The sequence below is a fragment of the Rhodoferax sp. GW822-FHT04A08 genome (assembly GCF_058801025.1).
Genome location: NZ_JBXAMW010000003.1, coordinates 230687 through 285400, shown reverse-complemented (window position 1 = coordinate 285400; position 54714 = coordinate 230687). Strand labels below are relative to the sequence as shown.

Below are 54714 nucleotides of genomic sequence, written 5' to 3'. Positions count from 1 at the left end.
TGGCTTTCCGGGTGCCCGGTTCCAATACTTGGCGGCCAATGTGGTAGACACCCGCACCGAGCAGACGCTGCTGCCCGCCACCGCCTTGCGCGAAGTTGGCGGCGTGAAGATTGGCTTCATCGGCCTGACGTTGCGCGCTACGCCGTCGGTGGTGACACCCGCAGGTGTGGTGGGCCTGCGTTTTGTGAGCGAGGTGGCAACGGTCAACAAGCTGGCCCCCCAGTTGAAGGCGCAAGGCGCAGCTGCGGTCGTGGTGCTGATTCACCAGGGCGGGCAAACCGGTGCGCGCACGGTCCAAGACAAGACCTGTCCGGATTTCAGCGGCCCTATTCTCGATCTGGCCGACGGGTTTGACTCAGCCGTGGATGTGGTGGTCAGCGGCCATACCCATCAGGAATACGTGTGCACCCGGCCGGACGGAAAGCTGGTCACGCAGACCGGCTTCTATGGCCGCCTGCTCACACGTATCGACTTGCAGATCGACGCCATGGCTCGCAAGGTGGTGGCCAAGGACGCCAACAACTTCGTCGTGCTCAATGGGGCGGTGGTCAAGGACATCAATGGCAATCCGCTGCCATTGCCCCAAGGCGCCAAGGCGCTGGAGCCCGACCCGCAGGTGGAGGCCATTGTGCGACGTTACGGTGACCTGACCGCACCGCTGTCCGAGATGGAAGTGGGGCGCCTGACCGCGCCGCTGGAACGCCGCACCAATGCAGCGGGCGAAAGCACCCTGGGTGCGCTGATTGCCGATGCCTTTCTGGCGGGAACGTCCGACAGCAGCTACGGCGACAAGCCTGCGCAGATCGCCTTTACCAATCCAGGTGGACTGCGCAGCGATCTCACCAGCAGTCTCACCGTCACTTTCGGACAGCTGTTCAATGTGCTGCCCTTCAACAACACCCTGGTTACCATGGATCTGACGGGCGCACAAATCCTGCGTTTGCTGGAGCAGCAATGGGAGCGGCCCCAACCCGCAGGTGGGCGCGTTCTGCCCGTGTCGCAGGGTTTCAGCTATGTGTGGGATGCCAGCAAGCCCGAAGGGGCCGCACCGGGGACCGGCCACCGCGTGGTGCCCGGCTCCATGCGCCTGAACGGTGAGCCCATGGAGATGAACAAGCTCTACCGCGTCACGGTCAACAGCTTCATGGCCAGTGGCGGCGACGCCTTCAATGTGTTCAAGAGCGGCCGCAATGTGCAGGAAGGTGACAATGACCTGGCCGTGACCAAGCTCTACCTGCGCGTCAAGGGCATTGTTCCGCCACCGGTGATGGGGCGCATCCAGCGGCTGAACTGATTACTACAGGTGCATCGCGGCCAGGCCACCCACGATCACACCCAATCCGCCCACGCCAAACATGGCGTACTCCAGCCATTTCTTCTTGGTCAGCAGGGCAATGGCCGCCAGCGCAATAGCCACCTGGAGCACCGTAGTGGCTTGTGCCCAGCGGTGGTGCTGGTGCATCTGCTCATCGCTCTGGTGGTCCCACTCGGTGGCTTCGCCTTCGAGCTTTTCCGCAGCAACCTTGATCTCGGCTTTCTCTTTTTCGTAACGGTCTATCTTGGCCTGGTAGGTGGGCTGCTTGGCTTCCGGGGCCAGATCGCGCGCTAGCTCGGCCAGAGACTGCTTGGTGCTCTTGGCCTGGAAGTAGTTCCACTGGTTGGAGGCTTCGGCCTTCTTGAGTGCCGCATTGTTCTTGAACAAGCCGGCGTTGGCCTGGGTTGCGCCGCCCATGTAGGAAAAGATGGCACCCACCGTGGCGATGATGGCAGTGAACATCGCGATCTGGTTGATCATGCCGCCGCCTTTGCCATGGTCGCCATGGCCGCCTTGCACCGCATGCTCCAGCTCATGGTCGTGGGGGCCATGCACGTGAAATCCACCTTCAGACATTCTTCAAACTCCTGTATTGTGTTCTAGGGTAATCAAACGATATGACAGCCCGTTGGCTGCCACGTGTTCTTCGCGGGCGGTCTCCCGCCATGTCGCATCGAATGTAGGGGCAAATGCGTCGCCTTCAACATCCACATCGATCTCGGTAATCACCGCCGAGGCGGCCAGGGGCAGTGCCAGTGCATACATTTGCGCGCCGCCTATGACCCAGGCGTTTTCGGCGATGCCGCACAAGGCTAAGGCGGCTTGCAATGAATCGGCGCGCAATGCGCCAGCCTCTTGCCAGTCGGCTTGGCGCGTCACCACCACATTGGCGCGGCCGGGCAGGGGGCGGAAGCGGGGTGGTAGCGAATCCCAGGTCTTGCGGCCCATGATGACCGGGCAGCCCAGGGTGGTGCGCTTGAAATGCGCCATGTCTTCCGGCAGATGCCAGGGCAAGGCGTTGTCCTTGCCGATGACGCCGTTGCGGCTGCGGGCGAAGATGAGGTGCAGCTTCATCGTGCTCACACGGCCACAGGCGCCTTGATGGCGGCGTGGCTCTGGTAGTCCAGCACTTCAAAGTCCTCGTAGGCGTAGTCAAAGATCGAGTCGGGTTTGCGCTTGATGTGCAGTGTGGGGTAGGGGAATGGCGCGCGGCTGAGCTGTTCTTCTACCTGTTCATGGTGGTTGCTGTAGATGTGGCAGTCGCCACCGGTCCAGATGAAGTCGCCCACCTCCAAGTCACATTGCTGGGCCAGCATATGGGTCAGCAGCGCATAGCTGGCGATGTTGAAAGGCACGCCCAGCAGGATATCGGCGCTGCGCTGGTAGAGCTGGCAGCTCAGGCGCCCTTTGTCGCCGGGATTCTCGCCGGGTGCCACATAGAACTGGAAGAACGCATGGCAGGGCATCAGCGCCATCTTGGAGAGGTCGGCCACGTTCCAGGCGCTCACGATCATGCGACGCGAATCGGGGTTGGTCTTGAGCGTCTTGACCAGTTCGCTGATCTGGTCGATATGGCCTCCATCGGGTGTGGGCCAACTACGCCATTGCACGCCGTACACCGGGCCCAAGTCGCCATCTGGCTTTGCCCACTCGTCCCAGATGGATACGCCGCGTTCCTTGAGCCAGTTGTTGTTGCTGGAGCCGGTCAGGAACCAAAGCAGCTCCTGGATGATGGAGCGCAGGTGCACCTTCTTGGTGGTGACCAGGGGAAAGCCTTCGTTGAGGTCAAAGCGCATCTGGTAGCCAAACACGCTGCGCGTACCGGTACCGGTGCGGTCGGTCTTCTGGACGCCCGTGGTGTACACGTGGCGCATGAAATCTTCGTATTGGGAGCGCACGGGGCGCTGGGTTTGCGGGCTTTTCATGACACTTTGGAACATGGTGGTTTGGGCCTCTATTGTCGCTGGTGCGGAGTCCGCGTGTCAGAGCGGTATGCTCCGTGTCCCCCGCCCGCTGTGCGGGCTCCTCCTTTACCTGCGCATACCGCTCTGACACCCGGACTCCTCCGGGCCATGGAGGTGTTTCAGACGCCTTTCCCGGTCAGGGCTTGAGCATGCGGCCGGGATTCATCAGGTTGTGCGGGTCCAGGGCCTGCTTGATGGCGCGCATTAGGTCCAGGGCCACGGGGGATTTGTGCTCAGCGAGTTTTTCGCGCTTGAGGCTACCGATGCCGTGCTCGGCGGAGATGGATCCGTTGTAGCTGTCCACCTGAGCGTAGACCAGAGCATTCATGGGCTTTTCCTGGTCGCGCAGGAAGGCCTCGGCATCGCTGCCTTCGGGGGCTTGCACGTTGTAGTGCAGATTGCCGTCCCCCAGGTGGCCATAGGTCACCATGCGTGCGCCGGGAAATGCCTGGGCGATCCGCTCATTGGTCTCGCGCACAAAGTCGGGAATGCGCGACACCGCAATGGAAATGTCGTGCTTGATGTTCAGTCCTTCCTGGGCCTGGGCCAGGGGAATGCTTTCGCGGATATGCCAGAGCGCACGGGCCTGGGCAAGGCTCTCGGCCACCACGGCATCCAGCACGCAGCCGTCCTGCAGGGCTTCCTCCAGCAGGGTTTCCAGCAGGGTGCGCGCGTGGGCTTCGGAGTCGTGGTCGGACACCTCTAGCACCACGCAATACGGGTCTTCGCCGTCAAAGGGAATGTGCTGCTGCGGAAAATGCTTGCGCACCAGGCTGAGTGCAAAGGCGCCCATGACTTCAAAACCGGTCAAGCCGGCGTTCAGCGTCTTGTGCGCCAGTCCCAGCAACTCGACCGCCGCGTCCAGCGAAGGCACCGAAGCAAAAGCGGTGAGCATGGCCGCCGGCATCGGCACCATCTTCATGGTGGCCGCGGTGATCACGCCCAGTGTGCCCTCTGAGCCGATAAACAGGTGGCGCAGGTCGTAACCGGTGTTGTCCTTGCGCAGGCCGGTGAGGCCGCTCCAGATCTCGCCCTGCGCCGTCACCACTTCCAGGCCCAGGCAGAGTTCGCGCGTATTGCCGTAGCGCACGACCTGGGTGCCTCCCGCATTGGTGCCCAGATTGCCGCCTATGGTGCAGCTGCCCTCGGCCGCCAGGCTCAAGGGGAACAGGAAACCTTGGGCTTCACAGGCCTGCTGCAAAGTCTGCAACACACAGCCAGCCTCCACGGTCACCGTTAGATTGGCAGCGTCCAGGGTGCGTATCTTGTTCATGCGGGTCAGGCTCAGTACGAGCTGGGTGCCGCTGGCGTCCGGCGTCGACCCCACGACCATGCTGGTGTTGCCGCCTTGCGGCACCACGCTGATGCCGGATGCGACACAGGCCTTGATCACGGCAGCCACTTCCTCTGTAGTGGCAGGGCGCACCACGGCCAGGGCCTTGCCCCGCTGTCGCTTGCGCCAGTCCAGTTCCCAGGCGCTCAGATCGCCTTCGGTGAGGACGTGGGCATCGCCCACGATGGCGCGCAGGGTGTGCAAAAACGAGTCTTGTGCAATAGGGGGCATGCTGTAGGGAACTTTCAGGCAGACTGCTGGTCCGCTGCGTGCGCGGTGGCAAATTTGGCATTGCGCTGGCGTGCGCGCACGTGCAGGGTGCAGGCCACGAACAGCACCAGGCACAAGGCGGTTTCCAGCATGGCAAGGTAGTTGCCCGGGGCCCTGTCACCCCAGGCGCGCACCACGCCTTCGATGAAATACAGCCACACCATCAGGCTAACCCAACGGTAGGTGTACATGCGGTTTTTCAGAATCCCCGCAATGGGGATGCACAGGGGCAATACTTTGAGTGCCAGCCAGCTGCCGCCGGGGCGCAAGGGGCTGAGCCACAGCTCCCAGAGCAATCCCAGCACCACCAGACCGAGCAGACTGCCCAAGGCAAGCCAGCGGCTGGCACTCACGGCGGCGGTGGTACTGGGAACGAGGGGAGGGGAAGAGGGGGCAATGAACATGGCAGTGGCATCATAGCGGGATGCAATTGTTCGAACGTTTTCTTGTCTGGCTGTCCGAAGTGTCCAGCGTGCGCTGGCGTGACGCTGCCCATATGCTGCGTGAGCGCTTCCGCGAGGACCGGCTGGGCCTGACCGCCAGCAGCCTGACTTTCACCACCACCATTGCGTTGGTTCCGCTGATCACGGTGGCGCTGGCGGTGCTGACGGCCTTTCCCATGTTCTCCAAGTTCCAGGACGTGTTGCAGAAGTGGCTGATCGAAAGCCTGGTGCCCGACAACATCGCCCGCCAGGTGCTGGGGTACCTCAACCAGTTTGCCGGCAAGGCCAGCAAACTGGGTTTTGCGGGTCTGGCGGCATTGGCTGCCAGCGCACTGGCGCTCATCTTCACGATTGACCGCACGCTCAACAGCATCTGGCGCGTGCGCGCCAAGCGGCCGCTGGGCCAGCGCGTGCTGATCTACTGGTCCGCCATGACCCTGGGGCCGGTGGTACTGGGCGCCAGCCTGACCATGACCTCTTACGCGCTATCCGCCTCCAAGGGCTTGGTGGGTGCCATGCCGGGAGGGCTGGGATTCCTGCTCGATGTGCTGCAGTTCCTGTTGGTCGCCGGCGGTATGGCGGCCATGTTCCATTACGTGCCCAACACCTTTGTGCGCTGGGGGCATGCCTGGATGGGCGGCCTGTTTGTTTCCGCCTGCATGGAGGTGGCAAAGAGGTTACTGGCCATCTACATCAGCAAGGTGCCAACCTACTCGGCGGTCTACGGTGCCTTTGCCACCTTGCCGATTTTGCTGGTGTGGATCTACATGGCGTGGGTCATCGTGCTTCTGGGGGCGGCACTGACGGCCTATGTGCCCAGCCTGATCGCTGGCATCCCGCGCAAGCGCAGCGGCGTCGGCTGGCAGTTCCAACTGGCGCTGGAAGTGTTGGGTGAGCTGGATCGCGCGGCGGGCCAGGAGGACAAGGGCCGGACCCTGGCGCAGCTGTGCCAGATACTGGCGACCGATGCCCAGCGCATGGAGCCCGTGATGGAAGCGCTGATTGCCATGGACTGGGTCGGCCAGCTCAATGAGTCAGACGCCTATGGCTCGGCTGCACGCTATGTGCTGCTGGCGCGCCCAGAAGTGGTGACCCTGGAGCCCTTGATGCATGCCTTACTGCTGCCGCGCGTGGCGGCCACCGAAAAGCTCTGGCAGCACGCGCACTGGCCCACCATCACGCTGCGTGAGGTCATCTAGCGCTGGCGCTCAGGCGCCGGCCTTGAGGAAGCCTGTCAAAGCCTTGAGCATGTGCTCCGGCGTTTCGGTCATCTGGTGGTGGCCGCCGGGCAGCATCACCACGCTGGCGTTGCGCGCCTTGGCAATCAATGCCTTGGCCGCCTTGGGCGGCGTCATCTGGTCCTGCTCTCCCAGCACGAACAGGGCGGGGCAGGAAACCTGCGCAATCGCGGCTTCGCCGTTGCGGTAGCTGTCACAGGCAACAAAGCCGGTGTGAAACAGATTGACCGCCTTGTTGCTGGCCAGCACTTTCTTGCCCAGTGCCATGGATGCGCCATAAATCCAGGTGCCCGGCCCCAGGGCTGAAGGGGGAGGCGCCAGGGTGCTGCGCGAGAACACATTCACCATGTCCAGCGCCTTTTGCGGGCTGTTCAAGGAAGCGTCGATCAGTGCCGGCGATACCTGCATGGGGTAGGCAATGCCTACCAGCACCAACTGGCTGACACGTTCGGGCGCGCGCCCGGCAGCTTCCAGAGCTACCAGGGAGCCAAAGCTATGGCCCACCAAGGCGGCCTTGGCCACGCCCGCTGCATCCAGCAAGGCCAGAACCCAGTCGGCAGCCTCTTGCACCGTGGTGGCCGGTGCACCCGTGCTGCGGCAGTGGCCGGGCAGGTCCAGCGCCAACACGTTCCAGCCATGGTTGGCAAAGTAGCGGCTCTGCAGAATCCACACGCTGTGGTCGTTGAGCACGCCGTGGATGAACACCACGGTGGGTTTGGCAGGGTCCAAAGACTTGCCGGCGGTGTAGCAGTAAATGGAGGCGTTGTGGACCTGGATGTGCATGTCAGGCTCCTGCTTTCTCGGCAGCGCGCAGGGCGCGCTTGAGGTCATCGAGCAGGTCATCCGCCTCTTCCAGCCCGATGGACAGGCGTATCGTGCCCTGGCTGATGCCGCCCTTGGCCAGCGCCTCATCGTCCATGCGGAAGTGGGTGGTGCTGGCCGGGTGGATCACCAGGCTGCGGCAGTCGCCCACATTGGCCAGATGGCTGAATACCTTGAGGGCCTCCACAAAGGCCTTGCCCTGTGCACGCGAGCCCTTGATGTCGAAGCTGAACACCGAGCCGGCGCCGCGCGGCAGCAGCTTCTGCGCCAGAGCATGGTCGGGGTGCGACTCCAGCATCGGGTGGCCCACCCGCGAAACCAGAGGATGCTGGGCCAGGAACTCCACCACGCGCTGGGTATTGCGCATATGGCGCTCCATGCGCAGCGACAGCGTCTCTATGCCCTGCAGGATCAGCCAGGCCGAGTGCGGGCTCAAGGCGGCGCCAAAGTCGCGTAACCCTTCGCGCCGGGCGCGCAGCAAGAATGCACCCACCGATGCCTCCTCAGTAAACACCATGTTGTGAAAGCCCTCGTAGGGTGCCGAGAGTTCCGGGAACTTGCCCGAGGCGTCCCAGTCAAAACTGCCACCGTCCACCACCAGACCGCCAATCACCGTGCCGTGGCCGCTCAGGAACTTGGTGGCCGAGTGATAGACCAGATCGGCACCTTGCGTGAAGGGCTGCACCAGCCAGGGCGAGGTGAGGGTGGAGTCCACCAGCAGCGGCACGCCGGCTTCGTGGGCAATGGCGGCCACCTCGGGGGTGTTGAGCACGTCCAGCCCCGGGTTGCCCACGGTTTCGCCAAAGAACAGCTTGGTGTTGGGCCGCACCGCGGCACGCCAGCCATCGAGGTCACCCGGTTTGACGAAGGTGGTTTCTATGCCGAAGCGGCGCAGCGTGTAGTGCAACAGGTTTTGCGAGCCACCATAGAGCGCCGTGGAGGCCACGACATGGCTGCCCGCGCCCATCAGGGTGGCAATGCACAGATGCAGGGCAGCCTGTCCGCTGGCCACCGAGATGGCGCCCACGCCGCCTTCCAGCGCGCTGATGCGCTGCTCCAGCACCGCATTGGTGGGATTGCTGATGCGCGAATACACATGGCCGGCACGCTCCATGTTGAACAGCGAGGCGGCGTGGTCGCTGGACTCGAAAACGAAGGACGTGGTGAGGTGGATTGGCACTGCGCGCGCGCCGGTGGCATCAATGGTGGCACCGGCATGCAGTGCGAGCGTGTCGAAACCGGGGTCGGCATAACCTGCCATGGTCGTCTCCGTTGCGAAGTGTTGTCAAAAGGGGCTGGAAAGCCACACATTGTGGGCTATATTCAAGTTCTGGATACCCATACCTAGTGCCTTGAGGAAACACCATGAAAGTCAGCGACATCCTGCGCGTCAAAGGCGGCACGCTTTTCACCGCCCATCCCGATGAACCCTTGTCCCGCGCATTGGACCTGATGGCGGAAAAGGATATCGGTTCGCTGGTGGTCATGGAGCACGGCGACCTGGTGGGCATGCTGACTTTCCGCGAAGTGATCCAGACCCTCGTCAAGAATGGCGGCGTCATTGGCACCACCATCGTGCGTACCGCCATGGACGACGCGCCCCTGACCTGCACCATGGAAACCGATATGGACGAAGTGCGCCGCATGATGCTGGACCGCCACGCCCGCTACATGCCGGTGATGGACATGCGCATGCTCATGGGCGTGATCAGCTTCTACGACGTGGCACGCGCCGTGGTGGACAGCCAGAATTTCGAGAACCAGATGCTCAAGGCCTATATCCGCGATTGGCCCGAGGGTGAATCTCCTGCAGCGCCCAACTGATGTGCCGGGCGGCCAGCAGGCCGCGCGCTCTGGGATAATCCGCCTTCTATGAGCGGCAATACCTTTGGACAACTCTTCGCAGTCACCAACTTTGGTGAATCCCACGGCCCGGCCATTGGCTGTGTGATTGACGGCTGCCCCCCCGGCATGGCGCTCACCGAGGCGGACATCCAGTTTGATCTGGACCGCCGTCGCCCCGGCACCAGCCGCCACGTGACCCAGCGCAACGAGCCCGATGCGGTGCAGATCTTGAGCGGTGTCTACCAGGGCAAGACGACGGGCACACCGATCGCCCTGCTGATCCAGAACACCGACCAGCGCAGCAAGGATTACGGCAACCTGCTGGAAACTTTCCGCCCCGGCCATGCTGACTACGCCTATTTCCAGAAATACGGGATCCGCGACCCCCGTGGTGGTGGCCGCTCCAGTGCGCGCCTGACCGCGCCCATGGTGGCGGCGGGCGCCGTTGCCAAGAAGTGGCTGAAGGAAAAGTTCGGTACCGAATTCCGTGGTTGCATGACGCAGATTGGTGAACTACCGATTGGCTTCGAATCATGGGACCATGTGCCGCGCAACCCTTTCTTTGCCCCGGTGGCCGACGTCTCTGCCCTGGAAGACTACATGGATGCCCTGCGCAAGGCGGGAGACTCCTGCGGTGCGCGCATTCGCGTGGTGGCCAGCAACGTGCCGGTGGGCCTGGGTGAGCCGCTGTTTGACAAGATGGATGCCGACATTGCGTACGCCATGATGGGCATCAATGCCGTCAAGGGAGTGGAAATCGGTGCCGGTTTTGCCAGCGTGTCGCAACGCGGCACCGTACACGGCGACTCGCTCACGCCCCGGGGCTTTGCCAGCAACAACGCCGGCGGCATCCTGGGTGGAATCACTACTGGTCAGGACTTGGAAGTGAGCATTGCCATCAAGCCCACCAGTTCCATCACCACGCCGCGCGATTCGATTGACTCGTCCGGCAACCCGACCCAGGTCATCACCAAGGGACGTCACGACCCCTGTGTGGGCATACGCGCAACCCCCATTGCCGAGGCCATGCTGGCCCTGGTGGTGATGGACCATGCACTGCGCCACCGCGCCCAGTGCGCTGACGTGCAGCACACGCTCAAGCCGATTCCGGCCCGCATTTAACGTCGATTCTTGAGTGGGTTGTCGCCCACTATTCCCCAGTCGGGTGGGCCCACGCCGGAGCCCAGGCCCGGCTTGGCGTTTTCCTGCACCTGATCCACATACCAAAGCGCCAGACCGGTCCCGCCGATCAGGATGATGGCGCCCACGACCAGCTTGAGTACTGTGACCCAGACGCTGGGCTCATCGTCGTCATCTTTTTTCATGCGATAGACCTCGGATACAGGCAGGACCTGCGGTGTGGATTGCATTGTCTTCCAGGCGGCAGCACGTTCCAAGCAAGTATGCATTGGTTGATTGAAATGCGTACTATCTTTGCAGACATAGGTGTAAATACTAGGTATCTGGTGCAAATAAGTATTTCAACTGGTATTGCAAGTATCGTTACTGCATCTGTGAGTCGGTATCTTTCACCTGTCAGTGCTGGTTGCACTCAGGCATTGAGCACAGACCTCTTCTCATCACTCTGGAGACAACAACATGAAACTCAAATCCCGCGTAGCTACGGCTGCAGCATTACTGGTATCCCTGTGCGGGCTGTCTGCATCGGCCACCGAACTGGTGATTGCCACCGTCAACAACGGTCACATGATCGAGATGCAAAAGCTCGGAAAGAACTTTGAGCAAGCCAATCCGGACATCAAGCTCAAATGGGTCACGCTGGAAGAAGGCGTGCTGCGTCAGCGCGTGACGACCGACATCGCCACCAAGGGCGGTCAGTTCGACGTCATGACCATCGGCATGTACGAAACCCCAATCTGGGGCAAGAAGGGCTGGCTCAAGGAACTAAAGACCGACGCAGCCTATGACGTCGATGACCTGCTACCCGCCATGCGCGACGGCCTGTCCGTGGATGGCAAGCTGTTTGCCGCTCCCTTCTACGGCGAGAGCTCCATGCTCATGTACCGCAAGGACCTGACCGACAAGGCCGGCATCAAGTTCGAAGGCCGCCCCACCTGGGACCAGGTGCGTGATGCTGCTGCCAAGATCAATGACCCCAAGAACGGCGTGTACGGCATCTGCTTGCGCGGCAAGCCGGGCTGGGGTGACAACATGGCCTTCCTGTCGACCATGGCCAACAGCTTTGGCGCCCAGTGGTTTGACATGAAGTGGAAGCCCCAGCTCGAGTCCAAGCCCTGGAAGGATGCAGTCACGTTCTACGTGGATTTGCTGACCAAGTACGGCCCGCCCGGATCCTCTGCCAATAGCTTCAATGAAATCCTGGCCCTGTACAACGAAGGCAAGTGCGGCATGTGGATTGACGCCACCATCGCAGCATCCTTCATCACTGACCCCAAGCAGTCCAAAGTGGCTGACAAGGTGGCGTTCGCACGAGGTCCCTACAGCGTGACGCAAAAGGGCGCCAACTGGCTGTGGGCATGGGCACTGGCCATTCCGGCCGGCACCAAGAACGCGGATGCTGCACAGAAGTTCATCAGCTGGGCAACCTCCAAGGACTACATCAACCTGGTGGGCAAGACCAATGGTTGGGCCCACGTACCCACCGGTACCCGCAAGTCCACCTATGCCAATGCGGAATTCCAGAAGGCTGCCGTGTTTGCAGCGGCTGAAAAAGCAGCCATCGACTCTGCCAACCCCAACGACAGCACGCTGCCCAAGTCTCCGTACGTAGGCGTGCAGTTTGCGGCCATCCCCGAGTTCCAGGCGATTGGTATCGCCGTGGGTCAACAGATGAGCGCGGCTCTGGCTGGCAAGACCACGGTGGATGCGGCGCTGAAGGCATCGCAGGCTGCGGCGGAGCGCGAAATGACCAAGGGCGGCTACTACAAATAAGGATCATTGGGCTACTGCGCGGCCTGATCTGACGCGCGTGGTGCTCGCCGTACGAGAGTACGGCTGTGCGCCCCGCGCGCCACCTCAAGCCGCTCGCTACGCCCACTGAACCTTATTTGATGACCCTTTTCAGGGCATCTGATTTCACGCATTCCAAACCTACAACAACGATGAACTGCGCCCTATGAAACGACTATTGCCACGCCTGCTGCTCACTCCTGCAGTGGCGTCCTTACTGCTGTGGATGATCGTCCCGTTGGTGATGAGCATCTACTTTGCTTTCATCCGCTACAACCTGATGCAGCCCGAGGTCACAGGTTTTGCCGGACTGGAGAATTTTCAATACTTTCTGACCGATCCGTCCTTTTCCGTGGCGGTGATGAATACGCTGCTGCTGCTGGGTAGCGTGATCGTGGTGACGGTGCTGTTCGGCATCGGCATTGCGTTGCTGATCGATGACCCTTTTCCTGGCCGTGGCGCAGTGCGGCTGCTGCTGATCTCGCCATTCTTCGTCATGCCCACGGTCAATGCCCTGCTGTGGAAGCACATGATGATGAACCCGATTTACGGGGTGCTGGCACAGGTCTGGAAGTTCTTTGGCGCGACGCCGATTGACTGGCTCACGGACTTCCCACTGGGCTCGGTGATCATCATGGTGTCATGGCAATGGCTGCCGTTTGCAGCGCTGATTTTCATGACCGCGCTGCAGAGCATGAACCGCGAGCAGCTCGAAGCTGCGCGCATGGATGGTGCGACCTATCTGCAGCAACTGCGCTACCTCTACATCCCGCATCTGGGCCGCTCCATGGCAGTGGTGGTAATGATCGAGATGATCTTTCTGCTCAGCGTCTTCGCCGAGATCTACACCACCACGGGTGGCGGCCCCGGTGATGCGAGCACCAATGTGGCCTTCCTGATCTTCAAGCAGGCGCTGCTGAATTTTGACGCTGGCGTGGCCTCTGCCGGTGCCTTGTTTGCAGTGGTGCTGGCCAATATTGCAGCCGCATTCCTGATCCGCATGGTCGGCAAGAACCTGGACAAATAACATGGCACAACGCTCCAAATACCCTCCGGCACTCATCGTGCGCACGCTGTGCGCCTGGGCAGTCACGCTGCTGCTGTTCTTCCCTCTGGGATGGCTGGTGCTCACCGCCTTCAAGACCGAGTTGCAAGCCATCTCGGTGCCGCCGCTGCTGTTCTTCAAACCGACGTTTGCCAACTTCGTGGAAGTGCAGGAGCGTAGCGACTATCTGCTCTATGCCAAGAACTCGGTGGTGACCAGTGTCATGTCCACCTTGCTGGGCCTGGCGATCGCTGCTCCGGCGGCCTATTCCATGGCCTTCTTCCGCAGCAAGCGGACCAAGGACATCCTGATGTGGATGCTCTCCACCAAGATGATGCCGGCCGTGGGTGCGCTGGTCCCCATTTACGTACTGGCGCAAAGTGCGGGTCTGCTGGACACGCAACTGGCGCTGGTGATCATCTTCACGCTGTCCAACCTGCCCATCATGGTGTGGATGCTGTATTCCCATTTCAAGGACATACCGCACGAAATCCTGGAAGCGGCCCGCATGGATGGCGCCACGCTGTGGCAGGAATTCCGTCGCGTGTTGTTGCCGCTGGCCGTGGGTGGCCTGGCATCCACCGGGCTGCTGTGCCTGGTGCTGTCGTGGAACGAAGCCTTCTGGAGCCTGAACCTGAGCTCGGCCAAGGCCGGCACGCTGGCCACGCTGATTGCCAGCTACTCCAGTCCGGAAGGTCTGTTCTGGGCCAAGCTGTCTGCCGCCTCGCTCATGGCGATTGCGCCCATCGTGGTGTTTGGCTGGTTCAGCCAGAAGCAGCTGGTGCAGGGGCTCACCTTCGGAGCGGTGAAGTAGATGGAACACCCCCCGGCTTGCTCGCTGCGCGTAGCCGCTTTCCCCCTTGCAGGGGGCGGTGCGAGCGGCCCGGCGAAGCCGGTTCCGCCGCACCCTTGGGGGCACCCATGGCGCTCGGCGGTCTCAATTCATAACAAGTATTAGGAGAAATCCAATGGCGTACCTTCAGTTGCAAGGCATAGAAAAAGAGTTTGGCAATGTGCGCGTGATACGCGGCATTGACCTGCAGATCAACCAGGGCGAGTTCATCGTCTTTGTCGGCCCGTCAGGTTGCGGCAAGTCCACCTTGCTGCGCCTGATTGCGGGGCTGGAAGAGACCACCGGCGGCAAGCTCCTGCTGGATAAGCGGGACATCACCGACCAGCCATCCAGCAAGCGCGATCTGGCCATGGTGTTCCAGAGCTATGCGCTGTATCCGCACATGAGCGTCTTTGAAAACATGAGCTTTGCGCTCAAGCTTGCCAAGGTGGATGAAGCTGTCATCAAGGAAAAGGTCGGACGTGCGGCGGCCATTCTCAACCTCACCAACTATCTGGAACGCACACCCAAAGAGCTGTCCGGCGGCCAGCGCCAGCGTGTGGCCATTGGCCGGGCCATCGTGCGTGCGCCCAAGGTGTTCCTGTTCGACGAGCCTCTGTCCAATCTGGATGCCGCGCTGCGGGGTCAGACTCGCATCGAGATCGCCAAGTTGCACCGTGATCTGGGTGCCACCACGATTTACGTGACCCATGACCAGGTCGAGGCGATGACGCTGGCGGACCGTGTCGTGGTGTTGCGCGACGGCAAGATCGAGCAGGTAGGCACGCCACTGGAACTCTACGATCGACCCGCCAATCAGTTCGTGGCGCAGTTCATCGGCACACCGCAGATGAATGTGGTGGCAGCCAAGGATGTGCAGGCACTGGTGCAGAGCACAGCGCTGCCGGTGCAGGCCGATGGATTTGTCGGTTTGCGGCCCGAAAACATCGCTCTGTGCGCCCCTGGACAAGGGCAGATCAACGGCAAGGTGGAGCTGGTGGAGGCACTGGGCGCCGAGACCCTGATCTACGTATCCACCGACTCTGGTGTGCAACTGGTGGCACGCCAGAACGAACGCACCGATCTGGCCGCTGGCCACCCCGTAGGCATGCGCATTGATGTGGATGCTGCCCATTTGTTTGACGCCCAGGGGCGGATCACCCGCACCGGCAAAGCCCGAGAATCTTTGGTTCACTAGACATGCAAGACTCCATCAAACCCTTTGTCATGCTCCATCTGGGGCTGGGTTCCTTCCATCGCGCGCACCAGGCCGTGTACCTGCACCAGCTACAGCAAAGTGGCGACACGCGCTGGTCCTTGGCCGGCGGCAATATTCGCCCTGACATGGCTGAGACGATTGAGGCGCTGATTGCGCAGGACGGCGCTTACACGCTGGAGACGGTCACGCCGCAAGGCGAGCGCACTTACACGCGCATCACCTCCATCCATACCGTGGTGCGTCACGACCCCATGCTCTCGGGACTGATCCGCCTGGGTGCAGACCCGCAGACACGCATCATCTCGTTTACCGTGACGGAAGCGGGCTATTACCTTGATGCCAAGGACGGTCTGGACCTGGGCTTTGCCGATCTGCAGGCGGACCTGGATGCCATCCGCGCTGGCAGGGCCGGCAGCACCATCTATGGCGCACTCACCGCCATCCTCAAGGCGCGCATGCAGGCCAAGGCAGGAGCGGTGACGCTACTCAACTGCGACAACCTGCGGCACAACGGTGACCGCTCACGCAGCGGATTGCTGCAGTTTCTGGAACTGCTGGGGGACACCGAACTGCTGGACTGGGTGAAAGCCCACACCAGCAGCCCCAACGCCATGGTGGACCGCATCACACCGCGCCCCACAGCGGAAGTGCGTGCGCGCGTGAAAGCCGCCACCGGTGTGGATGATGCCGCAGCGCTCATGGGTGAGAGCTTCATCCAGTGGGTGATTGAGGACAACTTCATCGCTGGCCGCCCTGAGTGGGAGACCGTAGGCGTGGAAATGGTGCAGTCGGTGCAGGCCTATGAGGAGGCCAAGATCCGCCTGCTCAATGCCACGCACAGCTGCATTGCCTGGGCTGGCACTCTGATCGGCTACACCTACATCCACGAAGGCACGCATGATGCCGACATCCGCAAGTTCGCCTACGACTATGTGACGGACGATGTGATCCCGGTGCTGGACACGCCCGAGCACCCGTGCCCCATCAACCTGGCGCAGTACCGCGACGTGGTGTTGGATCGCTTTGGCAACCCCGCCATAGCAGACACCAACCAGCGTGTGGCCATGGACGGTTTTTCCAAGATACCGGGCTTCATCGCTCCAACCATCCGCGAGCGTCTGGCGCGCGGCGAGTCCATAGACAGCGTGGCCATCTTGCCCGCGCTGTTTCTGGCGTATCTGCAGCGTTGGCACGCCGGCCAGATCCACTACACCTACCAGGACCAGGCCATGGAGCCAGCAGTGGCGCACGCCATCTGCGACGCCGCTGATCCGATAGCCGCCTTCTGTGCGGATGCCACCTTGTGGGGCCCGCAGGCACAAGACCAGCGTCTGGTTGCAGCACTGCGTGGCGCCTATGCCCGCGTTCAGACATTTATTCAGAGGAAGTCAGCATGACCCGTTTACAAGGCAAGCACGCATTGCTCACCGGCGCCGCCGGCGGTATTGGATTCGCCGTGGCCCAGGCCTATGTGCGCGAAGGAGCCAAGTGCACGATTGCGGACATCGGCAAGACCCCATCCGCGTCCGTTTCCGATCTGATGGCGCGGTTTCCGGACGCGGTCCAGTATGTGCCTACGGACGTCACCCGTGCGACCGACATCGATGCGCTGATCGCTACTGCCGAATCCCGCTTCGGTGCCATCACCACGCTCTACAACAATGCGGCCATCTTTGACATGGCGCCGCTGCTGGAGAGCGATGAGGCGATGTACGACAAAATCTTCGCGGTCAACGTCAAGGGTGCCTTCTTCATCATGCAAAAGACGCTCGCGCACATGGTGGCCCACCAGGTGCAAGGTGGCTCGGTCATCAATATGGCATCACAGGCGGGTCGCCGGGGTGAGGCACTGGTGTCGCATTACTGCGCCAGCAAGGCAGCGGTCATCAGCTACACCCAGAGCGCCGCACTGGCAATGGCACCGCACAAGATCCGGGTCAACGGCATTGCGCCCGGCGTGATCGCCACACCCATGTGGGCCCATGTGGACGCACTGTTTGCCAAATACGAGAACCTGCCCATCGGCGAAAAGAAGAAGCGGGTGGGTGAGGCTGTTCCACTGGGTTACATGGGCGACCCCAACGACATCTGCGGTGCAGCGGTTTTCCTGGCCAGTGACGAAGCCTCCTACATCACGGCGCAGACGCTCAACGTGGATGGCGGCAACGTCATGTCTTGAGCTACAGTGCGCAAAATTCCTGAGTGAATTCCCGTGTCCAATAAGCCGCGTCAACTCAAACCCGAACTGGAGCATGCCTATACGCGCTCTCCGGAGCTAGGCTATGAGCGCCCGGAGGAAGTGGGCATCATCCGCTGCCTGTCGCACGGCTTTCCCACGCCGCTGGCACGCTGGCACTACCACGACGAGTACGAGCTGCACCTGATCACCAGTACCTCGGGCAAGGCCTTTGTGGGCGACTGGATAGGCCAGTTCCAGCCCGGTCATTTGGTGCTCACCGGCCCGCGCCTGCCGCACAACTGGGTCAGCATGGACTTGCCCGACGGTGGTGTGGCCGAGCGTGATCTGGTGATCCAGTTTCCACATGCGCCCATCGAGGAGGCCAGTCGTCACGTGCCGGAAATGCGCGCCATATTGCCACTGCTGGAGCGCGCCAAGCATGGCATCGAATTCTTCGACCTGTATCCGCAGGCCTTGGAGCATTGGCACAAGGTCAAGAATTCACTGGGGCTGGCCCGCTTCGGCGCGTTTTGCACGTTTCTCAATGAGCTGGCGCAGTGCAACGACTACCGCCTGCTGTCCAATGCGCAGATCCAGAGTGTGGACAACGACGCACAGCTCGAGCAGATCAACGCCATTCTCAGCCGCATCACCGACAAGCTCACCGAACCTTTGTCTGCCGCTTCGCTGGCCGAGGAGCTGGACATGACCGAGAGCCGCTTCTCGCGTTTCTTCCGTCGTGCCACCGGCAATACTTTCACCGATTTTGTAAACCATGTGCGCATCAACCGCGCTTGTCAGTTCCTGATGGAGTCGGACCGGCAGATCACCAGCATTGCCTATGAGGTCGGATTCAACAACATCGCCAATTTCAACCGACGCTTTCTGGACATCAAAGGCATGACGCCACGCGAGTTCCGTCGTCAGGTGGCCAACCGCTTTGGCGTCAAGGCCTGAAGCGTCTGCCGATCACCACAGGCTGAAGCGCCTTCCCAACTGCAGGAAGATGTTGCGGTTGCCGCTGCTGCCGGACGCTGCGCCAAAAAAGACGTCGCCGATCTTGCTGTCCACACCGATGAATGCGGTGCCGCTGTATTTCGGGTCGTAGTCCCTGTTGCTGACCCAGGAGTCGCCCACTTCGGCCACAAAACCGACAAAGGTGGGCTGGTGCAGGATACCGCCGTCCGAGAGACGGTACATGTACGTCGCTTGGGCGTGCAGCAGCCGGTCGCCGCTGAGCTGACCCATCTGATAAGCACCCATGGACTGGAAGCCCCCCAGGTACAGTGGTGAGAGGGATGTCACGCGCGTACAGCCGTTGCAATCAAGGATATGGTCGGCACCCAGATCCAGCCCCAGGTTGACCACGTGGGCGCCAAAACTTCTGGCCCATAGCGCATTGGCGCGGTAACTCGTGTACTGGTTGGTTCCGGTCACACCTTGTGCCGCGGCTACATTGATGAAGTAGCCCCGGGTCGGGAAAGAGGGCGAGTCCAGCAGGTCGGCAGTGAACTGTGCATTCATGCCGGTGAAATCCCACTGGCCGTCCTGCATCACGTAGGTGACTGCGCCACCGCTATCCGACGGAAAGCTCACAGTCTTGGCCGTGTCTATGGTGACCTGGGTCTGGTTGGTTACCAGACCGATCTTGGCGGTAGCCTTCTTGCTCAAGTCGTATGACAGGTTGAGCCCCAACTCCTGGCGACGCAGGGTGGCTGCGCCCATTTTCACGGCCGTCGCAACGTCTGGCCGATAGACCGATAACTCATTGCTGTTGTAGGTTCCGTAGGCATTCAGTCCCCACCCCCCTGAGAGGGGCTGAAACAGGCTTGCCGCTAACTCGCTCTGGGAACCCGCACGCAAGTCCACCTGCAGTTCCAGGCCATCGGGCGTCAGCCACGGACGACGAAATCCTGCGCCCAGAGAGAACCGGTTGGTTCCGCTGCTTTCGGTATAGAAGCCCAGGTTGGTCTTGAGAAAGTTGGGACCATACGTCTTTTCGTTCACGTCCACTACCAGCTCATATTTGCCGTTGAGCATGGGACTGATCTGGTAGCTCAGGCGCTCAAAATTGCCGCTGGTGTAGAGCTCGTCAATCTTCTGGCTGACCAGATGGGGCTGGTAGGGCTTGTCCAGCAGCGGTTGAAACTCTTGTTCGATGAAGGCGGTAGAGACGTCCCGGTTGCCGGTCACGCGGATGCGGCTGACCAGAACGCTCTCCGGCACAAACTCGGATGCCGCTTGGGCTGGCACCGGCACTGTCACTTGCGCATTTGTGATGCGCGCCAGCTCGCGGAAGCGCGCATCCTGCGCCTGTACCGCGATTTGGCCCACCTGGATGATCTCGGCAGGTTGGTCAAAACTGCCAGCCGTGTAGTTCTGCAACTGGGGCCGCACCAGAATGTCCTGTGGACGCAGCAGGGCAATGTTGCGGCGCTCGTTTTGCCGCATCAGGATATCCAGCATGCGGGTGGCCACGCTCAGTGCATTGCCGGTGTCCAGGTTGTCGCCCACCTTGTCGGTATCGCCCAGATAGGAAGCCACGATGATGTCTGCGCCTTCCTTCAGAGCAACTTCCACCGGCAGGTTGGCGACCAGTCCACCGTCCACATAGGTCTCGCCATCGATTTCGACCGGGGCAAACACCCCGGGTGCCGCCATGCTGGCGCGCACCACCAGGGCCAGCGAGCCATGGTCGAAGGAAACCAGCTCTCCGTCGCGGTAGCGCGTGGCCACGGCCCGGAAAGGAATCTTGAGGTGGTCAAAGTCGGTGCCTGGTGGCACCCGCGCAGTCAGCTCCTGCATCAGGGTGAGAAAGCGCTGGCCGTCACTGACGCCCCGCGCAAAGGTGAGCTGGCCGTTCTTGACGCCCAGCTCCAGATCGACCGGGTAGCGCTGCTGGTAGTCGCGCGTGCGGTGCGGCAGTTCGGTGCGGCTCAATTGGTCCAGCGCAACGCGGCCCGGGTCCAGGCTGCCGATGACTTTTTCAATGTCCTGCGTTGACATGCCGCTGGCGTACAGGCTGCCGATGACCGCGCCCATGCTGGTGCCAATGATCTTGGCAATGGGGACATGGTCTTCTTCCAGGCGCCGCAACAGGGCGATGTGGGCAAACCCCTTGGCACCGCCACCCGCCAGCACGACGGTGACTTTGGGTGGGGGGGGCTCTTCAGCACCCGCCGGTGCGGCAAGACAGGCCAGGGTTGCCAGCATCAGTGCGGCAAGGGAACGGGAGATTTTGCGCATGACCGATTATCGGCAGCTTGGCTCCCGTCCCGCAGGGACTGCCTGAATGACGACGGTCAGGCGCTTTCCAGTTCCGCGGTGGGTATGCAGCTGCAGAACAGGTTGCGGTCACCGTAGACGTTGTCCACCCGCCCCACGGTGGGCCAATACTTGTTGGCCTTGAGGCTGGCCAGCGGGAAGGCGCCCAGCTCGCGTGCATAGGGGCGGTCCCAGTCGGTGCCTACCACGGCAGCGGCCGTGTGCGGCGCATGCTTGAGCGGGTTGTTGTCCTGCGGCCAGTGGCCTTGTTCCACCTCGGCAATCTCTGCGCGAATGGACAGCATGGCGTGGATGAAGCGGTCCAGCTCGGCCAGGGTTTCACTTTCGGTGGGCTCCACCATCAGGGTGTTGGGCACCGGGAAGGACAGTGTGGGCGCATGAAAGCCATAGTCCATCAACCGCTTGGCCACGTCCTCAGCCATCACGCCGCAGGATTCCTTGAAGTGGCGCAGGTCCAGAATGCATTCGTGCGCCACATGGCCGGGCTTGCCGTTCAGGGATGTACTGGCATAGAGCGTGGGATAGGCATCCGCCAGGGCGGCGCTGATGTAGTTGGCCGCCAGGATGGCTGCCTCCGTAGCGTGCTTCAGTCCTTCGGCACCCATCATGCGGATGTACATCCAGCTGATGGGCAGCACGGCCGCATTGCCCAGCGGAGCCGCGGACACCGCACCGCCCTTGCCATCCACGCCGCCTGTCTTGTGACCGGGCAGGAAGGGCACCAGGTCTTCCACCACGCACACCGGGCCCACACCCGGACCACCGCCACCGTGGGGGATGCAGAAGGTCTTGTGCAGGTTCAGGTGACTGACGTCGCCGCCGAATGCGCCGGGTGCAGCGGTGCCGACCAGGGCGTTCATGTTGGCGCCGTCCACATAGACGCGGCCGCCATGCTGGTGCACCAGGGCGCACAGCTCCTTCACCTGGGTTTCAAACACGCCGTGCGTGCTGGGGTAGGTGATCATCACCGCGGCCAGGTTGGCGCTGTGTTTCTCGCAGTGGGCGCGCAGGTCGGCCATGTCCACATTGCCTTGCGCGTCGCAGGCGGTAACCACCACGCTCATGCCGGCCATGGCAGCGCTGGCGGGGTTGGTGCCGTGCGCGCTGCTGGGGATCAGGCAGATGGTGCGGTGCGACTCGCCGCGCGAGGCATGCCAGCCGCGAATGGCCAGCAGGCCTGCGTATTCACCTTGGCTGCCGGCATTGGGTTGCAGGCTGATGTCGGCATAGCCGGTGGCGGCACAAAGCCATGCGCGCAGTTGGCGATCCAGCTCGGCATAGCCTTCGCGCTGTTCGGCGGGGCAGAAGGGGTGGATGTTGGCAAACTCGGGCCAGGTGATGGGAATCATCTCGCTGGTGGCGTTGAGCTTCATGGTGCAGCTGCCCAGCGGGATCATGCTGCGGTCCAGCGCCAGGTCCTTGTCACTCAGCATGCGGATATAGCGCAGCATGCCGGTCTCGGAGTGGTAGCTGTTGAATACGGCATGGCCCAGGTAGCTGCTGGTGCGCAGCAGCGCTTGTGGAATCAGCGGTTGCGCCTGGTCGGCAAAGGCTTCGACTTTGGGCAATGCCTGGCCTGGCTTGGCGAATAGGGACCACAGCAGGGCCAGATCGTCACGGGTGGTGGTTTCGTCCAGCGAGACGCTGATGTATTCGTCCCAGGACAGGCGCAGATTGACTTGCGTGTCCAGCGCTTTGGCGACCAGGGCCTGTGCGTCGCCCGCCGAGGCGCAGCGCACAGTGACGGTGTCAAACGCGGTGGTGCTGGTCAAGGTGTAGCCCAGTGCGGCAATGCCTTGCGACAGGATGGCGGTGTAGCTGGCCACGCGCTGCGCAATGCGCTTGAGCCCGGCCGGGCCGTGGTAGACCGCGTACATGCTGGCGATCACCGCCGGCAGCACCTGCGCGGTGCAAATGTTGGAGGTGGCTTTTTCGCGGCGGATGTGCTGCTCGCGTGTCTGCAGGGCCAGGCGGTATGCCGGATTGCCATGCACGTCCACACTCACGCCCACCAACCGGCCTGGCAGGGAGCGCTTGTACTCGTCGCGGCAGGCCATATAGGCGGCGTGCGGGCCACCGTTGCACAAAGGCATGCCAAAGCGTTGGGTGGTGCCCACCACGATGTCGGCATCCCATTCGCCCGGGGGCGTGAGCAGCGTCAGGGCCAGCAGATCGGCTGCCACGATGAACGCCGCCTGCTTGGCATGTACCTTGACGACTTCAGGTGCCCAGTCGTCGATGCGGCCGCTAGTGGATGGGTACTGCGCCAGCACGGCAAAGTAGTCGCCTTCCAGCAATGCAGACCATTCGGCGGCGGAATTCGCCACCTTGATTTCCAGACCCAGCGGCGCGGCACGTGTCTGCAGCACTTCGATGGTCTGGGCATGGCAGTCACCGGCCACCACGAAGACGTTGCTCTTGCTCTTGACGCTGCGTTTGGCCAGCGTCATGGCCTCGGCGGCGGCAGTGGCCTCATCCAGCATGGAGGCGTTGGCAATCGGCATGGCGGTGAGGTCGCAGACCATGGTCTGGAAATTCACGAGTGCTTCCATGCGCCCCTGGGAAATCTCTGCCTGGTAGGGCGTGTAAGCGGTGTACCAGGCCGGGTTCTCCAGGATGTTGCGCAGGATCACGCCGGGCGTGTGGGTGCCGTAGTAGCCCTGGCCAATGAAGTTCTTGAACAGCTTGTTTTTGCCGGCCATGGCCTTGATTTCGGCCAGTGCCGCAGCCTCCGTCACCGCAGGCGGGATGTTCATCCTGTCGGCACGCGCAATGCTGCGCGGCACGATGCTGTCGATCAGCGCCGTACGGCTGGACTCACCGATGACGCGCAGCATGTGCTGCTCGTCGGCTTCGGTGATGCCAATGTGGCGGGCGATGAACTCGCTGCTGTTTTCAAGTTCTGCAAGGGTGGGGGAGGGTGCGTTCACTGTCATGGCAAGGCGGTGCGGTGGGTTTAGGCGGATTCCGAGAACTTGGTGTAGGCGGTGTCGTCCATCAGCGCGTCGAACTGGCTTTGATCGGCCACGGTGATCTTGAAGAACCAGCCGGCGCCCAGTGGGTCACTGTTGGCCAGCGCGGGGTCTGCACGCAGCTCTTCATTGACTTCAGTGACAGTACCGTCCACGGGCATGTAGACGTCGGCAGCGGCCTTGACCGACTCGACTACGCCAGCCACATCACCCTTGGCGTAGGTCTTGCCCACATCGGGCAGTTCGACGAAAACGACGTCGCCTAAAGCGTCCTGTGCGTGGACGGTGATGCCCACCACGGCCTGGCCGTTGTCGAGCTTGAGCCACTCGTGGTCGGGGGTGAATTTGATGGTCATATTGGATTCCTTTCAGTAGAGGGTGTGTTGTGACAGATGTATTTCAGTGAACCGCAGGGGCATGTTATCCACGGTAATAGCGGTTGGGCGTGAAGGGCATGGAAGTTATTTCCATCAGCACGGGCTTGCCGCGCACGATGGCGTTCACGCGGGTGCCCAGTGCAGCCATGGATGCGGGCACATAGCCTATGGCAATCGGTTTGTCGACCGTGGGGCCCAGCAGGCCGCTGGTGACTTCACCAATGGGCTGGCCTTGCAGGTCCTGCAGCGGTGTGTGGTCGCGCACGGGAATGCGCTCCAGTGCCACCAGGCCCACGCGCTTGCGTGCGTTGGCGTCAGGGTGTGCCAGCGCCGCCAAAATCTTTGCTGCACCGGGAAAGCCGCCTTCGCGTGCGCCCCCTGCGCGGCGCACCTTTTGCATGGCCCACAGCAGATTGGCTTCCACCGGGTTCGTAGTGGTGTCAATGTCGTTGCCGTACAGGCACAGTCCGGCCTCCAGGCGCAGCGAATTGCGGGCCCCCAGACCGATGGGTTTGACTTCCGGCTGCGCCAGCAGGGCACGCGCCAAGGCATCTGCATCGCGGCTGTGCACCGAGATTTCAAAGCCGTCTTCACCCGTATAACCGCTGCGGGTGAGAAACACGGCTATGTCCTGCGCGCCGGTGTGCACCGTGAAATGGCCACCAGTCATGAACACCAGCTTCTCCACGCCGGGAGCCAGCCGCGACAAGGCGGTCACCGCTTGCGGGCCTTGCAGCGCAAGCAAGGCCATCTCCGGCATAGGAATGACTTCGCAACGGCTGCCAATGCGGGCCTGGATATGGGCGATGTCGGCCGCCTTGCAGGCACCGTTGACCACCACAAAGATGTCAGCCTCGCGGCGTATGAACATCAGGTCGTCGAGGATGCCGCCCTCTTCATTGAGCAGCAGGCCATAGCGTTGCTTGCCCACGGGCAGATCGATCACGTCCACCGGCATCAGGCTCTCGAACGCTGCTGCGGCATCCGCACCCACTAGGCGCAACTGGCCCATGTGGGACACGTCAAACAGGCCGACGGCGTTGCGGGTGTGGTGGTGCTCGGCCATCAGCCCGGCGGGATACTGCACCGGCATCGAGTAGCCGGCAAAAGGCACCATGCGTGCGCCCAGCTCGATATGCAGGGCGTTCAGCGGCGTAGTAAGCAAGGGGGTTGCGGAATCGGACAAGAGACTCTCCATCTGGGGGCAAATTGGGTATCCACGACCTGCTCTTGAAAACATGCCGTGCTCTGCCCCCGCTGTCCGCTTTACCTGAGAGATTGGCCACTGGGCAGCGAGCCGCCAGTGATTTGCTCCTTCGGTGGACTGCCGTTTAGGCAGCCTCTCTCCAGTGGGGTGTCGCTGCGTGGACTTGCCACACAACGCTTGTCAGTCCTTTTGCCTGAGCGTTCAGACTGCTGCAATCAGCGGTCCTGCGCCTTCGGCGGCTTCTTCGGTGAGAAGCTCTCTCCTGACCCGAGCGATTCTACATGCTCTGGAAGCGACCTTTTTGAATTTGTTTGCGTCAGATGCAAATTGATTCCCTATTTTTTCCAGGAGTGGAGGATCAATTCCGCTCCAAGCCGTCACTTGCCGGTTCCTGCGCAGCCATCACCAGCCACTTGCGTACGGCTTGCTCCTCCAGTGGGCTCAGGCCTGCCAGCAGCCGCTCCTCTACCACCTTGACAGCCCGCTTGCAGCGCGACAACAGGTTGCGACCTGCAGATGTGATTTCGTTGACTTGGATACGCCCATGCTCAGCATGCGCACGGCGTGCAATGGCACCGTCACGCTCCAGGTTGGACAGGATCACGTTCATGGTCTGGGGTGTCAGCATGGACAGCCGTGCCAGTTCCGCGCCCGAGGCACCCGGGTAGGCGGCCAACATGACAAGCACGGAGAACTGGGGCAGCGTCACGCCATCGGCGGCCAAAGCCCTTTCCATGCGGGCGCGGTGCGCGGAGTGGGCTTGTCGCAACAGATAGCCAATATGGCCATCGACGCCCCGTTTGCCCCGGCCCACATCGGGTACGGCGTTTGGTTGGGTGTTCACTGGCTTGCGCATGATGTCAGAGTTCGAATATCATTTGTTATCAGAACCCTGATATTAATTCCAAACTTCTTTCATGACCATGACTACTTCCGCATTTCCCGTTCTATCGCCTCGCATGGGTTGGGCTACGTTTGACACATCCGTCCCGGGCGCTGTGGCCGCTCTGCGCAGTCTGGGCCAGGCTGTCGATGGCACCGGGCTGGACAAGCGCCTGATCGAGCTGGTCAAGGTGCGTGTTTCGCAGATCAACGGCTGCGCCTTTTGTCTCAAGCTGCATCTGGATTGGGCGCGGCAGGCTGGTGTACCAGCCGTTCAGCTGGACTTGCTGGCGACCTGGCGTGACGTGGATTGTTTTGACAGGCGCGCGCAGGCGGCACTGGACTGGGCGGAAGCCCTGACCGGTATGGCATCGCATCACATTGACGATGAAACCCACGAGCGCGCGTCCTTGCAATTCTCTGAAGTCGAGCTTGCCGCGTTGACTACGTCCATTGCTGCCATCAATGCCTGGAACCGCATTGCAGGATCGTTGCGGTTTGAGCCGCCCGGGATGACAACCAAGCCGGAGCGCACGGCATGACGATGGATCAATGTGCTGCTGCACTCACCATCCGGACCGTCAATGATGCGGCTGTCGTTCGAAGTAGCTTCCCTTTGATGGCCCAGTTGCGTCCGGAACTTGCCGACGCGGCCGCTTGGGTATCTTATTGGCAACGCCAATCAGAGCGGGGCTATCGCTTGGCCGGGTTGTATGTGGAGGACGAACTGAAGGCCCTGGCTGGCTACCGCATTCAGGAGAATCTTGTGCACGGGCAGTTCATGTACCTGGACGATCTGGTAACCGATGTCGGCGCGCGAGGGCGGGGACATGGTGAGGCATTGGTCGGATTTCTTCGCGCCGAAGCCGAGCGCCTGGGATGCAACAAGCTGGTGCTCGACACGCCACTGAGCAATCAGTTGGGCCACCGCTTCTATTTCCGATGCGGTCTGTTGGCGACCTCGCTGCGTTTTGTAGAACCCATTGCATCTGCGGTGGCACGGCAATAAAAAAGCCCATCGGGTGATGGGCTTGGGAATTTGAAGAGCGTGAATTACATGTCTGCGTAGTTGGGACCGCCACCGCCTTCGGGCGTGACCCAGACGATGTTCTGTGTGGGGTCCTTGATGTCGCAGGTCTTGCAGTGCACACAGTTCTGCGCATTGATCTGAAGGCGGTCGGAGCCGTCATCGTTCTTGACGAACTCGTACACACCAGCGGGGCAGTAACGCGCCTCGGGTCCTGCGTACTTGGCCAGATTGATGCTGACCGGTACCGACGCATCCTTGAGCGTCAGGTGGGCCGGCTGGTTTTCCTCATGGTTCACGTTGCCCAGGAAGACGCTGGAGTTGCGGTCGAAGGTGAGCTTGCCGTCGGGCTTGGGGTAGACGATGGGCGTGCACTCTGCCGCGGGCTTGAGATACAGGTGGTCAGGCTTGTCGCGCCGCAGGGTCCAGGGGAAGTGGCCGCGCAGGGCGAACTGCTCAATGCCGTTCATGATGGTCGCCACGGCCAGTCCCTTCTTGAACCAGCTCTTGAAGTTGCGCGCTTTGTTGAGTTCGGTGAATAGCCAGCTTTTCTCGAACGCTTCCGGGTAAGCGCTCAGCTCGTCGTGCTGACGACCCGCCTGCAGTGCGTCAAATGCAGCTTCCGCAGCCAGCATACCGGTCTTGATAGCCGCGTGGCTGCCCTTGATGCGGCTGGTATTCAAGAAGCCCGCGTCGCAACCCACCAGGGCACCACCGGGGAATACGGTCTTGGGCAGTGACATCAGGCCGCCGGCAGTGATGGCGCGGGCGCCGTAGGCCAGGCGCTTGCCGGTAACCTCACCCTTGTCGTTCTCAAAGTAGTAGCGCACGTTGGGATGGGTCTTCCAGCGCTGGAATTCCTCGAACGGGCTGAGGTAAGGGTTGCTGTAGTTCAAACCTGTGACGAAGCCCAGCGCCACCTTGTTGTCTGCCATGTGGTACATGAAGGCGCCGCCATAGGTGGCATTGTCCATGGGCCAGCCGGCGGTGTGGAAGGCAAAACCGGGCTGGTGGCGGCTGGGGTCGATCTCCCAGACTTCCTTGATGCCAATGCCATAGGTTTGCGGGTCGGTGCCGACATCGAGCTTGTATTTGGCAATGATCTGCTTGCCCAGGTGACCGCGTGCGCCTTCGGCAAAAATGGTGTACTTGCCCAGCAGCTCCATGCCGATCTGGAAGTTGTCGGTGGGGTTGCCGTCCTTGCCGATGCCCATGTTGCCGGTGGCCACACCTTTGACCGAACCGTCTTCGTTGTAGAGCACTTCGGCCGCGGTGAAACCGGGGAAAATTTCCACGCCCAGGCTTTCGGCCTGGGTTGCCAGCCAGCGCGTGACTTCGGCCAGGCTGATGATGTAGCAGCCATGGTTTTGCACGCATTCGGGCAGGAAGAAGTTGGGGGTACGGAAAGCGGAAGTCTCGGTCAGGAAACTCACGGCATCGTCGGTGACGGGCTGGTTGAGCGGGGCACCCTTTGCCTTCCAGTCGGGAATCAGTTCATTCAGCGCGATGGGATCCATGATGGCGCCCGACAGAATGTGTGCACCAGGCTCGGAGCCCTTTTCCAACACAACGACAGACACCTCCTTGCCGGTCTCGGCGGCGCGTTGCTTGAGGCGGATGGCAGCAGAAAGGCCGGCTGGCCCCGCACCCACGACGACCACGTCGTACTCCATGGATTCACGTGGGCCGAACTGGGACAGAATTTCCTGAGGGGTCATGGAGGGTCTCGCTGGATAATGGAATGGAATTTGAGGCAGATTTTATTCGCGGTTAGGGCAGACACTGCTCATGACCGCAAACCGTGCAAACAGGGAGTACCCATGGCATACAACATCGACCTTTCGGGCCGCATCGCATTCATCACCGGGGCCAGCAGTGGCCTGGGTGCGCAGTTTGCCAAGACACTGGCGGCGGCGGGTGCGGCGGTCGTGCTCGCCAGCCGTCGCGTGGACAAGCTCAAGGAGTTGCGCGCTTTCATTGATGGCCAGGGCGGTGACGCCCATGTGATCGAGCTGGACGTGACCGATCACGACTCCATCAAATCGGCTGTGGCGCACGCGGAAACCGAAGTGGGCTCCATCGACATCCTGGTCAACAACTCGGGTGTGAGCACCACCCAGCGCTTGCAGGACGTGGAGCCGGAAGACTTTGATTTCATATTCGACGTCAATGTAAAGGGTGCATTCTTTGTCGCACAGGAGGTGGGCAAACGCATGCTGGCCCGTGCAGTGGGGGCGGCACCGGGCAATTACACCGGTGGGCGCATTGTGAACGTGGCATCGGTTGCCGGGCTGCGAGTGTTGCCACAGATCGGTACCTATTGCATGAGCAAGGCCGCCGTCATCCAGATGACCAAGGCCATGGCGTTGGAGTGGGGCAAGCACGGCATCAATGTCAATGCGCTGTGCCCAGGCTACATCGATACCGAAATCAACCATCACCACTGGAAGACCGAGGCAGGGCAGAAGCTGGTGAACATGTTTCCGCGCAAACGGCTGGGCCAGCCCAAGGACTTGGATGCCATGCTGGTGACGCTGTGCTCGGACCAAAGCCATTTCATCAATGGAGCGGTGATTTCCGCTGACGATGGCTTTGGCCTCTAACCTTTAGCGCGGTGCCAGGCGGATGGCGCCGTCGAGGCGTATCACTTCGCCATTGAGCATGTCGTTCTCGAAGATGTGGCGTACTAGCTTGGCATAGTCTTGCGGAGTACCCAGGCGGGAAGGGAAGGGCACGGCTGCGGCCAACGAGTCTTGCACTTCCTGAGGCATGCCAAACATCATCGGGGTGCCAAAGATGCCAGGAGCAATCGTCATGTTGCGGATGCCGTTGCGTGCCAGGTCGCGGGCAATGGGCAGCGTCATACCAACCACGCCGCCCTTGGACGCGCTGTAGGCGGCTTGTCCCATTTGTCCGTCGTACGCGGCCACCGATGCGGTGGAGATCAACACGCCGCGTTCGCCGGTGGCTTCCGGTTCATTCTTGCTCATGGCTTCTGCTGCCAGGCGGATCATGTTGAAGCTGCCCACCAAGTTGACGGTAATGCATTTGGTGAATGTGGACAGGGCATGTGCACCGGTCTTGCCAACCGTCTTTTCACCGGGGGCAATGCCCGCGCAATTGACCAGGCCCATGAGTTTGCCCAAGGAAACTGCCTTGGCTACCACGGCTTGGCCATCGGCCTCGCTGCTGACGTCGCACTTCACAAAGGCGCCGCCAATGTCACGGGCCACAGCCTCACCTTTTTCGACCTGCATGTCAGCGATGACGACCTTGCCGCCAGCGGCTGCCAGCATGCGTGCCGTGCCTTCACCCAATCCTGATGCACCGCCCGTGACGATGTAGACCTTGCCTGCAATTTCCATGGTTTCTCCTGCTATGGTTGACGTTTACGTAAACGTCAATTATGGCGCATGGCGGGAACTTCTTGAGTGGATCGCGTGGAGTTTGGTCGGAAGGTGCAATAGTTGCTGCTATAATCAAAGGCTCAGGCGCATAGCTCAGCTGGTTAGAGCACCACCTTGACATGGTGGGGGTCGTTGGTTCGAGTCCAATTGCGCCTACCAAATTGGTCCTGGAAGCTACTTCCAAGACACCATTTTAAAGCCCCTTCTCCCTCTGAGACGGGGCTTTTTTCTTTTCGCAGTCTTTCGCGGAATGTCGCCAGCTTTCACGTATTCGTTACGTGAAAATCACGTGAAAAGCTCAGACCGGTGATTTCGTGAAAAGGTTTTCACGTGATTGCCTCAGTACTGCAGGTGCTCGTGGCACTGGGTCGTTACGCTGGCGGCAAAGGGCTGGTAGTTGACATTCCCAGCGCTCCAAAGCGGACGTGTTCGTTCAAGGTCCTAGCCGTACCTAGCCACGTCGATTCCGCGATAACCAATAGAGGGTGCCCACTTGGGCTAGGCCACATCCAGTCAGGTAGGTGAGCTGTAAAACTCCGTCAAATAACTTTGGGAACATTTCATACATCCAGTCCAAAGTCAGTGATGAAGGTAAGCCTGCAAACATCAAAAGCAATGCTGGCAAAAGATGTTCTCGATTGGCATAGATAGGAGAGACTTCACCATACCATGCCCATAGTGCAATGAATGTCACGATGCAACCATAGGTGAGTGACACTATCCGTAAAAAGCTGCGATTACGAAGCATGAGGAAATGTAAGCCATATTTCCGTGAAGGCAAGTGGAGTGACTTCTTTCGCGGCGAAGTCGAAGTAATTAGGCAAGATGCGGTGAGCATCGGACATGGTAAGGAGGCTCGTGAATTTGCAGGCCATCAGGAACCGGGAACGTATTGCCGCAATAGTCCACTTCAATCCCAGAGAAATGCCCTCGGTTGTCTGCGAACACAATGAACTCGATGGACTTGTGCTCAATGGTTTCGAGCTCAATAGTCTGAAATGACAACTCAAAGATGGCGCCGCCTCCGGAATTAACCAGCGGCTCCAAGGTAGCCTCTTCAGGAATTTCGAATTCAAATGCATTACATCCGCAATCACATAGCCGAGTAATCTTTCCGAATTGAAATGCAGCGTGCAGTTTCGAACCTGCTGGAAACTCCGGTCGCCCAGCAATAAAGTCCATCCAATGCTCGGCCGTAGCTGCTGTGTTCGTCATGATTCCTCACTATGGTAGCCTGAACTTGCCTTGATGAATCCCTCTTATGGGTGAACCTCCAACAACGTCGGCTTTCGCGGCCATTCTGCCATTGCGACAAACATCTACTGCGCGTCAGGTTCAATTGGAAGATTGTCACCCACTGCCACCCAGTCGACATGGGTGTCGTAGTGAACATGGGAGCCTGGTTCACGATCAAGAGGCTGCGTAAACAGCGCTCTCGCAATATGCGTTTCATTTACCCAAATTTTGGAACGAAAGAACATGGGACTCCCACAGTTGCTGCAGAAACCCCGACGGCTACCCATTGGCTCACTGTACCAAGCCAGTTTGTTCTTGCTGTCGTCAATTTCGACTTGACTGGTCTCTGCGCCTACCCAAGTCACGAATGCGCTACCGTGCGCGCGCTGGCAACGTGAGCAGTGACAATGAAGCACCCACTTTGTTGGATATTGCAAAGTGAAGGTAACTGAACCGCATAAGCAACTACCGATTGACTGGTTGTTTTGCATTGAGTATGTCTTAACAAATTGTAAGCACCATTAGAGTGACGGCTATCGCGGCCAAGCGGCATCAGGCTTCGTGAGACCCGTCCGGGCCTTTGAAAAGATTGGCAGCAACAAAGACAACAGCGGGACCGATGATAAGTGGCACTGCTTGGTGTCCAGTGATGAGGTGCAGGTACGACCAGGAAACCGGGTTCGCCGCATCGGGACATAGAGCAACACTAAGACATGCTAAGGCGAGCGATGTGAAGGAAAGCAGCGGCGCGAAGAACGTTCCTAATGCGGTTGCCAGTGCGATTGATGTGAATGCTGCCATTCGCCACTTGTGCTTCATTTGTAACACCACCCGGCAAGTTGACCATGCGGCTAGCCACAACGTAAGGAAGTAGGCTGGCACAACGCCGACCACCAGACCAGCTTTAACTGAGCCTAGCGTCTTGTAGGATCCCGCACCTTCGAGCGCAAAGGAAAAGCCCATCACGCACAACAGGACCGCCCCAATGCCACCCAAAACTGTTGCGACCAAGGCGGGTGACTTCATAATGGACTTGATCGTTTAGCGAAAGAAATTGCGAAACACTATAGCTCACGGGACACCTCGCTGCTATGTCTGCTTCCGCGGCCAAACCGAAGTTTGACACGGGTTGCAATCGGCCTTCCAAAGTTCCCCATAGCCGCTATGTACTTTTCGCACGAAGTAGAAAACGGGCGGCAAGCCACGCCAATAGCCAGCTAATCCACGCAACGGGAACAAAGAAAAACGTGCCCAAGCCAGCTTGTGCACAACCGGCACCAGTGCAGGTCAAGAGAGAGTTGAGGTCACTGAAAAATGCAAGTACAAACAAAAGTACGCCAAGCGAGCACAGAAAAACTGAGAGCATTCCAACGACAGTCTTTGCTCGCGAGTCGCGGAACTGCAAAGGAATTGACTCTTTGAGTCGCCAATAGAGATGCACCAAAAGTAGCACCGGTGGCAAACCGAATACTCCTACCCTTAGCAAGGGGGTGACGTCATGCATGTTGTCCTAACATATGGGGTGCACCTCTTGATGCATTAAATCTAATTTCCAGAATTCATCATTGAACTCCCTCAATCGGGACACTCTGTTGAGTGACCGCTTTCGCGGCGGAGCGGCGCGCCGTAAAGGAACCACCTCGCTGCCGCGTCAGACACCGCTTCGGCGCGCGTAGCTTGAGACATATTGTTTGGCAAGCAGTTCAGCAGCAGCGAACTGCTCCGGAGCTAGTTTCTCAAGCAACCTTGCCAGAGACTTGCTTGCGTCCTTAAGAATTTCGGTTTCTGTCGCATCCGAACTTGATGCGGCTTGCGCGCTGGCTATCGCGCATCGGTACCAGGCATAGGCTTCTGTAGCGCTTGGTGGAACTCCTTTGCCTCGTTCGTAGGCGTCACCAAGATGCCATTGAGCCTCCGAATGGCCTAGCTTCGCTGCGCGTTGCCACAGTGCAAGTGCCTGCGTAATGTCAGACGGACCACCAAGACCTTCAAACAAAAGGTAACCGAGATTGTTCATTGCAGAGGTCTCACCCTGCTCAACAGACTTAGACCATTGTTCACGTGCCCTCGCATAGTCCTTGGCGCGGTAAGCATCGACCCCCTTGTTATAAAAACTCACTTCGACAGGTTTCGAAGCGCAGGCTGCAAGTGCCAGGGAAAATGCCAAGATGGTGAGGATACGCATGTTTGGGAGGCTAAAGAATATTGCTTTGAATGCTTTGGAATAATATCAAGCTGGGAAGTCTTGCCGAATGGCTGCAATCGCGGCAAACCAGGGCTCATGATTTTGGAGATTGAATCGCATTCAAGATTTCCTCCATGATTTGTTCATCAACGTTGCGCCACTTCGTATCAGGCGTTAGCGACAGTTTGCAGCCTTGCTCGGAAGCGGCAGAGAGGATTTGTTCAAACCAGCGGCCATAGTGCCATTCCCTGGGCTTTGGCGAGTAAAGCACCTTGTCCTCTTGGTGCCAACTTACTTCCATTGCCTCGCGGTAGATATACGGGAACGTGGCTAATTCAGGTCGAATGCGTAGATGGCCGACCTCGTCAATCTCAACTTCGGCGATGTTGTCATGAGTCATGGCGCCATCCTAGCCAGTATTTGAGACCTGAAGTCAGATGTCAGCTATCGCGGCGAACCGGCGGTACACCTTCATTGACATTCTGCCATCGGCAGCGGGCTAACAGCAGTCATCCACGTCCTATGACTCCAGGCTTAAACGTTGGGACCAACAATAAGCCGCCAGGGTCTATACATCCCCGGCGTAAAGGCCGCGATTGGTCGCGAATTGAGTCAGCTTGACATTCAGACTAACTGCGTCCGTGTAGAAATCAGCCTCCAATTTATCCATGAGGATGCCGCGTTCATCCTTGATGTCGATGGACTCGATGTTCGGAAGTGCCTTGTTGCGCTCCGCGAAGTCAAGAGGTACATCTAGTGCGCCCAAAAGCAGCTCTTTGGCCTGAACAACGAGGCCGTGCGTGTGAACCGCATCAAGCTTAAGCAGGCCATCCAATGCAAGTCCGAACAGTTCCCCGGAATGGTTCGAGAAGAACTGATAAAAGCCGCCATTGAAGACCTCTCCCACCAGAACGCGAACGGCATAGTAAACCTTCTCGTCTTGCGACAGTACCTTGAAGGCATTCCCGGACGCGTGGACCCGGCCAACTAACGCGAGCCAGAAGACTCTTGCGGGGCTCTTGTCGTATTTCTTCTCTTCTTCACGTCGCTTCTTACCCGCTTCGATGCGGTCGCGGTAGCCGCCCTTGCAGGGCATGCAAAGGCCAGCATTCTTTGCTGCTGTGTCCGGGTGTATGAGCTCGCCACAGACTGAGCATGGTAAGCGGGTATTCAATGTGATGCCTGACGAAAGTTTGAAGATATGAATCGCGTAGAACTATAGCCCGCTGGATTACTTAATTGACAGACTGCTTTCGCGGCAAAGTGACTCTTTACCAGAGTCCCTTTTCGAGGTACTTTTCATAGGGCACCAAAATCTGCTCAATCATGTCCATGGTGGGAATGAAAATCCATCCGGCAACTACCAATATCACCTTAGCCAACTGCGGCAAATGCCCCCACTGAATAACTCCAACCGCAACTCCGCCAAGCCACGCAACCAAAACGATGAGCAACTTAACTCGAAACAGAGCGTACTGAAAGCGTGACATTTGAGCATGTCGCTCTCCCTTTAAACCGAAGATGTTCATAGAAAGAGTTTGGCGTGTTGGCAGAAATTTCGTTCACGATATTGTGACCGTTTGTTCGTAGACTGAACATCACCTAAATGGGGGACGCCGAGGAATGTCAGCTATCGCGGCATTGCTGCACTGTATCAAGTCCCAAAAAGATTAAAGGCCACGAAAATGCCAATGGATAGGGTTATCAATGAAGCTATAGCTGAGAACGCTAGTCCCATTGAAAATGGCTCCAACGTCCGAATCTTTTTGCTGACTCCCCGAAAGGCTACACCGGCTGCAACTGTTGAAACACCAAAGTAGAGAAATTGGGCAGCAACAGACGGGATTGCCAATACTGCAAAAATTCGTGTGCCGTAGGCGGCAACCAGAAAGGCAATATGCGCAAAGGCTACAAGTGCAAGACTTGGCAGAATTTTCATCTTGGCCCATTGTCCATCACTTGACACAGGTTGAAAATCCCCCAATCGGGTAAATCGTAGCTATGTCCGGTTTCGCGGCGAACCGGCGGTACACCTTCATCTCTATTCTGCCACCAGCAGCGGGCTGTAAGCGGACACCTTACGTGTCTGACTCGAGCGACCGGTTGGTAGCCACATTACAAGCATCTCTGAAGCTGCAAGCAGACATAAACATCGCATAGATGCTGAGAAAATACGGTGGAATCTTTTTCACTTGCCTATTCTGCGCTGAACTTCCGCCAAATTACTGTCGAAATAGTACTTGCCAAAAAGAGGGCGCCGTAAAGGCAAAACATTAGTGTGGAAGACACTTCCTGTCCGTTTTCTTGAAACGTGAATGACTCTGGTGAGTTGGGGTCAATGATTAGCGAAACTTCATCCCCGACCGAGTGTCGTCCTGCGTCCGGCAGTCTCGGTGTAAATCTCTTGAAATTGAATTCATAGGAAACACGATAAAAGCTTCGCGAGTCCTTGGGCTCCGGATTAACTTCTACTACCTTTGCCGTAACAACGACACCCGATTCTTTCAATCGTATCTTTTCAAACCCATCCTCTAACAAAAAGATACCACCATAAGTCAACGCAAAGAGAACTGCCCATATCAACGAAATTGTTGCTTTTGTCATTTGATTGATGGCTTGACGAAGTAGTGTTGACAACCAAATCGGGTTCTGCCTCTCACTGACCGCTTCCGCGGCAATTCCGAATTTGCTTGCCAAATTCACTTAGTCGTGTCCTACGCATTCAATGTCTCTATCAAGACTTCCGAGCCACGAGCGGATTCGGATACGGTCAGCATAAGGAAAGTCCCTGTTGTCCATTGGCATTTTGGACTTCTCTTGAAACATGGAGCCACAACATTCAGTACCCCGCCAAAAAGATACACATGCGAATTGCTCTGCCAAGATATTTTGCACCAGGCTAAGTGCATCGTTGCCAGAGCCGTCGTCAAATGCGTCGAAATGCGAATGGCACTTGTCTAGAGATACTGTTACTTCTAAGCCCTCTGTATCCACACGCAATGGCTGGTCGATATGCTGAGAGGGTGGAGTAACCAAAAGCACGAAAAAACGTTCATTGGCACCAACCTCAACTTTTGCCAGATGTGCCCAGCCTGGGAATGTCGCCCTGACTTCGTCCGCTACCTGTTTGTCAAACTCGTCAAGTTCGTAAAACGCATCATCTTTAGCCATTTTCAAGCCCGTTTTCCGACGACTTTCGCCTTGGAAATCTCAAAAGTGTCCAGTCTCCGGTCAAATCTCAACGTTGGCAATCCCTCGAACGGGTGAAGTTGCTCAATGACCGCAATCGCGGCATTTCTGCCTCTGCCCACGTTGGTGAAGCATCAATTCGCCACCCACTCATGGACTGTAAAAGACGTGTTGCGACTAGAAGCCTCTATGACCATAACGTACTGTCCACGTTCCAGTGTAATTCGAGCCAAAGTGGAATCCAATCTTGGCTGCCAACCTTTACTTTTCAACTCGCTACGGAGTCTGTCAAGACTTGCCTGGCCTCCACCACAGGAAATTAAAAGGGAACCCTTGCTCCCTGAACAGTTCAGAGACTCAACTAAACCTCCTGCAGATTTGTATGCTGCCTCAATCTCTGCACGTACAGCTTTACCCACTGGACCTAGTGTTGGAGGTGTAGGCCCACTTAGAAAAAATGGAATTAGAGCAACAACAAGTCCAACTGACAAAAATGCCAGTAGCAGTTTCCAAGCCAATGGGTATTGGGCAGAGGGTATCTGCAAATTTTTGTCCATTATTTAAAAAGGCGCACTGTTAGGTAATGGCTCGGAATGTCTCCTTCCGCGGCGAAGCGGCACCCTTCTTTTGAATTCACTCGCGGGCCTGGCAGATTAGCCATTTGATGGTCCATGTTGAACTGACCAAAACAGCCAGGTAAGATTGAAAGCGGCTAAGAGCAGATAGCTAAAAATATTCGCACGAAATACTGCTGCTCGAACAGCAGCTCGCGGATATTCAGACTCTAGCCGAGTCACGATTGCCGCCTCAACAAAGTAGGACGTGAAGAAAAATGGTATCAGGAGTACGAAAGACGCCGCCGGCAACATCCAGTACAAATCGTCTTCATAGGGAATAAGCCAGGGAGCCTGCCACGTGACGGCAAGTAATTTCTGCGCTGGCGTTGCAAGCCCATAAGCAGACCCACCGCCACTAATCAGTTGCAATGCGACCAATGCAACCCAAGTCAATGGCAGTCCAACAATCGTCGATGCCACATTTGCAATTCCAACAGATTTTGCCCGAAGCAAAGCTTTAGAGCCAAGCAGTCGCCCAACGACAACCGCCTCTATCACAATAATGGGAATCAAAGCAATAAGCATCGCGGGGAACGTGAGAAAAAGCATGGGTACGCCTGCATCGGCCCGCGCAACATCCGCGAACACGAGCATTGAGGTGCCAATTGAGATTTGCCAAGTGCGGTGACCTAGATGCATTGCGCTTAATTTAACGAGTACTGCAAAAATAGCAGAATAGGCTGATACCACTCAGTATCACTGATGCTCAATGATTCGTACATCCCCCATTTGGGTGAACTAAATGGATGTCAGCTTTCGCGGCGAACCGGCGGTACACCGTCAATGGCATTCTGCCACCAGCAAAGGGCTGGTAGTTGACATTCCCGTCCCTCCGAAGCGGTCATTCGAGGCTTAACTGCGAACGTGGCAAATTGGACTAAAGCCCCATCACAGCTTCGAAAATGTTGCGAATCCATTCCGTAAAGCTCTTTCGCCGCGACTCGCCCCCGTGAAGTCGCTGGGTCAATAGCCATGTGGCATAGGTTCCAATGGCGACAACGGCCACAACTTCCGTCAACACAATAATGATGTCGAGCAAATTCATTATTACCAGACTAACCCTCAAGGGATGGAAATTTCACCGCCACGGGAAACTCCGCGAAAACGATGGCACTTGCCGGTTGACCGGTTTCGCGGCGATGTTGACAGACTTTGGTGACAGTCAATTTCGAGCCTTCTTTAATATACGCATACAAAATGCGCCCAACAAGAACCACCAAATGGAGCCAATTATTGCAAGTGCAAACCAATAACCTTCAAACGAAAATAGTGGCCTAAACAATCCCAATAGCAGGATAGCCGGTAAATCTGGAATGACGAAGAATATACCTCCCCAACTGCCTTCGTAGTGCTGCAAATAGACAATCAAAATTGCCAAGGCGTGAACAATCGCGAGTGAAATTGGAAGCACTAGAATTGAATTTTTCTTCATCCGACTACTTAGATATTACGTGAATAGAATTTCAACGGGAAAGTCTGCTTGCGCGGCAATCCGGCGATGCGTCAGCTTGTCATACATCTTTTTTACTTTGCTCTCGGTCGTCGAGCCATGGCCCGAACCAAGCACCAAAATACAGTGCAGATATCAAAAGCAGGCCCACAGCACTCCATGTCAGCGTGATATTGTCTAATACAAAATTTTCCATTGAAGCCATCACAATGACGAGGGATGCAGGTCCGGTAGAAGCACCTAATGCAGCAATAAAGCGATAATTTCGATTGGCTGCACCAAAAATCGTGGTTGATGCCGCCGCAATGATTGCAACGCCAAGAGCACCCGGCGTCCCGTAGAACCATCCTATTCCAAATGCCGCAAATGCAAGTGCTAGTCCGAAGCTGACGCTGATAACTATGGTTGCAATTAGTTTTGTCATCAATGCATGTACGTATTGGCGCATGACGGCTGGCCGTAACGGCACGAGAATTCCGACGAGCACATACGTTGCTGAAAAATACTGCTTGAAAAATTCATTGTGGACGTTGTCTATATGAGGGACCTCGTTGAACGACTGCTATCGCGGGCGTAACCTTTAGCTCCTGGTGCTGGTCAAAACAATGTCAGCCTTCACGGCAGTTGGGTCACAACTCGCTCCCGCAGTGAGGACAGTATTTGATTTGAATTCCACCACCTCCTGCTAATGGCGAGATTGGTATGAACCAACCCTTGTGCTTAGTCCACCATTCATACCGAACATCCAGATAGCAAGCGGTCGTATGGCGAGAGAAGTCATCGCAGCAGGCCTTAAAAGGTCGCGGTACTTTTCTTGTTCCCTCTGGACAAAGCGTCCCATCCGAATGTAATTTCTCAGTGCTCATAGGACTACTGTTGTGGTCATTTCGGCGTTATTCTGACCGATTAGCCCATCTACTTGCACGACCGCTATCGCGGCAAACCGGCTGGCACCACTACCTAGCGCGAATAAGCCTGGCACCAGCCAGTTCGATTTCGCTGTCCGATAGAAGTAGACGCGGAACCACCTTTCCATTCGAGCCCTTTTCCGTTGGTTTATACAAGTCGTCAATTATCAGCACGCCGGTCACATCGGCATAGACCTGACAACGATAAAGGCTCAAAGTATGCTCTGCGCACCGAAACCAATTGCCACCGTCTTTTCCGCCTTGCCAACTGGCGTCTGCCGGGACGTTTGCTGGACGGGCCGGAACACGGACATCATTGGACGCCACAACTAGGCCAATGAGAATGCCAACAACAAAGACGCTTGCAAATGAGAATAGCGTTTTTAGGCTCATTGATGGTTACATTTGAACCGCTTCACTGAATGGCGGCTTTCGCGGCATAGAGGAATCACATCAACTTTTCGTAGGTGGCATGAGACTCAATCCATTGCCCTTGTTGCCGCGACTTCCAAGCAAATGGCTCTGGCTCAAAATTGCACAGTTCAACATGAACAGTATCCCGCGATTTCCATGAGCCCCCTTTGTATCGCAGCTCAAGCACTAAAACGTCCCCGACTTTGCCGTCAAAATCGATGCTCTTGTCGAGTTTTACGACCGCTGCCGGGACCTCATTCTGTCCGGGAATGAAGCGTGTGACCATGCCCGTATAGGCGTCATTTCCCGAAAGCCATTTTGGACTCATGTCATATCCGCCGCTAAGCCGTACTCTGTCCCCAATAGCAAGAGTGTCAACCATTTTGGATTCCATCTCCGAATTCAAAGTTGTCCGTAAATGTCGGCTTCCGCGGCATTGTTGAATTACAAAGCGCTCAGAAGCTGACGTTCGATTATTACTTATAGCCGCCAAGCCGCTCGATTTCTGCCTGCCGTAACGTTGGCTAACATGGCGTTGGAACAACTGGCCTGGTTTCAACCGGAATGGCTGGTACGGTTTGGATTTGAATGAGTGGCCGGCTTGACTGGAATATGCACATACGGCGTTGTCCGTTGAGAAACTGATTGCAGTCGTTATGCCGAACGCCACTGAAAGGTGCAATTGCTTCACGGGAACATATCTGCACTGTCCGGTCGAACTCAGCCGTGCACCTCATAGCGTTACTAAAGTAACGCCTTTCCCATTACTGTCTGGCGTTACTTGTTACTGTAGTGGGCATTTAGATAGAAAAAATAGCTGACACGCTTGCACGAGGCTTGGCGGCGTGATAGATTTACTCTGTCGCCAATGCGACGCCCGGGGTAACGCAGGTCGCACTACAGGGATACCGGGCAGGCCACAGATGTGGCAAAAGCCTGAGCCGCTCGGCCAGGCCGTGATCCCCGTCTAGGCGGGAATGAGGGCAGGCAGCACGAGCCGAAACTCAGGTCACGGTCGCCGTGACCCTGAACCCTTCGAGAGCTCGAGGCTCGTCTCTCGTCGTAATACCACTCCTGATGTTTTTTGGCCTTCGTGCAGGCCTCCGGCGCAGCTTTGCCTGGCGCCGGGCAACAGGAGCTGCCCAAAATGGCCCATGAAAATCATCAGTTGATGTCGAGCGCACGCGTTTGCGCCACTCTGGATGTCGGGATCACAACCCTATACAAGCTGTGCCGCACTGGCCACTTGGCCCGTCCGGTCAAGCTCACTGGCACACGTCGCGTTGCGTGGCATGCGTCCGATGTTCAGAGATACATCGACGGTCTACCACCGGTCCAGCTGCGGGCCATGCCGGGAGGTGTGGCATGACTAAGCTTGTCAGTCTCAAACGCTTCCTCTTCGAGCACCCACGCCTTGCAGTGGAGCAAGAGAGCATCATTCAGTCCAACGCGCGCGCGCGCCGAGCGGGCAAGCCACTGCCACGTCCTTATGTGGTCACCAGTGGGCCAGGTACGCCCGCCCTGGCGGATCCGGATGCAGCCAGGGCCTGGGCCGCTGCTAAAGGCAAGAGCTACATCTTCGAGGGGAGGGGGGCCGCATGAGCGCGTCCAAAACCCAAACCCAGGGAGGGGAGCTGGTCTTTGAAGGACGCGTGGCCATGGCATGCCCAATTGAGCGAGCCGCCCTGCGTGATTCCCGTCTCAGCTGGGCTGCGCGCGGGCTTTTTGCCTTTCTGTGGGACCTGCCTGAGGGGTGGCGCCCGTGCCTGACCCACCTGACTCGCATGGGCACAGACGGCGTCCATGCCACGCGCTCGACTGTGGCTGAGCTCGAGGCGGTGGGGGCGATGAGAGTAGAGAAGCTACGTGGAGACGGGGGGAGGTTGGCGGGTCAGCGCTGGGTGGTAATCAGTGCCGCGCGTTGGGCCATCGAAGCGCCCCTCAAGGTCAAGGTGGAAAAGGCGGCAGAGAGTGCTGGCGGCGCTGTGCCACCACAATGTGATTTTCCGAGTATGGAATTTTCCGATTCTCGGCTTTCACGAGTCTCGGAAAACCGGAGACTAAGGGTATCCAAACACAAGGGTCTGCAAACACAAGGTTCTCCAAACACCACCACCACCGCACGCGTGCGCGCGGCGGGATCCGTGGTGGTGGATGAAGATGACAGGAGACAACTGGCCTGGCCACCAGGCCTGACTGAAGACCAGCTCGGCAGCATGCATGGGGTGCTGTTTGGCAATGGTTGGCCCGGGCTGGCAGAGGCTCAAGCCTTGCTGGATGAACTGGCAGGCCAGCTACAGCTTGGCAAGGTCAAAAACCCTCCAGGCCTGCTGCGCACGCTGCTGAAGAGGCAGCAAGAAGGCACCTTCACTCAGGATCTCGGGCCCGACGTCCGCCATGCACGCGAGGCTAGGAAGAAGCAGGCAGCGCGCGAGGCAGCGGCGCTGGCTGGTGGCGAGCGCGTTGGCTCTGGACTGCCAGGCCAAGGCACTGGTAGTTCCGGGACCTCCTCCGTGGCGGTGGCGGCCAGGGAGAACCTTCGCAGGATGCGGAAAAACTGGGGGCACCAAGTGGCTCCTGGGGGGCAGGCTTGAACTACACCCTGTTTCTGTGGCCGAGGTCTATAAGACAAAAAGAGTCGATTTTGCGGCCGATTGGAGTGATTGCAGAGGTGTTGGCCGGCCGACAGGCCAGACAACCCAACTCCCCTCTTTCTGCTGAGCCGCGATCGGGCTGCCGATCAGTCCGCGTAGCGGATGCGAGACGACTGGGGACCCGCTGCGCTAGCAGAGGGGAGCGAGTCGAGCACACCGGCTGCGGAGCCGGTGCAGGCAGAGCCGGGCGCAAATCCTGGCCGGATCAGAGACATCAAATCATTAGCGTTCAAGGGGAAAGACATGACTGACGACGACACCCAGAAGAACGACGGAATGCAACCGGTCACGCTTCGGGAAAAAGTGAATATCTACGCGGACCGAATGGGAAAATTCTGTGCATTTGCTGGCGTATTGGTCGGGTTCCCAGCCATGGGTATTGCCCACTTCTTCTTTCAATACGGTTCGCAAGAGCTAGTTCGAATTCTTGACATTTTCACAGTTCCGTTGGCGTTCTTCGTTTCAGTTGCCTTCGTCACCAAATCAAATCGAAAATGACCATTCAAAAGACCTTCACCATCGCCACGGCCGTGGCCTGCACTGGCTTGGCCATCAGCATGGCTGTGGCCAGCGCCAGCGGCCGTGCGGCTACGCCACAGGCTGCCTGGGTGCTGGCCGTTTTCAGCTCCATCATCGTGTTGCTGGTGCATGTGACGCCAGCACTGCTGCGCAGCGTTCCGGACCAGGTGCTCTGGCCCGTCTGGCTCCTGCTTCTGGCGTGCGCATTGTGGTCACATGCAGGCTTCTTCACCACGACTGCCGCTGAAGCTGGCGCTGCGCGCCTAGCATCAAACCCGGCCACAGCGACTGCTGCACGGCAGCGCGCGGACATCGAGCAGGCTATCGACCAGATCAAGGCGAGGCCGGCAGCGACGATCCTGCGCCAGTTGTCCTGGACGCAAGCCCCGGACCGTGCGCGGGCATTGCAGGCTGAGCTCTCAGAGTCCCAGCGCCGCCAGGTGCTCCAAGACCAGCTCCTGGCCCTCGGTGCCGCGGCATCCGCCGCAGCCGCCACGGTCACCGCAGATCCAGTTGCCGTCACGCTGGCCCACGCGCTTGGCGTCAGACCCGATGTGGTCCAACTTGCAGCAGGCCTGCTGATGGCCTTGCTGCTGGAGGTGTCGGGCATGCTGCTGTGGCGTGAGGTCAGGCAACCAGCCGCAGCAGACGCTGAGCCGACAAAGCCGCAGCCGGCCGTGCTCATGCCCGTGCACGCCACGGCACCAACAGCGCAGGCGAGTTTGCAGCAGATCGTGCAGGTAACGGTGCAGCAGCCTGCACCGGCCGTTACGCAGCCTGTGCAGGCCGATTTGCATCAGGAGGCACCGCTGATATCTGATGCTGAGTCCGATGAAGTGTCCATGTTGCTTTTAGCAGTTCGTGCAGGGCGGTGCGTTCCTACCGTCTCCGGAATCCGGACATATATGCGCTGCGGCCAGGTCAAGGCGCGTGAGCTTCGGCGTGCGCTTGACCATGTGTCGCTCGTTTCGTGATCCCTTTCGTGGTTACTGCGAGTCACGTATGGTCGGGTGTGCGCGACTTGTTCGTGACTATTTAAGTCACGGAGTGACTAGTCAAGAGTCACGCGGAGTCACGTTCGGTCACGCTCCCGTGACTTCTTTGGTCACCGGTTCGGTTTGACGTTCAGCCGGGCAAACCGAACCGCGCCGATCTTGTTTGCATTGGACCGGATTTCACTAGCGCCGATCTCGGCGCTGCGGCCTTCTGTATCTTCCTCGATTGATGCGTCTACGATGATCAACTCATCGTCTTCTTGCAGAGCATCAGCGAACGCGCCGATTGCTTCGATTGCTGCTGCTTGCAGATTCGCCAGACGCTTCATTTTCTTGTTCTCTTCGATCCACACCGTATCCGCGTCTCGGGTCTGATCGAATGCCAAGAATGCGTCCGGACGGCGTAGCAGCCCATCATGTAGTGGAGGCAGCAGGCCGTGATCATGAGCGGCTTTTGCATATTCCTGTACCGTGACCATATCTACTCGCTTCGCGCGGCCAGCACGCCAGCGTGCGAGCGTCGCGCCAGCGTCACCTGAGACATCCTTTTCTCCGTTCAGTTCGCGCTGCGAGCCGATCTGCAAGATGCGCTCAAGTTCCGAGAGAGGCAGTCCACTGTATTGCTCCATCGCGCGCACGAAGCGTCGTGCACGCTCTACATTTGCTTCCCTCTTGCTTTGCATGATCATGTTCGATTCAATGTCCAATATTTCATCTTATCGACCGTACGCCGCAGGCGCAACAGTCACTTGCATAACGTTCGATCATGCGTGCAGATGACATGATGCGGCTCTTTTCTGCCTGACGTGTTGTCAGGCCGTCAAGCGCTGTTGACCGGCGGTCTCCAGATCGCTACGCAGCTGTGCATCGCCGCTGCCAGCCGGCGTCTCGCTGACATTGCGCTTGGCCTTGCGGCGTCGCGCCGGCTTTGACTCGTCCAGGCGCGCTATCGCTTCACTCACGGCGCGCGCATGGGTTTTGAAGTGCTTCTGTGCGAGGCGTTCGACAAGGTCTTCAAACGTGTAGTCTGCTTCGTCGCGCATCTTCTTCAGAGCCGGAGCCATCAAGTCCAGCGCCTCGGCTTTCGTCTTCTTCCTTTCCTTGGGTGGTCCTGACAGCACCCAATCAGTCAGTTCGCTGATGTTCTCGTTTGTATAGCCGTCGCTTTCGACGTCGCGCTTTAGCTCGCTCATGCGTTCGTCCTTTCTTGCAAGTCTCGTCTCTTGCGCTGTGCAGGAGATCGTGCGGACGGCATCTTGTCGGACGTTCGCTGCCGTGTCTCCCCGCCAATTAATAGTCCCATCACGGAAATATTGGCAGGGTGAATTCCATCGGGGAAACCTTGAGGATGCCAATCCAACAGGGTCATGCGGTAAGGATCAAGGTGTATCCCAAGCGGCTCTAAATCGGCTTTCAGCCGCTTTAGTTCCACTTGTGATCAAGGAGCCTCGCTTCGCTCATTCCTTGCCTTGCGCCTGCCGCGGGCTGGGTTCAGGAGTGCTGATCCTGAAGGAGTTTTTCTTGATGGATGCGGATGTTGACGGAGGATTGAATGGCGAGACGGTTTGGGCCACGGCCCAAAGATTTGGCTGAGTTGCGAACCCAACGCACGACCGTTTGGATGACGCACGCTGAACTGGCAGGGCTTGATGCTCGTCGCGGCTCAATGTCACGAAGCGAGCGATTGCGCACCGCCGAAGAGGGCGCCAAGCCGGTGCTTCCTGCGCCTCTTGTGCCGACCGTGAATCGCGAAATCTGGGGCGAACTGGCCCAAGGCCCAATGTCCAATTTGCACCAGCTAGTTAAGCATGTCAACGAGCTGGAGCGTCTTTCACCTGGTCAAGGGTTGCGTCATCTGGCTGGTCGGCTGAATGAGGTGATCGAAATTGCGCACGGGCTGCGCGACGGCCTGATCGGTGTCCATGGCGGCCTCACAGGGAGGTCGCTTGGTCGCTAATGAAGTGATCGGGTACGGCTTCCGCGGGGTAGCTGAGTACATCGTTTTCGAGAAAGAGACCGTCGCGTCAAACGAATCATTTTTTCAACTTGCACAGCCTGTAGATGGAACCCATGGACGACCCTTTGAACTCCCCAGAATTTCAGATCACGAGTCCCGTTTTGCGGGCCTTAGAGCCAGCAGATCGACCAAACCCGCAGACAGCCTGTCAGGCCTGTTCCGGCGCCGTCTGGTTTCTCTCAAAGACCAGCCTTGCTTGTTATTGCCGAATCATGCACATCCAGACTTGGAACTCGGACAGCCCAACGCCGCTAATGGGTTGCGACGGCCAAGTGCTGGCAGAGGAAGAGCAGGAAGCGCGCGGCTAGACGATCGCGAGGTGCGCGGCGAGTTCATTGGCGGCACGCTGATCGGAACTCCGCGGGAAATGTCCCGCCAGGCTGCTCCATTTCGCGCTGCGCGGACGGATGCCAAGGCGCCGGTGATGCATTACTCGCTGTCGCTAGAGGCCGGCGACGAGCGCAAAACCAAGGAGGAATGGGAGGCAATGGTCCAGAGCTTCCTGGACAAGATGGGCTTCGATCACAAACGCGGAGCCTGGGCCAGTTGGATTCATCGCGATACCGACTTCGACCATGCCCACATTGTTTTTCTCCGAAGCATGGGAGATGGATCACTTTGGAATCGTGAGTTCTCGGCACGCAGGGCCATCCAAGCTACCGCAGAAATCGAGCGCGAATTTGGTCTGCTGATGCACGACCGAACGCCCAAAAAAGAGAAGAGAAATCTCACCAGAAATGAAAAGGAACTTGAGCAACAACTCGGAAAGGCAGGTAAGAAATTGAACAAATCTGAAATCACAAAGCAAATCGATTCGGTCACGGAGAGGCTGCGAGCTGAACACCCGGCAGGGTACAGCCTGGCGCAATTCAGTGAGGCCCTGAAAGGCCATGGTATTGACGTTGAGGCCTACGCCCCGAAAGGCCGCATGTCCGGCCTCAAATATGCACGCGACGGGATGTGGATCAGCGCCAGCAACCTGGGCTCTGCCTACTCTCACAAGGGCCTGTTTGAGCGCGGTTTGAGCGATCCTGAGAAGACCGTACAGACATCGGCCGATACGCCTGCGCCGGCTGAATTGAAAAATACACCTGCTCAGGCTGAGCAGGCTGGCAAGGCCGAGCAGGGAAACACCTGGATCGGGGGCTCGAGCGTTGACGCCGCCCCTTTTAGCTTGAAGGATATCCAGGAACGGGAACGGGAACGGGAACGGGAACGGACACAGGCGAAGCAGCGTCAGCGTCAGGCTTCCGCAAACCGCGAGGCATTGGGCGACCTGTTGGACGGCGTCGACGAGGCATTTCGCTCGCGTCTAGACCGTGACGCCGCCGAGCTGGGCGAGGAATACAGGGTGTCGGTCATGAAGAGGCAGAAGGGGCTGGCGGCCCTGCTTCTTCAGTTGCCCGTCCACGCCGTCCGTGTGGCCATCGGTGGCCTGGTCAACTTCTTGATCCGCTTGGTCGAGCGGGTCTTTGGTCTTCCTCCCGAATCGCTCGGGCGTCTTCAGGTTCCAAAATTCGAAAACACAGTCGATGTGCCCGTCGGCTTGGTGCCACCGGCACCACCGCGCCCGGACGCCGACGCCACGGAGCTGAAGCGTCGGGCCATTGCTTTGAAGGCTGTAGATACTGTGCTCGAGCAAGCCTGCACTTCGATAGAGAAGCAAAGGCCCAACCTTTTGCCTGGTCGAACCGTGAAGGATGCCGAAGTCCAGGCCGCACGCGCCGACGTTTTCGAATCCATCGAGAAGTCTCGCCATGATGAAGATCTGGACGACGATGAGACTTACGAGCAGGAGCGCCTACGATGAGCCAGCCGGACGATCTGGATGCCTTGTTGGCGTCTTTACTGATCGCCCCAGTGTCGGCACCGGAGCCGGAACTAGAGGTCGAGGCCACGCTGGCCTCGGTCGTGACCACGGCCACACTGCCCCTGCCTGAACTGCCGGCCGAGGCTGCTGCCGCTGTGGCGGCGCTACGCACCTGGCTGGATTTGGCCGAACCTGGTACAGCCTGGGAGCCCCTTGTGTTTGATCCACCGGCGCCGGCGCCAGAGCAGCTAGACCCTAATACGCTGCTTGAGCTGGCTGCAGCCCGTGCCTGGCGATCGGGAGACCACGAGGCATATGACAGGGCCTTGGCACGTTTGCCGGCAGACCGTGCCCAGCACCACCGTCGGATGGCGGAAGTATGTGAGAGGTCGAGGTTGCGCAGTGAGGCGCAGAGGCTTTCCAATAATAAGTGTCGCCTCGAATGAGTACTGCTGAAAACCAAGATGCGGGGCGCCTCAGCCGCAAGCGGCTGATCGAGCTCTGGCGCGCTCTTGGGAAACGTCCGCTACGGACACTTCCCTGCGCATGCCATCCCATCAGGGGTAGCGCAAGCCGCGATGCGGCATGCGCAACAGCCTCTCACTCACAGACCTCGGCGCTCTCTTCGGGTTCCGCTATCAATGGTCACGCCAGCCCGCACGCGGGCCGCGCTACGCGCTCTGTCATGCCCATTGCGGCGCTACCCCCTACGGGAAAACAGTCCTTCGCCCTCATCACCCCCAAGTGCCCCCCGCTGCGCTATGAGGGGGGCACTTGGGGGGGATGCAAGACGGGCGAAGGCCCGTTTTCTCATGCACACCACCCAACCCACCCCCAACCCCCGCCCTGCTGGCGGGGGCTTTCTCCCCCTTCCGTCCCCCTCCGGGGGAAACGAGGAGAGACCCGAGCGAGAGGATGCATTTTTAACCCCGGCGCTGCGGCGCCAACAACCGCAGCAGTGCTGCAAGAGAGATCAGAATGAAAACCACAACACCGAACATCAGTTCAAGCCAGCTTGACTGGAAGACTGCCAAGAGGCTCTTGGCCGAGGGCTATGGCTGCTTCCCCGAAATCTTCGAGGCATTGGAGGCAGACGGAAACGGCTGGGAGGTCTCGATCTCAATCCGCGAGCCAGACTCCATTTCTCCATCCCGAGAGGGACTTTGGATTCTTGACACACCAGGGGGACGCGACAACAAAAAGTGGCCAACGTTGGATGCGGCACGCAAAGCGATCCGCGAGGCCTTACCAGCGGCCGACGAATCGGGTGTCACTGTGCATTTCGCCAACTGCTGACTTATTGAACTCTTATAGGAGCGATCTACAAATGATGACCAATGACATGACCCCTGAACAGATTCAGACTGCAGCGCGCGAACGCCGCGCGCGGCTCCTGAAATTTCACGTTGAATACCTGGCCGAGGTGCGCGAGGCCGCGCCGACCTGGGTGGATGTAGCTGACGATATGCACGAAGTGGTCCACGACCCTCAAGCCTGTGAACTTTTGGCTGAGACTGCGCCCGACGAAGGCTATCTTCGCGGGTACTGGGTAGGCCGCGCAGCGGCCCTGCATGAAATCTCCTCGCTGACCGGGCGCGGTGTGGATAGTGGGGAGTCGGGCGAATGAAAAAATTATCCATAGCCGTGGCCGCCATGCTGGTGTCCGTTGGGGCAAGCGCCCAATGGGCTGTCTTTGACACACAGGCGGCCAGGGGCCTACAGACCATTGTCGATGCGCTGCGGAGCAGTGGGCAAGTCAGCGCATCCGTTCAGTCCAAGTCAACCGAGCAGGTTGCCAATGCTGTGACCGATGCGCACGCCACCGACGCAATGCGTCGGGCTGAGCGCGACTACCAGATACAGAACGCTTGTGGAGCCATTGCCGGCACACGTGGCGCGGCCGACATCAGCCGGGTCAACGACCCGAATGGAACCTTCCACCGCCGAATCGGCGCCCCTCCAGGTGCCTCTCCATCCATGACAAAAGCCATCAACATCGCAAGCGGTGTCGAGTCACCTCCACCTGTTGAGGTGCAGTCGTCACTGGCAGTAAAGGGGGCTTGCGAGACCTTCGTCAATCGCGCAGGCGTTCGAGGTGCAGCCTGCGAAAGCAGCGGCACCAGCCCGCGAGTTGGCATCCAGGCAGAGGAGGATGCAGACATCAAGAGCGAAACCCTCTTCCGAGGTGCCGCAAAAGCCGGTGAAGTTCCTCGCAAAAAACTGACGATCCAGGCTAGCGACCAGCAGCCGGAATACTTCGCGTTGGCCGCACTTCGTCGCAACTTGTTCCAGCCTCTGCAACTGCGTACCCTGACGGCTGGTGAGCTGCAGACCGGCCCGGGCCGTCAGTACACCACTCTGAAGGATTCCTTCGAGGCCCGGTCAAGCATGGCCTCCTATCCCTTCGACTCCTTCGTGGAGCGTCGCATTGAGAACAAGACCACCGTCGGCGCCATCGATCAGATGCTGAACAGCCCGGTCGATGCTGGCTATGTACAGAACTACCTGCAGACCAACGGCCTGACGGAATGGCGGACCCGGGGCATCAGCCCTGACGAGCTGCAGAATTTGGAGGTCGAGCGTCGCTACATGAACCTGGACTGGCACAAGAACCTGGCCAGCCAGCCAGGTGCTCCTGTCATGAAGGAGCTGGCGGTCATGAAGGCCCACGACCAGACCATGATGCTTCGACTTCTCGATGGCGTGTCACGCGCCAACGTGGCCGCAGGCCAGATCGCCTCCACTTTGAACCGCATGGAGATGACGCCGCAGCTCAACGCGCTGCACGGGGCCGCCGCGGGTGCAAACCGATAACAGGCTCCCGCAAGCGCAACGGATGGCTGTGCTTCAAAAGTGGTGGTTCACTCCAGCAAGTGCGGAATGGTGTTTTTTCGAAGCGTAAGGTAAAGTTACATCTCGTTACACATCAATAGGCAGGGGAGAGGGCAATGAAATGGGTTGTGGCAATCGTGTTGATGGCCGAGCTTTGCGCATGTACTTGGCTCGCAGGGCAAATGGTTCTAGGTCAAACCACCATCCCAGAGCGACTGCATCCCGCCCTCTACTGCATCCTTTTCGGCGGCGTGGGTGGGTGTGTTTACTGCCTGCGCGGCGTCTACCTAAATTCGGCCGTTCGTAACCAGTGGAGCAATAGCTGGTTAATCTGGTACTTCATTCGACCAGTGGTCAGCTGCGTAGTCGGCGGCATCAGCTTTTTGTTCGTGAACTCAGGACTACTTCTTCTGGGGGCCGCGAAGAACCCCGACGCAAGTCAACTCGGTGTGTGGGCCTTGGCCTTTCTGGCAGGTCTCAACGTGGATAAGTTTGTTGAGAAGTTTGAGGGCATAGGGAAGTCGATTTGGGGCGTCGAACCTTCGAGGCAGTCGAGATCTGAGCAAAAAAGTGATTCAACAACGGGGAGCGAGGGATGACTGATTTCTACGAGATCGACTTTTGGGACGTCGAGTCCGACAAGAGTGGCGATGCAATTTCGATGCGATATAGCATCGGTGGGCAGACCTATGTGCACGTCATCGACGGCGGGTATCTGTCAACCGGAGAGCGTCTCGTTCAGAACATCCAGAAATACTACGACGGAGCGAAGAAAATCGACCACGTGGTCGCGACACATAACGACGGTGATCATGCCGCTGGCTTGCGACCGATCTTGGAAAACTTCGAAATTGGCACTCTTTGGATGTTGAGGCCTTGGGAATATAGTGAGGAATTGCTCGATAGATTTGAAAACTACGAGTCGGCAGAATATTTACGCCGCAAGCTGCGTTCTCTTTATCCGAATCTGGCAGCACTCGAGGATATAGCCAACGAAAAGGGCATCGATATACGAGAGCCATTTCAGGGACAAATGATAGGTGCGTTTAGCGTCTTGGCGCCGACGAAGGCCCGCTTCTTAGACCTCGTTGTGGCCTCAGAGAAGACGCCGGAGATCGCCGCAGACGACCCCATGGCTAATAAGGGCGGTCTCGCAGGACTATTTGAAACAGCTAAGAAGGCGGCGAAGGAGTTCGTCAAGGCGCTGTGGGGTGACGAGGTGTTCTCGCCCAAGGAAACCAGCGCTGAGAACGATATGAGCGTAGTTCAGTTCGCCAACTTGACAGGTGACCGCATCTTGCTGACCGGCGATGTGGGGCGTGGCGGACTAACGGAAGCGGCCGATTACGCTCCCAATGCCGGACTCACCCTGCCTGGAATAGACAAGTTCCAGGTGCCGCATCATGGTTCACGACGGAACGTCTCGTCTGAAATCCTCGATCGATGGCTTGGACCGAAGGTGCCGGAGAACCAGGCAGGTACGAAGTTCAAGGCCTACATCAGCTCTGCTAAAGCGGACGTACACCATCCTAGAAAGGCGGTCGTTCGCGCCGTATACCACCGCGGTGGCAAGGTATTCGCAACCGAGGGCCAATCAATTCGGACCATTCGGAATGCTCCCGCACGGGAAGGCTGGGGCAGCGTGACGCCAATTGAGTACCCAGCCGAACAGGAGCACGACTAGCTTGGGCGAAATACGGTCGCGCACTAGTTTGCGCCTGATGCGTTAATCTCAAGTCCGTGGTGTGCCCCAGCTGGGAGGAGGTGATTTCGCCTTCTGCTACGAGCGCTGGGGCCGGCTTGTGACTATGCTCAATGACCGCCGCCCTTAGTTGCCGCAACGACCTCTGGTCAAACGTGAGAGGTTCCTGGGTATTGTCAGCAATTTCCGCGACAAATGGTCAGGTCAACCGGAATACGCGCTTGATCATAGTTCTGCAAGAACTTTGCCCAGGGTGTCGCGCAGCTGGATCTTCATAACCTGGCCAGTTACAAAGGCGCTCATGGGCGTGTAGCTAGCTCCAGTGACGAAGACAAAGGCGCGCACGCGGAGATCTGGGCGAAACATCACGCCGTCAATCAGATTGCCCTTTTTACGTCCGGCTTCAATAGTGCGCGTCAGTACCTCATCTTGAACCTTGAGAAGTCCGAACTGATCGCTGTTATCGAACTCCATGAAGAAAGAGCGGTCATCTTTGAAGCCGAGTTTGCTGTGGTTGGATCGGTACTGCCCGGTCATTTGATCGCGAACCTGGGTTCCTGCGAAGAATGGAACTGGGAAGCCTTTTTGATTGAAGTCGTACTCACCAAGATGCGAATCGGCACCGTATCGTGGTAGTAGGTCCGGCAGGTCGAAATAGACATATCGCTTATCAGCTACAGAGCTGGCTTCGGCTTCTGCCTTCGCCTGGTACTGTTTCACCATGTCCTGTCGCTTGAACGCGTCTTGTTCGTTGGCGATCGTGCTCGATTTGCTGGCGACCTGTGCCCAATCATCGGCCGACATCTTGTACTGGCCAACGAAATAGGCCACCAGCTGGTGGCCAGAGTTCAGTTCGACGTACTCATCCAGAGGCTTGCTCTTGTCGCCCATTTGGCCGACCGGCATAGTCGACTGTTCCACTGGAGCGGTGGCGGGTGCGGCCTTGGACATTTCTTTGACGGGCGGCAAACTCATCAGAGGCGCAGGGTCCTTTCCGCACGCGGAAACGAGTATTGCCAAGGTGGCCTGAGCGAGAGTCGTCTTGAAATTCGTTGTCATGGAGTATGTACCTGGGAAGTTTAAAATTTCAATTTGTACCATATATGCGGGTGACTAAATGCGGCTGAGATTTGACAGTTCCGCATGCGCAAAGAAACAGACCAAACCCTATTGAAGGCGTTAGCAGTGGAGGTGAAAGCCAGACGAGCAGATCTCGGCATCTCTCAAGAAGAGTTGGCCTTGAGGGCTGAGGTCAACCGTACATTCGTGGGCAAGATCGAACTTGCGCAGAATCAACCAACCATCACAGTCTTGCTACGACTGGCCGAAGGCCTGCAGACGCCACTCCCGGAGCTGATCGAGTCGGTTCTCAAACGGAGGGCCAAAGAAATGCGGTCGGTGCGGAAGAGGCCCTAGTCCTTGCAATCAAATCGCGTGGATTTCCAAAAATCAACGCAAGGCTTGTCAGCGCTAAGCCCCTCACGTGATCTGTTGACAATTGAATCTGCATGAGCTGCACCGACAAGAAGGGCTCCAGTCGCAAATCGGTTCTGGGAGCAGTGGGTGTAGATACCCTGTAGCATGGCCTCATCA

Annotated in this window: 60 protein-coding genes, 1 tRNA gene and 2 riboswitches (2 of these 63 only partly in view); of the genes, 28 read left to right on the top strand and 33 right to left on the bottom strand. The window is 58.5% G+C overall.

The window, feature by feature from the left end:
- Nucleotides 1–1294, top strand: partial view of a bifunctional metallophosphatase/5'-nucleotidase gene (locus tag AC1RMF_RS08540; RefSeq protein ID WP_493141131.1) — the 3' portion only. 551 nt of this gene lie to the left of the window's left edge; the window shows 1294 of its 1845 coding nt (coding positions 552–1845); its start codon lies off the left edge, out of view; the stop codon is at nt 1292–1294.
- 3 nt (nt 1295–1297) lie between these two features.
- Here the strand turns inward: AC1RMF_RS08540 and AC1RMF_RS08535 are convergent, their stop codons facing one another.
- The 5 genes from AC1RMF_RS08535 to AC1RMF_RS08515 form a co-directional block, all read right to left on the bottom strand.
- Complete coding sequence (locus AC1RMF_RS08535) at nt 1298–1891, bottom strand: DUF4337 domain-containing protein (RefSeq protein ID WP_342617004.1); 594 nt, start codon at nt 1889–1891, stop codon at nt 1298–1300.
- 3 nt (nt 1892–1894) lie between these two features.
- Nucleotides 1895–2389: a dihydrofolate reductase gene (locus AC1RMF_RS08530; protein WP_342617005.1), complete on the bottom strand. Its 495-nt coding sequence runs from the start codon at nt 2387–2389 to the stop codon at nt 1895–1897.
- A 5-nt stretch (nt 2390–2394) separates the two neighbouring features.
- Entirely contained in the window at nt 2395–3240 is an 846-nt protein-coding gene (locus tag AC1RMF_RS08525; RefSeq protein ID WP_493141130.1) for a thymidylate synthase, read from the bottom strand.
- A 175-nt stretch (nt 3241–3415) separates the two neighbouring features.
- The gene (locus AC1RMF_RS08520) at nt 3416–4843 is read right to left on the bottom strand and encodes an FAD-binding oxidoreductase (protein ID WP_493141129.1); all 1428 of its coding nucleotides are present in this window, start codon (nt 4841–4843) and stop codon (nt 3416–3418) included.
- Between the two features lie 14 nt (nt 4844–4857).
- Nucleotides 4858–5286 carry a DUF2069 domain-containing protein gene (locus AC1RMF_RS08515; RefSeq protein WP_493141128.1) on the bottom strand — a complete coding sequence of 143 codons (429 nt, stop codon included), beginning with the start codon at nt 5284–5286 and terminating at the stop codon, nt 4858–4860.
- Between the two features lie 20 nt (nt 5287–5306).
- On the opposite strand from AC1RMF_RS08515, the gene AC1RMF_RS08510 reads away from it, so the two are divergent.
- Nucleotides 5307–6524: a YihY family inner membrane protein gene (locus tag AC1RMF_RS08510; protein ID WP_342617009.1), complete on the top strand. Its 1218-nt coding sequence runs from the start codon at nt 5307–5309 to the stop codon at nt 6522–6524.
- A 9-nt stretch (nt 6525–6533) separates the two neighbouring features.
- Here the strand turns inward: AC1RMF_RS08510 and AC1RMF_RS08505 are convergent, their stop codons facing one another.
- Together AC1RMF_RS08505 and AC1RMF_RS08500 are read right to left on the bottom strand one after the other, a co-directional pair.
- The gene (locus tag AC1RMF_RS08505; protein ID WP_493141127.1) at nt 6534–7346 is read right to left on the bottom strand and encodes an alpha/beta fold hydrolase; all 813 of its coding nucleotides are present in this window, start codon (nt 7344–7346) and stop codon (nt 6534–6536) included.
- 1 nt (nt 7347) lies between these two features.
- Nucleotides 7348–8646, bottom strand: coding sequence for an O-acetylhomoserine aminocarboxypropyltransferase (locus AC1RMF_RS08500; RefSeq protein ID WP_493141126.1), 1299 nt, complete (start codon nt 8644–8646; stop codon nt 7348–7350).
- A 104-nt stretch (nt 8647–8750) separates the two neighbouring features.
- Between AC1RMF_RS08500 and AC1RMF_RS08495 the strand changes: the two genes are divergently transcribed.
- Both AC1RMF_RS08495 and aroC read left to right on the top strand, forming a co-directional pair.
- Complete coding sequence (locus AC1RMF_RS08495; protein ID WP_493141125.1) at nt 8751–9209, top strand: CBS domain-containing protein; 459 nt, start codon at nt 8751–8753, stop codon at nt 9207–9209.
- Nucleotides 9210–9257: 48 nt separating this feature from the next.
- Nucleotides 9258–10352 (top strand): chorismate synthase, encoded by a 1095-nt coding sequence (gene aroC, locus AC1RMF_RS08490; RefSeq protein WP_493141124.1) that lies wholly within the window; start codon nt 9258–9260, stop codon nt 10350–10352.
- On the opposite strand, the gene AC1RMF_RS08485 is transcribed toward aroC, so the two are convergent.
- Complete coding sequence (locus AC1RMF_RS08485; protein ID WP_493141123.1) at nt 10349–10555, bottom strand: hypothetical protein; 207 nt, start codon at nt 10553–10555, stop codon at nt 10349–10351. The genes aroC and AC1RMF_RS08485 overlap by 4 nt on opposite strands.
- A gap of 274 nt (nt 10556–10829) precedes the next feature.
- On the opposite strand from AC1RMF_RS08485, the gene AC1RMF_RS08480 reads away from it, so the two are divergent.
- The 7 genes from AC1RMF_RS08480 (at nt 10830) to AC1RMF_RS08450 (ending at nt 18393) form a co-directional block, all read left to right on the top strand.
- Complete coding sequence (locus AC1RMF_RS08480) at nt 10830–12143, top strand: ABC transporter substrate-binding protein (protein ID WP_493141122.1); 1314 nt, start codon at nt 10830–10832, stop codon at nt 12141–12143.
- A gap of 184 nt (nt 12144–12327) precedes the next feature.
- Nucleotides 12328–13188: a carbohydrate ABC transporter permease gene (locus AC1RMF_RS08475; protein WP_342617017.1), complete on the top strand. Its 861-nt coding sequence runs from the start codon at nt 12328–12330 to the stop codon at nt 13186–13188.
- 1 nt (nt 13189) lies between these two features.
- Nucleotides 13190–14020, top strand: coding sequence for a carbohydrate ABC transporter permease (locus tag AC1RMF_RS08470; RefSeq protein ID WP_493141121.1), 831 nt, complete (start codon nt 13190–13192; stop codon nt 14018–14020).
- Nucleotides 14021–14174: 154 nt separating this feature from the next.
- Entirely contained in the window at nt 14175–15236 is a 1062-nt protein-coding gene (locus AC1RMF_RS08465) for an ABC transporter ATP-binding protein (RefSeq protein ID WP_493141120.1), read from the top strand.
- 2 nt (nt 15237–15238) lie between these two features.
- Nucleotides 15239–16654: a D-arabinitol 4-dehydrogenase gene (dalD, locus tag AC1RMF_RS08460; protein WP_493141119.1), complete on the top strand. Its 1416-nt coding sequence runs from the start codon at nt 15239–15241 to the stop codon at nt 16652–16654.
- On the top strand, nt 16651–17436 hold the full coding sequence (locus AC1RMF_RS08455; RefSeq protein WP_493141118.1) for an L-iditol 2-dehydrogenase: 786 nt from the start codon (nt 16651–16653) through the stop codon (nt 17434–17436). Before dalD ends, AC1RMF_RS08455 begins: the two co-directional genes overlap by 4 nt.
- A 33-nt stretch (nt 17437–17469) precedes the next feature.
- Nucleotides 17470–18393 carry an AraC family transcriptional regulator gene (locus AC1RMF_RS08450; RefSeq protein WP_493141117.1) on the top strand — a complete coding sequence of 308 codons (924 nt, stop codon included), beginning with the start codon at nt 17470–17472 and terminating at the stop codon, nt 18391–18393.
- Between the two features lie 12 nt (nt 18394–18405).
- Here AC1RMF_RS08450 and AC1RMF_RS08445 read toward each other — a convergent pair whose 3' ends face one another.
- The 5 genes from AC1RMF_RS08445 to AC1RMF_RS08425 all read right to left on the bottom strand — a co-directional run bounded on the left by AC1RMF_RS08445 (nt 18406) and on the right by AC1RMF_RS08425 (nt 26121).
- On the bottom strand, nt 18406–20682 hold the full coding sequence (locus AC1RMF_RS08445) for a patatin-like phospholipase family protein (RefSeq protein WP_493141116.1): 2277 nt from the start codon (nt 20680–20682) through the stop codon (nt 18406–18408).
- Between the two features lie 56 nt (nt 20683–20738).
- A complete protein-coding gene (gene gcvP, locus AC1RMF_RS08440) occupies nt 20739–23657 on the bottom strand; it encodes an aminomethyl-transferring glycine dehydrogenase (protein WP_493141115.1) in 2919 nt (972 codons plus the stop codon).
- A 20-nt stretch (nt 23658–23677) separates the two neighbouring features.
- Entirely contained in the window at nt 23678–24049 is a 372-nt protein-coding gene (gcvH, locus tag AC1RMF_RS08435; RefSeq protein ID WP_493141114.1) for a glycine cleavage system protein GcvH, read from the bottom strand.
- Between the two features lie 64 nt (nt 24050–24113).
- Nucleotides 24114–25268 carry a glycine cleavage system aminomethyltransferase GcvT gene (gene gcvT / locus AC1RMF_RS08430; protein ID WP_493141113.1) on the bottom strand — a complete coding sequence of 385 codons (1155 nt, stop codon included), beginning with the start codon at nt 25266–25268 and terminating at the stop codon, nt 24114–24116.
- A gap of 49 nt (nt 25269–25317) precedes the next feature.
- A riboswitch (glycine riboswitch) is annotated at nt 25318–25430 on the bottom strand.
- A gap of 18 nt (nt 25431–25448) precedes the next feature.
- Nucleotides 25449–25552: riboswitch (glycine riboswitch) on the bottom strand.
- An 83-nt stretch (nt 25553–25635) separates the two neighbouring features.
- A complete protein-coding gene (locus AC1RMF_RS08425) occupies nt 25636–26121 on the bottom strand; it encodes a MarR family winged helix-turn-helix transcriptional regulator (protein WP_342617026.1) in 486 nt (161 codons plus the stop codon).
- A 79-nt stretch (nt 26122–26200) separates the two neighbouring features.
- Between AC1RMF_RS08425 and AC1RMF_RS08420 the strand changes: the two genes are divergently transcribed.
- Nucleotides 26201–26701, top strand: coding sequence for a carboxymuconolactone decarboxylase family protein (locus AC1RMF_RS08420; RefSeq protein WP_493141112.1), 501 nt, complete (start codon nt 26201–26203; stop codon nt 26699–26701).
- Nucleotides 26698–27168: a GNAT family N-acetyltransferase gene (locus AC1RMF_RS08415; protein ID WP_493141111.1), complete on the top strand. Its 471-nt coding sequence runs from the start codon at nt 26698–26700 to the stop codon at nt 27166–27168. Before AC1RMF_RS08420 ends, AC1RMF_RS08415 begins: the two co-directional genes overlap by 4 nt.
- 44 nt (nt 27169–27212) lie before the next feature.
- On the opposite strand, the gene AC1RMF_RS08410 is transcribed toward AC1RMF_RS08415, so the two are convergent.
- On the bottom strand, nt 27213–28904 hold the full coding sequence (locus AC1RMF_RS08410) for an electron transfer flavoprotein-ubiquinone oxidoreductase (protein WP_493141110.1): 1692 nt from the start codon (nt 28902–28904) through the stop codon (nt 27213–27215).
- A 102-nt stretch (nt 28905–29006) separates the two neighbouring features.
- On the opposite strand from AC1RMF_RS08410, the gene AC1RMF_RS08405 reads away from it, so the two are divergent.
- Complete coding sequence (locus tag AC1RMF_RS08405; RefSeq protein WP_342617029.1) at nt 29007–29789, top strand: SDR family oxidoreductase; 783 nt, start codon at nt 29007–29009, stop codon at nt 29787–29789.
- Nucleotides 29790–29792: 3 nt separating this feature from the next.
- On the opposite strand, the gene AC1RMF_RS08400 is transcribed toward AC1RMF_RS08405, so the two are convergent.
- A complete protein-coding gene (locus tag AC1RMF_RS08400) occupies nt 29793–30551 on the bottom strand; it encodes a 3-hydroxyacyl-CoA dehydrogenase (protein WP_342617030.1) in 759 nt (252 codons plus the stop codon).
- Between the two features lie 124 nt (nt 30552–30675).
- On the opposite strand from AC1RMF_RS08400, the gene AC1RMF_RS08395 reads away from it, so the two are divergent.
- A tRNA-Val gene (locus AC1RMF_RS08395) sits at nt 30676–30752 on the top strand.
- Nucleotides 30753–31409: 657 nt separating this feature from the next.
- On the opposite strand, the gene AC1RMF_RS08390 is transcribed toward AC1RMF_RS08395, so the two are convergent.
- From AC1RMF_RS08390 to AC1RMF_RS08325, 14 genes are all read right to left on the bottom strand, one after another.
- Nucleotides 31410–31808 carry a hypothetical protein gene (locus AC1RMF_RS08390; RefSeq protein ID WP_493141109.1) on the bottom strand — a complete coding sequence of 133 codons (399 nt, stop codon included), beginning with the start codon at nt 31806–31808 and terminating at the stop codon, nt 31410–31412.
- A gap of 104 nt (nt 31809–31912) precedes the next feature.
- Entirely contained in the window at nt 31913–32320 is a 408-nt protein-coding gene (locus tag AC1RMF_RS08385) for a GFA family protein (RefSeq protein ID WP_493141108.1), read from the bottom strand.
- Nucleotides 32321–32381: 61 nt separating this feature from the next.
- Nucleotides 32382–32855: a hypothetical protein gene (locus AC1RMF_RS08380; protein ID WP_493141107.1), complete on the bottom strand. Its 474-nt coding sequence runs from the start codon at nt 32853–32855 to the stop codon at nt 32382–32384.
- Nucleotides 32856–33480: 625 nt separating this feature from the next.
- On the bottom strand, nt 33481–34014 hold the full coding sequence (locus AC1RMF_RS08375) for a tetratricopeptide repeat protein (protein WP_493141106.1): 534 nt from the start codon (nt 34012–34014) through the stop codon (nt 33481–33483).
- Between the two features lie 94 nt (nt 34015–34108).
- Complete coding sequence (locus tag AC1RMF_RS08370) at nt 34109–34414, bottom strand: hypothetical protein (RefSeq protein ID WP_493141105.1); 306 nt, start codon at nt 34412–34414, stop codon at nt 34109–34111.
- Between the two features lie 168 nt (nt 34415–34582).
- A complete protein-coding gene (locus AC1RMF_RS08365) occupies nt 34583–35110 on the bottom strand; it encodes a DMP19 family protein (RefSeq protein ID WP_493141104.1) in 528 nt (175 codons plus the stop codon).
- Between the two features lie 175 nt (nt 35111–35285).
- A complete protein-coding gene (locus AC1RMF_RS08360; RefSeq protein ID WP_493141103.1) occupies nt 35286–35543 on the bottom strand; it encodes a hypothetical protein in 258 nt (85 codons plus the stop codon).
- A gap of 125 nt (nt 35544–35668) precedes the next feature.
- A complete protein-coding gene (locus AC1RMF_RS08355) occupies nt 35669–35953 on the bottom strand; it encodes a hypothetical protein (RefSeq protein WP_493141102.1) in 285 nt (94 codons plus the stop codon).
- A 257-nt stretch (nt 35954–36210) separates the two neighbouring features.
- A complete protein-coding gene (locus AC1RMF_RS08350; protein ID WP_493141101.1) occupies nt 36211–36717 on the bottom strand; it encodes a hypothetical protein in 507 nt (168 codons plus the stop codon).
- Nucleotides 36718–37191 (bottom strand): hypothetical protein, encoded by a 474-nt coding sequence (locus AC1RMF_RS08345; protein ID WP_493141100.1) that lies wholly within the window; start codon nt 37189–37191, stop codon nt 36718–36720.
- Between the two features lie 665 nt (nt 37192–37856).
- Nucleotides 37857–38369 (bottom strand): hypothetical protein, encoded by a 513-nt coding sequence (locus AC1RMF_RS08340; protein WP_493141099.1) that lies wholly within the window; start codon nt 38367–38369, stop codon nt 37857–37859.
- A gap of 613 nt (nt 38370–38982) precedes the next feature.
- Nucleotides 38983–39252: a hypothetical protein gene (locus AC1RMF_RS08335; RefSeq protein WP_493141098.1), complete on the bottom strand. Its 270-nt coding sequence runs from the start codon at nt 39250–39252 to the stop codon at nt 38983–38985.
- Between the two features lie 79 nt (nt 39253–39331).
- Nucleotides 39332–39718, bottom strand: coding sequence for a hypothetical protein (locus AC1RMF_RS08330; protein ID WP_493141097.1), 387 nt, complete (start codon nt 39716–39718; stop codon nt 39332–39334).
- A 908-nt stretch (nt 39719–40626) separates the two neighbouring features.
- A complete protein-coding gene (locus tag AC1RMF_RS08325; protein ID WP_493141096.1) occupies nt 40627–40974 on the bottom strand; it encodes a hypothetical protein in 348 nt (115 codons plus the stop codon).
- A gap of 983 nt (nt 40975–41957) precedes the next feature.
- Between AC1RMF_RS08325 and AC1RMF_RS08320 the strand changes: the two genes are divergently transcribed.
- The 4 genes from AC1RMF_RS08320 to AC1RMF_RS08305 all read left to right on the top strand — a co-directional run bounded on the left by AC1RMF_RS08320 (nt 41958) and on the right by AC1RMF_RS08305 (nt 44739).
- Nucleotides 41958–42194 carry a hypothetical protein gene (locus tag AC1RMF_RS08320; protein ID WP_493141095.1) on the top strand — a complete coding sequence of 79 codons (237 nt, stop codon included), beginning with the start codon at nt 41958–41960 and terminating at the stop codon, nt 42192–42194.
- The gene (locus tag AC1RMF_RS08315; RefSeq protein ID WP_493141094.1) at nt 42191–43186 is read left to right on the top strand and encodes a hypothetical protein; all 996 of its coding nucleotides are present in this window, start codon (nt 42191–42193) and stop codon (nt 43184–43186) included. The genes AC1RMF_RS08320 and AC1RMF_RS08315 overlap by 4 nt, the downstream gene beginning before the upstream one ends.
- Before the next feature lie 303 nt (nt 43187–43489).
- The gene (locus AC1RMF_RS08310; RefSeq protein ID WP_493141093.1) at nt 43490–43744 is read left to right on the top strand and encodes a hypothetical protein; all 255 of its coding nucleotides are present in this window, start codon (nt 43490–43492) and stop codon (nt 43742–43744) included.
- Nucleotides 43741–44739 carry a hypothetical protein gene (locus tag AC1RMF_RS08305; RefSeq protein ID WP_493141092.1) on the top strand — a complete coding sequence of 333 codons (999 nt, stop codon included), beginning with the start codon at nt 43741–43743 and terminating at the stop codon, nt 44737–44739. Before AC1RMF_RS08310 ends, AC1RMF_RS08305 begins: the two co-directional genes overlap by 4 nt.
- 131 nt (nt 44740–44870) lie before the next feature.
- Here the strand turns inward: AC1RMF_RS08305 and AC1RMF_RS08300 are convergent, their stop codons facing one another.
- Complete coding sequence (locus AC1RMF_RS08300; protein WP_493141091.1) at nt 44871–45449, bottom strand: hypothetical protein; 579 nt, start codon at nt 45447–45449, stop codon at nt 44871–44873.
- A gap of 123 nt (nt 45450–45572) precedes the next feature.
- Complete coding sequence (locus tag AC1RMF_RS08295) at nt 45573–45953, bottom strand: hypothetical protein (protein WP_493141090.1); 381 nt, start codon at nt 45951–45953, stop codon at nt 45573–45575.
- Between the two features lie 428 nt (nt 45954–46381).
- Here AC1RMF_RS08295 and AC1RMF_RS08290 point away from each other — a divergent pair, with 428 nt between their 5' ends.
- The 8 genes from AC1RMF_RS08290 to AC1RMF_RS08255 all read left to right on the top strand — a co-directional run bounded on the left by AC1RMF_RS08290 (nt 46382) and on the right by AC1RMF_RS08255 (nt 53103).
- On the top strand, nt 46382–46717 hold the full coding sequence (locus AC1RMF_RS08290; RefSeq protein WP_493141089.1) for a hypothetical protein: 336 nt from the start codon (nt 46382–46384) through the stop codon (nt 46715–46717).
- On the top strand, nt 46707–48587 hold the full coding sequence (locus AC1RMF_RS08285) for a relaxase/mobilization nuclease domain-containing protein (protein WP_493141088.1): 1881 nt from the start codon (nt 46707–46709) through the stop codon (nt 48585–48587). Before AC1RMF_RS08290 ends, AC1RMF_RS08285 begins: the two co-directional genes overlap by 11 nt.
- Nucleotides 48584–49033 carry a hypothetical protein gene (locus AC1RMF_RS08280; RefSeq protein ID WP_493141087.1) on the top strand — a complete coding sequence of 150 codons (450 nt, stop codon included), beginning with the start codon at nt 48584–48586 and terminating at the stop codon, nt 49031–49033. The genes AC1RMF_RS08285 and AC1RMF_RS08280 overlap by 4 nt, the downstream gene beginning before the upstream one ends.
- 532 nt (nt 49034–49565) lie before the next feature.
- Nucleotides 49566–49883 (top strand): hypothetical protein, encoded by a 318-nt coding sequence (locus tag AC1RMF_RS08275; RefSeq protein WP_493141086.1) that lies wholly within the window; start codon nt 49566–49568, stop codon nt 49881–49883.
- Nucleotides 49884–49914: 31 nt separating this feature from the next.
- Entirely contained in the window at nt 49915–50214 is a 300-nt protein-coding gene (locus AC1RMF_RS08270; RefSeq protein WP_493141085.1) for a hypothetical protein, read from the top strand.
- Nucleotides 50211–51401, top strand: a complete 1191-nt coding sequence (locus tag AC1RMF_RS08265) for a conjugal transfer protein TraW family protein (RefSeq protein ID WP_493141084.1) — start codon at nt 50211–50213, stop codon at nt 51399–51401. Before AC1RMF_RS08270 ends, AC1RMF_RS08265 begins: the two co-directional genes overlap by 4 nt.
- Nucleotides 51402–51535: 134 nt before the next feature.
- The gene (locus AC1RMF_RS08260; protein ID WP_493141083.1) at nt 51536–52018 is read left to right on the top strand and encodes a hypothetical protein; all 483 of its coding nucleotides are present in this window, start codon (nt 51536–51538) and stop codon (nt 52016–52018) included.
- Nucleotides 52015–53103 (top strand): ComEC/Rec2 family competence protein, encoded by a 1089-nt coding sequence (locus tag AC1RMF_RS08255; RefSeq protein ID WP_493141082.1) that lies wholly within the window; start codon nt 52015–52017, stop codon nt 53101–53103. Before AC1RMF_RS08260 ends, AC1RMF_RS08255 begins: the two co-directional genes overlap by 4 nt.
- Nucleotides 53104–53346: 243 nt before the next feature.
- Here the strand turns inward: AC1RMF_RS08255 and AC1RMF_RS08250 are convergent, their stop codons facing one another.
- Complete coding sequence (locus AC1RMF_RS08250; protein WP_493141081.1) at nt 53347–54180, bottom strand: hypothetical protein; 834 nt, start codon at nt 54178–54180, stop codon at nt 53347–53349.
- A gap of 84 nt (nt 54181–54264) precedes the next feature.
- Between AC1RMF_RS08250 and AC1RMF_RS08245 the strand changes: the two genes are divergently transcribed.
- Nucleotides 54265–54537: a helix-turn-helix domain-containing protein gene (locus AC1RMF_RS08245; RefSeq protein WP_493141080.1), complete on the top strand. Its 273-nt coding sequence runs from the start codon at nt 54265–54267 to the stop codon at nt 54535–54537.
- Here AC1RMF_RS08245 and AC1RMF_RS08240 read toward each other — a convergent pair.
- On the bottom strand, nt 54534–54714 hold the 3' portion of the coding sequence (locus AC1RMF_RS08240) for a hypothetical protein (protein ID WP_493141079.1). Its footprint extends 485 nt past the window's final position; 181 of the gene's 666 nt are visible here — the last part of the coding sequence; its start codon lies beyond the right edge, outside the window — the gene reads right to left on this strand; its stop codon occupies nt 54534–54536. The two genes, AC1RMF_RS08245 and AC1RMF_RS08240, sit on opposite strands and share 4 nt — an antisense overlap.

Bases quoted from the DNA above. Each gene is read 5' to 3' on its own strand.
- AC1RMF_RS08375 (WP_493141106.1), bottom strand. From the start codon at position 34,014: ATGCGTATCCTCACCATCTTGGCATTTTCCCTGGCACTTGCAGCCTGC.
- AC1RMF_RS08260 (WP_493141083.1), top strand. From the start codon at position 51,536: ATGAAATGGGTTGTGGCAATCGTGTTGATGGCCGAGCTTTGCGCATGT.
- AC1RMF_RS08325 (WP_493141096.1), bottom strand. From the start codon at position 40,974: ATGGTTGACACTCTTGCTATTGGGGACAGAGTACGGCTTAGCGGCGGA.
- AC1RMF_RS08275 (WP_493141086.1), top strand. From the start codon at position 49,566: ATGAAAACCACAACACCGAACATCAGTTCAAGCCAGCTTGACTGGAAG.
- AC1RMF_RS08270 (WP_493141085.1), top strand. From the start codon at position 49,915: ATGATGACCAATGACATGACCCCTGAACAGATTCAGACTGCAGCGCGC.
- AC1RMF_RS08520 (WP_493141129.1), bottom strand. From the start codon at position 4,843: ATGCCCCCTATTGCACAAGACTCGTTTTTGCACACCCTGCGCGCCATC.
- AC1RMF_RS08265 (WP_493141084.1), top strand. From the start codon at position 50,211: ATGAAAAAATTATCCATAGCCGTGGCCGCCATGCTGGTGTCCGTTGGG.
- AC1RMF_RS08500 (WP_493141126.1), bottom strand. From the start codon at position 8,646: ATGGCAGGTTATGCCGACCCCGGTTTCGACACGCTCGCACTGCATGCC.
- AC1RMF_RS08245 (WP_493141080.1), top strand. From the start codon at position 54,265: ATGCGCAAAGAAACAGACCAAACCCTATTGAAGGCGTTAGCAGTGGAG.
- AC1RMF_RS08480 (WP_493141122.1), top strand. From the start codon at position 10,830: ATGAAACTCAAATCCCGCGTAGCTACGGCTGCAGCATTACTGGTATCC.
- AC1RMF_RS08315 (WP_493141094.1), top strand. From the start codon at position 42,191: ATGAGCGCGTCCAAAACCCAAACCCAGGGAGGGGAGCTGGTCTTTGAA.
- AC1RMF_RS08510 (WP_342617009.1), top strand. From the start codon at position 5,307: ATGCAATTGTTCGAACGTTTTCTTGTCTGGCTGTCCGAAGTGTCCAGC.
- AC1RMF_RS08280 (WP_493141087.1), top strand. From the start codon at position 48,584: ATGAGCCAGCCGGACGATCTGGATGCCTTGTTGGCGTCTTTACTGATC.
- dalD (WP_493141119.1), top strand. From the start codon at position 15,239: ATGCAAGACTCCATCAAACCCTTTGTCATGCTCCATCTGGGGCTGGGT.
- AC1RMF_RS08420 (WP_493141112.1), top strand. From the start codon at position 26,201: ATGACTACTTCCGCATTTCCCGTTCTATCGCCTCGCATGGGTTGGGCT.
- AC1RMF_RS08320 (WP_493141095.1), top strand. From the start codon at position 41,958: ATGACTAAGCTTGTCAGTCTCAAACGCTTCCTCTTCGAGCACCCACGC.
- AC1RMF_RS08355 (WP_493141102.1), bottom strand. From the start codon at position 35,953: ATGAAAATTCTGCCAAGTCTTGCACTTGTAGCCTTTGCGCATATTGCC.
- AC1RMF_RS08290 (WP_493141089.1), top strand. From the start codon at position 46,382: ATGACGCACGCTGAACTGGCAGGGCTTGATGCTCGTCGCGGCTCAATG.
- AC1RMF_RS08300 (WP_493141091.1), bottom strand. From the start codon at position 45,449: ATGATCATGCAAAGCAAGAGGGAAGCAAATGTAGAGCGTGCACGACGC.
- AC1RMF_RS08255 (WP_493141082.1), top strand. From the start codon at position 52,015: ATGACTGATTTCTACGAGATCGACTTTTGGGACGTCGAGTCCGACAAG.
- AC1RMF_RS08535 (WP_342617004.1), bottom strand. From the start codon at position 1,891: ATGTCTGAAGGTGGATTTCACGTGCATGGCCCCCACGACCATGAGCTG.
- AC1RMF_RS08530 (WP_342617005.1), bottom strand. From the start codon at position 2,389: ATGAAGCTGCACCTCATCTTCGCCCGCAGCCGCAACGGCGTCATCGGC.
- AC1RMF_RS08465 (WP_493141120.1), top strand. From the start codon at position 14,175: ATGGCGTACCTTCAGTTGCAAGGCATAGAAAAAGAGTTTGGCAATGTG.
- AC1RMF_RS08310 (WP_493141093.1), top strand. From the start codon at position 43,490: ATGACTGACGACGACACCCAGAAGAACGACGGAATGCAACCGGTCACG.
- AC1RMF_RS08380 (WP_493141107.1), bottom strand. From the start codon at position 32,855: ATGAAGTCACCCGCCTTGGTCGCAACAGTTTTGGGTGGCATTGGGGCG.
- AC1RMF_RS08365 (WP_493141104.1), bottom strand. From the start codon at position 35,110: ATGCCCTGCAAGGGCGGCTACCGCGACCGCATCGAAGCGGGTAAGAAG.
- AC1RMF_RS08475 (WP_342617017.1), top strand. From the start codon at position 12,328: ATGAAACGACTATTGCCACGCCTGCTGCTCACTCCTGCAGTGGCGTCC.
- AC1RMF_RS08360 (WP_493141103.1), bottom strand. From the start codon at position 35,543: ATGAACATCTTCGGTTTAAAGGGAGAGCGACATGCTCAAATGTCACGC.
- AC1RMF_RS08470 (WP_493141121.1), top strand. From the start codon at position 13,190: ATGGCACAACGCTCCAAATACCCTCCGGCACTCATCGTGCGCACGCTG.
- gcvT (WP_493141113.1), bottom strand. From the start codon at position 25,268: ATGGAGAGTCTCTTGTCCGATTCCGCAACCCCCTTGCTTACTACGCCG.
- AC1RMF_RS08415 (WP_493141111.1), top strand. From the start codon at position 26,698: ATGACGATGGATCAATGTGCTGCTGCACTCACCATCCGGACCGTCAAT.
- AC1RMF_RS08410 (WP_493141110.1), bottom strand. From the start codon at position 28,904: ATGACCCCTCAGGAAATTCTGTCCCAGTTCGGCCCACGTGAATCCATG.
- AC1RMF_RS08305 (WP_493141092.1), top strand. From the start codon at position 43,741: ATGACCATTCAAAAGACCTTCACCATCGCCACGGCCGTGGCCTGCACT.
- AC1RMF_RS08505 (WP_493141127.1), bottom strand. From the start codon at position 7,346: ATGCACATCCAGGTCCACAACGCCTCCATTTACTGCTACACCGCCGGC.
- AC1RMF_RS08250 (WP_493141081.1), bottom strand. From the start codon at position 54,180: ATGACAACGAATTTCAAGACGACTCTCGCTCAGGCCACCTTGGCAATA.
- AC1RMF_RS08295 (WP_493141090.1), bottom strand. From the start codon at position 45,953: ATGAGCGAGCTAAAGCGCGACGTCGAAAGCGACGGCTATACAAACGAG.
- gcvP (WP_493141115.1), bottom strand. From the start codon at position 23,657: ATGACAGTGAACGCACCCTCCCCCACCCTTGCAGAACTTGAAAACAGC.
- AC1RMF_RS08400 (WP_342617030.1), bottom strand. From the start codon at position 30,551: ATGGAAATTGCAGGCAAGGTCTACATCGTCACGGGCGGTGCATCAGGA.
- AC1RMF_RS08445 (WP_493141116.1), bottom strand. From the start codon at position 20,682: ATGCGCAAAATCTCCCGTTCCCTTGCCGCACTGATGCTGGCAACCCTG.
- AC1RMF_RS08515 (WP_493141128.1), bottom strand. From the start codon at position 5,286: ATGTTCATTGCCCCCTCTTCCCCTCCCCTCGTTCCCAGTACCACCGCC.
- AC1RMF_RS08330 (WP_493141097.1), bottom strand. From the start codon at position 39,718: ATGCGCCAATACGTACATGCATTGATGACAAAACTAATTGCAACCATA.
- AC1RMF_RS08335 (WP_493141098.1), bottom strand. From the start codon at position 39,252: ATGAAGAAAAATTCAATTCTAGTGCTTCCAATTTCACTCGCGATTGTT.
- AC1RMF_RS08525 (WP_493141130.1), bottom strand. From the start codon at position 3,240: ATGAAAAGCCCGCAAACCCAGCGCCCCGTGCGCTCCCAATACGAAGAT.
- AC1RMF_RS08495 (WP_493141125.1), top strand. From the start codon at position 8,751: ATGAAAGTCAGCGACATCCTGCGCGTCAAAGGCGGCACGCTTTTCACC.
- AC1RMF_RS08455 (WP_493141118.1), top strand. From the start codon at position 16,651: ATGACCCGTTTACAAGGCAAGCACGCATTGCTCACCGGCGCCGCCGGC.
- AC1RMF_RS08340 (WP_493141099.1), bottom strand. From the start codon at position 38,369: ATGCTTTTTCTCACGTTCCCCGCGATGCTTATTGCTTTGATTCCCATT.
- AC1RMF_RS08405 (WP_342617029.1), top strand. From the start codon at position 29,007: ATGGCATACAACATCGACCTTTCGGGCCGCATCGCATTCATCACCGGG.
- AC1RMF_RS08485 (WP_493141123.1), bottom strand. From the start codon at position 10,555: ATGAAAAAAGATGACGACGATGAGCCCAGCGTCTGGGTCACAGTACTC.
- AC1RMF_RS08385 (WP_493141108.1), bottom strand. From the start codon at position 32,320: ATGCAAAACAACCAGTCAATCGGTAGTTGCTTATGCGGTTCAGTTACC.
- gcvH (WP_493141114.1), bottom strand. From the start codon at position 24,049: ATGACCATCAAATTCACCCCCGACCACGAGTGGCTCAAGCTCGACAAC.
- AC1RMF_RS08390 (WP_493141109.1), bottom strand. From the start codon at position 31,808: ATGACGAACACAGCAGCTACGGCCGAGCATTGGATGGACTTTATTGCT.
- AC1RMF_RS08370 (WP_493141105.1), bottom strand. From the start codon at position 34,414: ATGACTCATGACAACATCGCCGAAGTTGAGATTGACGAGGTCGGCCAT.
- aroC (WP_493141124.1), top strand. From the start codon at position 9,258: ATGAGCGGCAATACCTTTGGACAACTCTTCGCAGTCACCAACTTTGGT.